80 protein-coding genes (1 of these 80 cut by a window edge) are annotated in these 53,023 nt (G+C 41.4%); 66 read left to right on the forward strand and 14 right to left on the reverse strand.

All coding sequences use genetic code 11. The features are described from left to right. The 15 genes from ACTQV4_RS07405 to ACTQV4_RS07475 all read left to right on the forward strand — a co-directional run. Window positions 1–477, forward strand: a 477-nt coding sequence (locus tag ACTQV4_RS07405) for a hypothetical protein (protein ID WP_441569573.1), incomplete at its 5' end; no start/stop codon positions are given. 82 nt (window positions 478–559) lie between these two features. After that, the gene (locus tag ACTQV4_RS07410; protein WP_441563687.1) at window positions 560–1,000 is read left to right on the forward strand and encodes an Ig-like domain-containing protein; all 441 of its coding nucleotides are present in this window, start codon (window positions 560–562) and stop codon (window positions 998–1,000) included. Window positions 1,001–1,055: 55 nt separating this feature from the next. Beyond that, window positions 1,056–1,463 (forward strand): phage head-tail connector protein, encoded by a 408-nt coding sequence (locus tag ACTQV4_RS07415; RefSeq protein WP_441541057.1) that lies wholly within the window; start codon window positions 1,056–1,058, stop codon window positions 1,461–1,463. Between the two features lies 1 nt (window position 1,464). Continuing rightward, complete coding sequence (locus ACTQV4_RS07420; protein WP_441541059.1) at window positions 1,465–1,839, forward strand: hypothetical protein; 375 nt, start codon at window positions 1,465–1,467, stop codon at window positions 1,837–1,839. 44 nt (window positions 1,840–1,883) lie between these two features. Next, on the forward strand, window positions 1,884–2,186 hold the full coding sequence (locus ACTQV4_RS07425) for a hypothetical protein (RefSeq protein ID WP_441569574.1): 303 nt from the start codon (window positions 1,884–1,886) through the stop codon (window positions 2,184–2,186). 10 nt (window positions 2,187–2,196) lie between these two features. Beyond that, window positions 2,197–2,628 carry a tail completion protein gp17 gene (gene gp17 / locus ACTQV4_RS07430; protein ID WP_441541063.1) on the forward strand — a complete coding sequence of 144 codons (432 nt, stop codon included), beginning with the start codon at window positions 2,197–2,199 and terminating at the stop codon, window positions 2,626–2,628. A gap of 16 nt (window positions 2,629–2,644) precedes the next feature. Next, a complete protein-coding gene (locus ACTQV4_RS07435; protein ID WP_441563688.1) occupies window positions 2,645–3,337 on the forward strand; it encodes a phage major tail protein, TP901-1 family in 693 nt (230 codons plus the stop codon). Window positions 3,338–3,785: 448 nt separating this feature from the next. Continuing rightward, entirely contained in the window at window positions 3,786–4,169 is a 384-nt protein-coding gene (locus ACTQV4_RS07440; RefSeq protein WP_441541065.1) for a hypothetical protein, read from the forward strand. Window positions 4,170–4,180: 11 nt separating this feature from the next. Further along, the gene (locus ACTQV4_RS07445; RefSeq protein WP_441085747.1) at window positions 4,181–7,081 is read left to right on the forward strand and encodes a phage tail tape measure protein; all 2,901 of its coding nucleotides are present in this window, start codon (window positions 4,181–4,183) and stop codon (window positions 7,079–7,081) included. A 110-nt stretch (window positions 7,082–7,191) separates the two neighbouring features. Then, a complete protein-coding gene (locus ACTQV4_RS07450; protein ID WP_441569575.1) occupies window positions 7,192–9,189 on the forward strand; it encodes a distal tail protein Dit in 1,998 nt (665 codons plus the stop codon). Window positions 9,190–9,207: 18 nt separating this feature from the next. Continuing rightward, window positions 9,208–12,933 (forward strand): phage tail spike protein, encoded by a 3,726-nt coding sequence (locus tag ACTQV4_RS07455; protein ID WP_441563691.1) that lies wholly within the window; start codon window positions 9,208–9,210, stop codon window positions 12,931–12,933. Between the two features lie 11 nt (window positions 12,934–12,944). After that, on the forward strand, window positions 12,945–13,184 hold the full coding sequence (locus tag ACTQV4_RS07460; protein ID WP_441541071.1) for a hypothetical protein: 240 nt from the start codon (window positions 12,945–12,947) through the stop codon (window positions 13,182–13,184). A gap of 1 nt (window position 13,185) precedes the next feature. Continuing rightward, window positions 13,186–13,338 (forward strand): CD1375 family protein, encoded by a 153-nt coding sequence (locus ACTQV4_RS07465; protein WP_441541073.1) that lies wholly within the window; start codon window positions 13,186–13,188, stop codon window positions 13,336–13,338. 11 nt (window positions 13,339–13,349) lie between these two features. After that, window positions 13,350–14,444, forward strand: coding sequence for a BppU family phage baseplate upper protein (locus ACTQV4_RS07470; protein WP_441541075.1), 1,095 nt, complete (start codon window positions 13,350–13,352; stop codon window positions 14,442–14,444). 40 nt (window positions 14,445–14,484) lie between these two features. Continuing rightward, window positions 14,485–15,513, forward strand: a complete 1,029-nt coding sequence (locus ACTQV4_RS07475; RefSeq protein WP_441541077.1) for an N-acetylmuramoyl-L-alanine amidase — start codon at window positions 14,485–14,487, stop codon at window positions 15,511–15,513. Between the two features lie 42 nt (window positions 15,514–15,555). Here the strand turns inward: ACTQV4_RS07475 and ACTQV4_RS07480 are convergent, their stop codons facing one another. Further along, window positions 15,556–16,056: a hypothetical protein gene (locus tag ACTQV4_RS07480; protein WP_441541079.1), complete on the reverse strand. Its 501-nt coding sequence runs from the start codon at window positions 16,054–16,056 to the stop codon at window positions 15,556–15,558. Window positions 16,057–16,110: 54 nt separating this feature from the next. Then, the gene (locus tag ACTQV4_RS07485; RefSeq protein WP_441541081.1) at window positions 16,111–16,533 is read right to left on the reverse strand and encodes a hypothetical protein; all 423 of its coding nucleotides are present in this window, start codon (window positions 16,531–16,533) and stop codon (window positions 16,111–16,113) included. Window positions 16,534–16,923: 390 nt separating this feature from the next. Here ACTQV4_RS07485 and ACTQV4_RS07490 point away from each other — a divergent pair, with 390 nt between their 5' ends. The 46 genes from ACTQV4_RS07490 to ACTQV4_RS07715 all read left to right on the forward strand — a co-directional run bounded on the left by ACTQV4_RS07490 (window position 16,924) and on the right by ACTQV4_RS07715 (window position 42,701). Next, window positions 16,924–17,715, forward strand: coding sequence for a hypothetical protein (locus tag ACTQV4_RS07490; RefSeq protein WP_441541083.1), 792 nt, complete (start codon window positions 16,924–16,926; stop codon window positions 17,713–17,715). 39 nt (window positions 17,716–17,754) lie between these two features. Then, the gene (locus tag ACTQV4_RS07495) at window positions 17,755–18,153 is read left to right on the forward strand and encodes a hypothetical protein (protein WP_441541085.1); all 399 of its coding nucleotides are present in this window, start codon (window positions 17,755–17,757) and stop codon (window positions 18,151–18,153) included. Beyond that, complete coding sequence (locus ACTQV4_RS07500) at window positions 18,154–18,426, forward strand: hypothetical protein (RefSeq protein WP_441541087.1); 273 nt, start codon at window positions 18,154–18,156, stop codon at window positions 18,424–18,426. Continuing rightward, window positions 18,413–18,814: a hypothetical protein gene (locus ACTQV4_RS07505; RefSeq protein WP_441541089.1), complete on the forward strand. Its 402-nt coding sequence runs from the start codon at window positions 18,413–18,415 to the stop codon at window positions 18,812–18,814. Before ACTQV4_RS07500 ends, ACTQV4_RS07505 begins: the two co-directional genes overlap by 14 nt. Window positions 18,815–19,000: 186 nt before the next feature. Further along, the gene (locus ACTQV4_RS07510; RefSeq protein ID WP_441541091.1) at window positions 19,001–19,240 is read left to right on the forward strand and encodes a hypothetical protein; all 240 of its coding nucleotides are present in this window, start codon (window positions 19,001–19,003) and stop codon (window positions 19,238–19,240) included. A gap of 206 nt (window positions 19,241–19,446) precedes the next feature. Then, entirely contained in the window at window positions 19,447–19,719 is a 273-nt protein-coding gene (locus ACTQV4_RS07515; RefSeq protein ID WP_432490388.1) for a hypothetical protein, read from the forward strand. A gap of 608 nt (window positions 19,720–20,327) precedes the next feature. Further along, window positions 20,328–20,471, forward strand: a complete 144-nt coding sequence (locus ACTQV4_RS07520) for a hypothetical protein (protein ID WP_441541093.1) — start codon at window positions 20,328–20,330, stop codon at window positions 20,469–20,471. A gap of 1 nt (window position 20,472) precedes the next feature. Next, window positions 20,473–20,739, forward strand: a complete 267-nt coding sequence (locus ACTQV4_RS07525) for a hypothetical protein (RefSeq protein ID WP_441541095.1) — start codon at window positions 20,473–20,475, stop codon at window positions 20,737–20,739. After that, the gene (locus ACTQV4_RS07530; RefSeq protein ID WP_441541097.1) at window positions 20,739–20,945 is read left to right on the forward strand and encodes a hypothetical protein; all 207 of its coding nucleotides are present in this window, start codon (window positions 20,739–20,741) and stop codon (window positions 20,943–20,945) included. The genes ACTQV4_RS07525 and ACTQV4_RS07530 overlap by 1 nt, the downstream gene beginning before the upstream one ends. A gap of 3 nt (window positions 20,946–20,948) precedes the next feature. Continuing rightward, a complete protein-coding gene (locus tag ACTQV4_RS07535; RefSeq protein ID WP_431455408.1) occupies window positions 20,949–21,119 on the forward strand; it encodes a hypothetical protein in 171 nt (56 codons plus the stop codon). After that, window positions 21,120–21,428 (forward strand): hypothetical protein, encoded by a 309-nt coding sequence (locus tag ACTQV4_RS07540; protein ID WP_432490341.1) that lies wholly within the window; start codon window positions 21,120–21,122, stop codon window positions 21,426–21,428. Further along, complete coding sequence (locus tag ACTQV4_RS07545; RefSeq protein ID WP_441541099.1) at window positions 21,428–21,733, forward strand: hypothetical protein; 306 nt, start codon at window positions 21,428–21,430, stop codon at window positions 21,731–21,733. Before ACTQV4_RS07540 ends, ACTQV4_RS07545 begins: the two co-directional genes overlap by 1 nt. Next, a complete protein-coding gene (locus tag ACTQV4_RS07550) occupies window positions 21,730–21,984 on the forward strand; it encodes a hypothetical protein (RefSeq protein WP_417936847.1) in 255 nt (84 codons plus the stop codon). The genes ACTQV4_RS07545 and ACTQV4_RS07550 overlap by 4 nt, the downstream gene beginning before the upstream one ends. After that, window positions 21,985–22,323, forward strand: a complete 339-nt coding sequence (locus ACTQV4_RS07555) for a hypothetical protein (RefSeq protein WP_441541101.1) — start codon at window positions 21,985–21,987, stop codon at window positions 22,321–22,323. It abuts the gene before it with no gap. Window positions 22,324–22,538: 215 nt separating this feature from the next. Continuing rightward, window positions 22,539–23,486, forward strand: coding sequence for a toprim domain-containing protein (locus ACTQV4_RS07560; protein ID WP_441541103.1), 948 nt, complete (start codon window positions 22,539–22,541; stop codon window positions 23,484–23,486). A 2-nt stretch (window positions 23,487–23,488) separates the two neighbouring features. Next, on the forward strand, window positions 23,489–23,680 hold the full coding sequence (locus tag ACTQV4_RS07565; RefSeq protein ID WP_441541105.1) for a hypothetical protein: 192 nt from the start codon (window positions 23,489–23,491) through the stop codon (window positions 23,678–23,680). Next, window positions 23,680–23,916 carry a hypothetical protein gene (locus tag ACTQV4_RS07570; protein WP_441563693.1) on the forward strand — a complete coding sequence of 79 codons (237 nt, stop codon included), beginning with the start codon at window positions 23,680–23,682 and terminating at the stop codon, window positions 23,914–23,916. The genes ACTQV4_RS07565 and ACTQV4_RS07570 overlap by 1 nt, the downstream gene beginning before the upstream one ends. Next, window positions 23,907–24,119 carry a hypothetical protein gene (locus tag ACTQV4_RS07575; protein ID WP_441541107.1) on the forward strand — a complete coding sequence of 71 codons (213 nt, stop codon included), beginning with the start codon at window positions 23,907–23,909 and terminating at the stop codon, window positions 24,117–24,119. Before ACTQV4_RS07570 ends, ACTQV4_RS07575 begins: the two co-directional genes overlap by 10 nt. Window positions 24,120–24,198: 79 nt before the next feature. Further along, entirely contained in the window at window positions 24,199–24,987 is a 789-nt protein-coding gene (locus ACTQV4_RS07580; RefSeq protein WP_441563694.1) for a hypothetical protein, read from the forward strand. Continuing rightward, window positions 24,987–25,532, forward strand: a complete 546-nt coding sequence (locus ACTQV4_RS07585; RefSeq protein ID WP_441541111.1) for an NUMOD4 domain-containing protein — start codon at window positions 24,987–24,989, stop codon at window positions 25,530–25,532. The genes ACTQV4_RS07580 and ACTQV4_RS07585 overlap by 1 nt, the downstream gene beginning before the upstream one ends. Before the next feature lie 2 nt (window positions 25,533–25,534). After that, on the forward strand, window positions 25,535–26,902 hold the full coding sequence (locus ACTQV4_RS07590) for an AAA family ATPase (protein WP_441541113.1): 1,368 nt from the start codon (window positions 25,535–25,537) through the stop codon (window positions 26,900–26,902). 54 nt (window positions 26,903–26,956) lie between these two features. After that, window positions 26,957–27,160 carry a hypothetical protein gene (locus tag ACTQV4_RS07595; RefSeq protein ID WP_441541115.1) on the forward strand — a complete coding sequence of 68 codons (204 nt, stop codon included), beginning with the start codon at window positions 26,957–26,959 and terminating at the stop codon, window positions 27,158–27,160. Between the two features lie 225 nt (window positions 27,161–27,385). Continuing rightward, on the forward strand, window positions 27,386–27,928 hold the full coding sequence (locus ACTQV4_RS07600; RefSeq protein WP_441569576.1) for a hypothetical protein: 543 nt from the start codon (window positions 27,386–27,388) through the stop codon (window positions 27,926–27,928). Between the two features lie 179 nt (window positions 27,929–28,107). Next, window positions 28,108–28,623, forward strand: a complete 516-nt coding sequence (locus tag ACTQV4_RS07605) for a hypothetical protein (protein ID WP_441541121.1) — start codon at window positions 28,108–28,110, stop codon at window positions 28,621–28,623. After that, window positions 28,616–28,945: a hypothetical protein gene (locus ACTQV4_RS07610; RefSeq protein WP_441563676.1), complete on the forward strand. Its 330-nt coding sequence runs from the start codon at window positions 28,616–28,618 to the stop codon at window positions 28,943–28,945. The genes ACTQV4_RS07605 and ACTQV4_RS07610 overlap by 8 nt, the downstream gene beginning before the upstream one ends. Window positions 28,946–28,949: 4 nt before the next feature. Continuing rightward, window positions 28,950–29,366 (forward strand): hypothetical protein, encoded by a 417-nt coding sequence (locus ACTQV4_RS07615; RefSeq protein WP_441563677.1) that lies wholly within the window; start codon window positions 28,950–28,952, stop codon window positions 29,364–29,366. Window positions 29,367–29,439: 73 nt separating this feature from the next. After that, entirely contained in the window at window positions 29,440–31,830 is a 2,391-nt protein-coding gene (locus tag ACTQV4_RS07620; protein ID WP_441541127.1) for a DNA polymerase, read from the forward strand. Further along, window positions 31,820–32,356 (forward strand): NUMOD4 domain-containing protein, encoded by a 537-nt coding sequence (locus tag ACTQV4_RS07625; protein WP_441541129.1) that lies wholly within the window; start codon window positions 31,820–31,822, stop codon window positions 32,354–32,356. Before ACTQV4_RS07620 ends, ACTQV4_RS07625 begins: the two co-directional genes overlap by 11 nt. A gap of 12 nt (window positions 32,357–32,368) precedes the next feature. Then, window positions 32,369–32,809: a hypothetical protein gene (locus ACTQV4_RS07630; protein WP_441541131.1), complete on the forward strand. Its 441-nt coding sequence runs from the start codon at window positions 32,369–32,371 to the stop codon at window positions 32,807–32,809. Continuing rightward, on the forward strand, window positions 32,799–33,044 hold the full coding sequence (locus ACTQV4_RS07635) for a hypothetical protein (RefSeq protein WP_441541133.1): 246 nt from the start codon (window positions 32,799–32,801) through the stop codon (window positions 33,042–33,044). Before ACTQV4_RS07630 ends, ACTQV4_RS07635 begins: the two co-directional genes overlap by 11 nt. Window positions 33,045–33,048: 4 nt before the next feature. Then, window positions 33,049–33,597 (forward strand): HNH endonuclease signature motif containing protein, encoded by a 549-nt coding sequence (locus tag ACTQV4_RS07640; protein WP_441541135.1) that lies wholly within the window; start codon window positions 33,049–33,051, stop codon window positions 33,595–33,597. 19 nt (window positions 33,598–33,616) lie between these two features. Beyond that, a complete protein-coding gene (locus tag ACTQV4_RS07645; RefSeq protein ID WP_441541137.1) occupies window positions 33,617–34,645 on the forward strand; it encodes a hypothetical protein in 1,029 nt (342 codons plus the stop codon). Continuing rightward, window positions 34,645–35,121 carry an NUMOD4 domain-containing protein gene (locus ACTQV4_RS07650; protein WP_441541139.1) on the forward strand — a complete coding sequence of 159 codons (477 nt, stop codon included), beginning with the start codon at window positions 34,645–34,647 and terminating at the stop codon, window positions 35,119–35,121. Before ACTQV4_RS07645 ends, ACTQV4_RS07650 begins: the two co-directional genes overlap by 1 nt. Window positions 35,122–35,131: 10 nt before the next feature. Continuing rightward, window positions 35,132–35,380: a hypothetical protein gene (locus ACTQV4_RS07655; RefSeq protein ID WP_441541141.1), complete on the forward strand. Its 249-nt coding sequence runs from the start codon at window positions 35,132–35,134 to the stop codon at window positions 35,378–35,380. Further along, complete coding sequence (locus ACTQV4_RS07660; protein WP_441085776.1) at window positions 35,380–35,937, forward strand: crossover junction endodeoxyribonuclease RuvC; 558 nt, start codon at window positions 35,380–35,382, stop codon at window positions 35,935–35,937. Before ACTQV4_RS07655 ends, ACTQV4_RS07660 begins: the two co-directional genes overlap by 1 nt. A 213-nt stretch (window positions 35,938–36,150) precedes the next feature. Continuing rightward, window positions 36,151–36,726, forward strand: a complete 576-nt coding sequence (locus ACTQV4_RS07665; protein WP_441541143.1) for a hypothetical protein — start codon at window positions 36,151–36,153, stop codon at window positions 36,724–36,726. Then, window positions 36,727–37,350 carry a hypothetical protein gene (locus ACTQV4_RS07670; RefSeq protein ID WP_441541145.1) on the forward strand — a complete coding sequence of 208 codons (624 nt, stop codon included), beginning with the start codon at window positions 36,727–36,729 and terminating at the stop codon, window positions 37,348–37,350. A gap of 257 nt (window positions 37,351–37,607) precedes the next feature. Then, window positions 37,608–37,862 carry a hypothetical protein gene (locus ACTQV4_RS07675; RefSeq protein WP_441541147.1) on the forward strand — a complete coding sequence of 85 codons (255 nt, stop codon included), beginning with the start codon at window positions 37,608–37,610 and terminating at the stop codon, window positions 37,860–37,862. Window positions 37,863–37,866: 4 nt separating this feature from the next. Further along, a complete protein-coding gene (locus tag ACTQV4_RS07680) occupies window positions 37,867–38,271 on the forward strand; it encodes a hypothetical protein (protein ID WP_441541149.1) in 405 nt (134 codons plus the stop codon). A 205-nt stretch (window positions 38,272–38,476) separates the two neighbouring features. Next, on the forward strand, window positions 38,477–39,160 hold the full coding sequence (locus tag ACTQV4_RS07685; protein ID WP_441541151.1) for a hypothetical protein: 684 nt from the start codon (window positions 38,477–38,479) through the stop codon (window positions 39,158–39,160). A gap of 1,124 nt (window positions 39,161–40,284) precedes the next feature. Further along, complete coding sequence (locus ACTQV4_RS07690) at window positions 40,285–40,518, forward strand: hypothetical protein (protein WP_441563683.1); 234 nt, start codon at window positions 40,285–40,287, stop codon at window positions 40,516–40,518. Window positions 40,519–40,551: 33 nt separating this feature from the next. Then, window positions 40,552–41,274 carry a hypothetical protein gene (locus tag ACTQV4_RS07695; protein WP_441541155.1) on the forward strand — a complete coding sequence of 241 codons (723 nt, stop codon included), beginning with the start codon at window positions 40,552–40,554 and terminating at the stop codon, window positions 41,272–41,274. Further along, complete coding sequence (locus ACTQV4_RS07700; RefSeq protein WP_441541157.1) at window positions 41,274–41,567, forward strand: hypothetical protein; 294 nt, start codon at window positions 41,274–41,276, stop codon at window positions 41,565–41,567. The genes ACTQV4_RS07695 and ACTQV4_RS07700 overlap by 1 nt, the downstream gene beginning before the upstream one ends. Beyond that, window positions 41,560–41,970, forward strand: coding sequence for a hypothetical protein (locus tag ACTQV4_RS07705; RefSeq protein ID WP_441541159.1), 411 nt, complete (start codon window positions 41,560–41,562; stop codon window positions 41,968–41,970). The genes ACTQV4_RS07700 and ACTQV4_RS07705 overlap by 8 nt, the downstream gene beginning before the upstream one ends. Before the next feature lie 15 nt (window positions 41,971–41,985). Continuing rightward, window positions 41,986–42,153, forward strand: coding sequence for a hypothetical protein (locus tag ACTQV4_RS07710; RefSeq protein WP_441541161.1), 168 nt, complete (start codon window positions 41,986–41,988; stop codon window positions 42,151–42,153). Between the two features lie 200 nt (window positions 42,154–42,353). Continuing rightward, window positions 42,354–42,701 (forward strand): hypothetical protein, encoded by a 348-nt coding sequence (locus tag ACTQV4_RS07715; protein ID WP_441541163.1) that lies wholly within the window; start codon window positions 42,354–42,356, stop codon window positions 42,699–42,701. 1,359 nt (window positions 42,702–44,060) lie between these two features. Here the strand turns inward: ACTQV4_RS07715 and ACTQV4_RS07720 are convergent. From ACTQV4_RS07720 to ACTQV4_RS07775, 12 genes are all read right to left on the reverse strand, one after another. Continuing rightward, entirely contained in the window at window positions 44,061–44,915 is an 855-nt protein-coding gene (locus tag ACTQV4_RS07720) for an HNH endonuclease (protein WP_441085670.1), read from the reverse strand. Between the two features lie 64 nt (window positions 44,916–44,979). Then, window positions 44,980–45,798 (reverse strand): hypothetical protein, encoded by an 819-nt coding sequence (locus ACTQV4_RS07725; RefSeq protein ID WP_441085671.1) that lies wholly within the window; start codon window positions 45,796–45,798, stop codon window positions 44,980–44,982. After that, window positions 45,792–46,130 carry a hypothetical protein gene (locus ACTQV4_RS07730; protein ID WP_432490328.1) on the reverse strand — a complete coding sequence of 113 codons (339 nt, stop codon included), beginning with the start codon at window positions 46,128–46,130 and terminating at the stop codon, window positions 45,792–45,794. The genes ACTQV4_RS07725 and ACTQV4_RS07730 overlap by 7 nt, the downstream gene beginning before the upstream one ends. Next, window positions 46,124–46,459 carry a hypothetical protein gene (locus tag ACTQV4_RS07735; protein WP_441085672.1) on the reverse strand — a complete coding sequence of 112 codons (336 nt, stop codon included), beginning with the start codon at window positions 46,457–46,459 and terminating at the stop codon, window positions 46,124–46,126. Before ACTQV4_RS07735 ends, ACTQV4_RS07730 begins: the two co-directional genes overlap by 7 nt. After that, window positions 46,456–46,581, reverse strand: a complete 126-nt coding sequence (locus ACTQV4_RS07740) for a hypothetical protein (RefSeq protein WP_441085673.1) — start codon at window positions 46,579–46,581, stop codon at window positions 46,456–46,458. The genes ACTQV4_RS07735 and ACTQV4_RS07740 overlap by 4 nt, the downstream gene beginning before the upstream one ends. A 267-nt stretch (window positions 46,582–46,848) precedes the next feature. Then, window positions 46,849–47,397, reverse strand: a complete 549-nt coding sequence (locus ACTQV4_RS07745; RefSeq protein WP_441085674.1) for a hypothetical protein — start codon at window positions 47,395–47,397, stop codon at window positions 46,849–46,851. 12 nt (window positions 47,398–47,409) lie between these two features. After that, complete coding sequence (locus ACTQV4_RS07750; protein WP_441569577.1) at window positions 47,410–47,607, reverse strand: hypothetical protein; 198 nt, start codon at window positions 47,605–47,607, stop codon at window positions 47,410–47,412. Between the two features lie 101 nt (window positions 47,608–47,708). Continuing rightward, window positions 47,709–47,933: a glutaredoxin domain-containing protein gene (locus tag ACTQV4_RS07755; protein WP_441085676.1), complete on the reverse strand. Its 225-nt coding sequence runs from the start codon at window positions 47,931–47,933 to the stop codon at window positions 47,709–47,711. 291 nt (window positions 47,934–48,224) lie between these two features. Further along, window positions 48,225–48,914, reverse strand: a complete 690-nt coding sequence (locus ACTQV4_RS07760) for a DNA-methyltransferase (protein WP_441085677.1) — start codon at window positions 48,912–48,914, stop codon at window positions 48,225–48,227. 181 nt (window positions 48,915–49,095) lie between these two features. After that, window positions 49,096–49,305: a hypothetical protein gene (locus ACTQV4_RS07765; RefSeq protein WP_441085678.1), complete on the reverse strand. Its 210-nt coding sequence runs from the start codon at window positions 49,303–49,305 to the stop codon at window positions 49,096–49,098. Continuing rightward, window positions 49,306–49,782 (reverse strand): hypothetical protein, encoded by a 477-nt coding sequence (locus ACTQV4_RS07770; protein ID WP_441541168.1) that lies wholly within the window; start codon window positions 49,780–49,782, stop codon window positions 49,306–49,308. Next, the gene (locus ACTQV4_RS07775; protein ID WP_441085680.1) at window positions 49,779–50,363 is read right to left on the reverse strand and encodes a hypothetical protein; all 585 of its coding nucleotides are present in this window, start codon (window positions 50,361–50,363) and stop codon (window positions 49,779–49,781) included. Before ACTQV4_RS07775 ends, ACTQV4_RS07770 begins: the two co-directional genes overlap by 4 nt. A 456-nt stretch (window positions 50,364–50,819) precedes the next feature. On the opposite strand from ACTQV4_RS07775, the gene ACTQV4_RS07780 reads away from it, so the two are divergent. The 5 genes in view from ACTQV4_RS07780 to ACTQV4_RS07800 are tightly spaced (at most 56 nt apart) and all read left to right on the forward strand, a layout consistent with a single transcriptional unit that may run on beyond the window. Further along, window positions 50,820–51,422 (forward strand): terminase small subunit, encoded by a 603-nt coding sequence (locus ACTQV4_RS07780; protein WP_441541170.1) that lies wholly within the window; start codon window positions 50,820–50,822, stop codon window positions 51,420–51,422. A gap of 18 nt (window positions 51,423–51,440) precedes the next feature. After that, entirely contained in the window at window positions 51,441–51,830 is a 390-nt protein-coding gene (locus ACTQV4_RS07785; RefSeq protein ID WP_441569578.1) for a hypothetical protein, read from the forward strand. Continuing rightward, window positions 51,827–52,237: a hypothetical protein gene (locus ACTQV4_RS07790; RefSeq protein WP_441085682.1), complete on the forward strand. Its 411-nt coding sequence runs from the start codon at window positions 51,827–51,829 to the stop codon at window positions 52,235–52,237. Before ACTQV4_RS07785 ends, ACTQV4_RS07790 begins: the two co-directional genes overlap by 4 nt. Beyond that, window positions 52,224–52,496 (forward strand): hypothetical protein, encoded by a 273-nt coding sequence (locus ACTQV4_RS07795; RefSeq protein ID WP_432490425.1) that lies wholly within the window; start codon window positions 52,224–52,226, stop codon window positions 52,494–52,496. Before ACTQV4_RS07790 ends, ACTQV4_RS07795 begins: the two co-directional genes overlap by 14 nt. Window positions 52,497–52,552: 56 nt before the next feature. Next, a protein-coding gene (locus ACTQV4_RS07800) for a PBSX family phage terminase large subunit (RefSeq protein WP_441085683.1) crosses the window boundary here: on the forward strand, window positions 52,553–53,023 show its beginning. Its footprint extends 816 nt past the window's final position; the window shows 471 of its 1,287 coding nt (coding positions 1–471); its start codon is at window positions 52,553–52,555; the stop codon falls past the right edge of the window.

A 53,023-nucleotide genomic window follows, 5' to 3' on the forward strand; every position in this document is an offset into this window, starting at 1 on the left:
TTAGCTTTAGCAATCGCAAGCAAAATCGACAACGACTTTGTGGATAAGATTAAAGCTTTGACTCCATCGACTGATGTTAAGATTGACCCAGCTGGTTACGGATGGGTATTGAATGCTCAAGTAGCTTTTGGAGAAGAGTTCGACGATGAAACATTCTTGTTCATCTCTCCTAAGAGTCGTGCTAACATCTTGAAATCTGGAGACTTCGTTCACATTGACCAAGGACGTAAGATCATCACAGGAGAATTGGGAGAGTTGTTCGGTATGCGTATCGTAATCTCTAACAAACTTGCTAACGACGAAGCATTCGTTATCAAACGTGGTGCATTGAAACTTATTATGAAACGTGGCTACAACGTAGAAACAATCCGTGAAGGTTTCAAACGTCAAACGACTATCTCCGCTGACCAACACTACGTAACATACGTTCAAGATACTACGAAAGTAGTTTACATCAAAGGAACTGTTACACCCTAATGCTCCCCAAAATCTTAGCTCAAGCGACGTCACTGCCACTAGTGTGACGTTGTCTTGGGAATAGGGAAGGGGGAAACTAATCGTGGCAATTACTTACAACATTTACAAAGGTTCAGAGAAGATTGCTTCTGACGTTGCGGAAAAGACTTATACAGTAGACGGCTTAGACCCAGCTACCGAATATACTTTTGGAGTATCTAGAGTAGAGAACGGTACAGAGTCTGATAAGGCTACTTTTAAAGTCACTACAGCAGCTCAGAAAGTAACTGGTATCACACCTTCTCAGCAAACTATGTCAATTAAAGTAGGAGATGCTGACCGAGCAGTGTCATTCGCTGTTGCACCAGCTAATGCTACGAATAAAGAGTTGACTATTGAATCAACTAACCCAGCAGCTGCAACATATGTTGGGGGAAAAGTTCATCCAGTAGCTGAGGGTACAACTGACATTACCGCAACTGCTAAAGACGGTTCTGGAGTAACTGCTAAAATTGCTGTAACAGTATCTCCAGCAGCGGAGTAAGACTAACAAGGGGTTAGGGAAAGAATCCCTAGCCTCTTTTTTATAGGAGGTCATTATGGAAGAGCAAAAAGCTTTATTAGATGCTTTCAACGCCTATCAACAAGCCGACCTTCCTCCAGATGTAGAAGCTATTGATATATCCGAAATCAAGCTTATGCTAGGCTACTTCAACTCGTCTATTCGAGACAACTTGCTGAAAGTCCTTAAGAAACGTGCCAGACAGCATATCTGCCAAGTTATCAACGTCGAGGTAACCAAATTCCCAATGGAGCTTGATTACATAGCCGATGAACTAACTGCCGCAAGGTTGTCCAGTCTGAACTCGGAAGGACTTAAAACAGAGTCTACTGACATCACTCGTTACGACTACAAAGACGACATCTATTTAAACTGGATGTCAACTCTCCACGCATGGGCTGATAACAACGGCACATACAAGGGTAGAAAGTTTAGGATGATGTGATATGAAGATTAATGAAATCATTGACCTCATCCAGTACAATGACTTTACTGATACTGACGACGACTTCGGAACGCTTATCCCAACGCCTACCATAGTTGCTAGAGGGATTCCTGCCGCTGTCGGAAGCATGGCCACAGACCAGAAGCTACTTATGAACCAAGATGTCCAATGGCTTCCAAGGTATCGGGTACAGCATAAGATATACGAGTTGAAAGACTTAGTAATTGATGCGGTAAGATTCCACTCCACTGGCAAGGTGTATAACATCTATGAGAATAATACCACTGGAGTTAACCAAACAGTCTCTTACCTAGTTGAGTACCGAGACTATAGACGTACTAAGGAGGATGGTACTATATGGGAAGGGTACGAATAGACATCATAAAGAAGATTAACTTCGACAAACTTATCGACGACTGGTTGGATGAGACTGAGAGAGCTATGGACACAAATACCCACCAGATGAGACAAGCTGTTAAGTATAACATCCACGCTCATGACAACATTGATACGTCTACTTTGATTAGCAATTTAGAGGCTGAGACAAAAGTCTCTAGAGGAGGGCGTATCTCATATGGAATAGTTAAATCAAACGTCTCTGGAAACCCTAAAGGACACAGAGGCTATGCTCCAATCGTTGAACGTAACTACCCAAACTTTATACCGGCTTTGGAAGAGTATACGGACAGGATGTTGGATAAGCTTATGAAAATTAACATCTAGGAGGATTCTTATGAGTAGACCATTATTCCGTGCAAGAAGTTCCTCCGTAAGTCTTCAACGAGCTATCGTAAAAGCTCTCAGAGCAGAAGGTATAAACGTCTGGGATGGAACTAAAACAATGCCCGAACTACCCTTTGTAAAGATTGGCGAAGAGTTGACATCTGGTAAAGTCACCTCAAAAGATACTTACGGAAAGATGCACAACTTAACGCTTCACTTATGGAGTGACTACTCAAGCTCTATAGAGACTAAAGCTCTGGGAGACTTTTTGGTAGATAGGCTTGTTAACTCTCCATTAGAACTGGAAGATGGCTTTTGCGTAGTCAATGCAAATCTTGACCACGTGCGTTATACCGAAGCTTCTAATGGAACATTTAAAAACAATCGAGGATACTTGTTCTTAGACTTTGAAGTCGCAGACTCTTTAGTAAATCCACGATAAGAAAAGGAGAATACACATGGCAGAAGTATGTAAATCACGCTTCGTACGAGGCACAGCCGTTCTGATTGAAGTTCAAGATGAAGCTGGCGAATGGACTAAAGTAGCAGCCCAACGAGGCGGAACATTAAACCGCTCCGCAGATACTTTGGACACCACTAACAAAGAAGGTTTCGGATGGGCTGACAACGAGCAAGGTCAGAAGTCTTGGTCAATCGATTGTGACGGATTGTTCGTAGAGGACAATGCAGGTTTCCAAGCGTTGAATGCAGCTTGGGTAAATGGAGACTGTGTTCGTGTACGAGTTCATTTCCCATCGGGCTTGACATATGTTGGACAAGCTATTCTGACAGACTTCCCGATCGACTTACCATATGACGATGCTGTAACTTACAGCTTGACATTCAATGGTAAAGGTGCTTTGGAAGAGCAGCAAGTAGCTCCAACAGTCTTGCCAACAGGCTTGACAGTAAATGGGGTACCACCCGAAGGTATTACAGTTGGAGGAACAGCTACACTGACTCCGGTATTCACTCCGGAAAATACTTCCGATAAGTCTGTTACGTACACTTCATTAGTACCATCTATCGCAACTGTAGATCAGAGTGGTAAAGTAACTGGTGTAAAAGCTGGTACAGCATCTATCAACGTTCGTTCGACAGTCAACACAGCAATCTCTACAACAGTAGATGTTGTGGTAAAGGAAGCATAGCAGTAACGCCACCAAGCAACCTAATGTCAAGCGACGTTACTGCGACATCTGTTAAATTAGCTTGGCAATAACAATCAAGGGGTTGGGGAATTAATCCCTAGCCCCTTTTATCATGGAGGACTAGACATGCTAATAAAATTTCAAGGCAAGAATATAGACTTGCGAATGACTTATAAATCAATCCACTTTCTTGAGTTAGCCTTCGGGAAAGCTTACATAGACTTCGTAGCAGAGCAAACGCCCTTTAACCAGTCTCTCTACTTATTCTGGGCGATGCTACAAAACATTCCCGAATATGAGGGTAAAGATGTACTGGAAGTATCTGATCTTCTACAGAAGTCTCTGGATGAGTATGAATTTACTTTAACAGAATACTTCGAAAAAGTCAATCAGAGTTATCAATCTAGTATTATAATTAAACAACTCTTTGAGAAAGAGCCTAACCCAGATGAAGAAAAGTCTCCCAGAAACATCGGAGGACGTCGATTCTCCGCTTTTAGACGTAAGATACTTCATGATATTATGTTCAGACTTAGAAATTTCAGTCAACGATTTCTGGACAAGCACTCCTAATGAGTTTAATGGATTGATGAGAGGAGCTTACCAACGTCATGCAAGAGAGGCTGGACTGTTCTTTACCTTGTTCAAACAGCCTGCTAAAGGTAAGCCAATAAGCTACGACGAATATGTTGGTTTTAAACTTTACAGAGACCTAGACTATATTCCAGAATCCGAGATAACTACGGAAGACTTACTGAGAGATATGGACGAGGAAGACCGTAGAGCTTTTGCCAAACAAGAATTAGACAATGTATTTAATATGTTTGATTAGGAGGAACTATAATGGCAGATAAGGAAATGCGAATAAAGGTTTCCGTAGATAATAACCAATACGTCAAAGCCATGCAGTCTATGGGAAAGGTTCAAGATGGAGTTACTAGCAAGCTTTCTCAGTCTGCTAAAGTCTTATCTGGAACTACTGGTACTGTTGAGAAGTCTCAGAAAGGTATTCTAGGGATGGGTAAAGCTTGGGTATCGGCTAACACAGGCTTAGGTACCTTTACTGCTGGACTAACTCCAATGACTGCTGCTATCTCGCTTGGGTCACAGGCTGTTAAGATAGCTGGTAAGTATGCTATTGATGCAGTTAAAAGCTATGCTACCTTTGAAGGAACTCTGAAACAGGTTCAGATAGTTGCTGGAGGTACTCAAGCAGATATGGACATGCTTGGGGACAAGGCTATCGAAATTGGAGGTAAGACTTCCAAAGGTGCTCAAGAAGTTGTAGAGGCCATGGTAGACTTTGCCAAGTTAGGTTTTACAGCTACTGAGACAGCCGATGCGATGGAGGGTATCGTATACGCAGCCGAAGCTTCTGGGTCAGCTGTTGATACAACTGCTCAAATCGTTGCCGCAGCTTTGAATACATGGAACCTAGCAGCTGGCGACTCGGAACACATTGCCGATGTTTTGGCAGAGACTGCTAACAAGACCGCAGCTGATATGACAGACTTAGGATATACCTTCCAATATGCTGGAGCTTCTGCTCAGCTAGGTGGAGCTTCTATGGAGCAGTTAGCAGCGTATACCGGTATCATGGCTGACCAAGGCATCCGAGGTTCAAAAGCTGGTACAGCTCTCCGGACAGCCTTCACTAACTTAACTTCCCCAACTGATAAGGCAGCGGCTGCTTTAGATGAATTAGGAATCAAGTTAGAAGATGCCGAAGGTAAGGCACGGCCGATCCCAGACGTTATCGCAGATTTACAGAACGCAGCTCAGAACATGTCCAAAGCTGAAATCCTAGATCTATCAACAATCTTATTTGGTAAGACTGGTGCAGCTGGTATGTCAATGGTCTTGCAAAAGACTAATCAAGAGACAGACGACCTAGTTCAATCACTGGTTAACTCCACAGGTACAGCAGCTAAACAAGCTGGGGAGATGCGTAAGACTATGGAAGGACAGCTCGATCAGTTAGGAGATAGCTGGGATGCCCTTAAGCTAAAGATTGGTAAAGGCATTACTGGTACTATTGGGCTTAAAGGTGTAGAACTTGCTAACAAGGGTTTGGACTTAGTTAATGATGCCATTGATGGAGTTACTAAACAATTTGACAGAATCAAAGACTATGAGAAATGGTTTGGAACAGTTAAAATGCCGTGGGATGAGTGGGCAGAAGCTTTGCGCCCAACTTCGACAGAGGCTAGTAGATTTACAGAAGCTTTGGTAAATATGAAAGACAACCTCATGGAAGTCCAAACTCAAGACCCTATTTCAGCCATGTTTGGAAGCAAGGCGCAGGAGCAGATTGAATTAGTTAACCAAGTGTTTAAAGACCTAGACGCTCAAGCAGCTTCTTTCAGCTTTATCTCCGCAGATAAGTTAGATGAGCTTACGGTAGCTACTGGTACAGTTGTATCAACCCTACAATCTACTAGTGCACAGGTTGCTGTAGAGACTGCTAAATGGCAGGCTGACCCTAACTACAATCCATCGAAGGCTATAGCAGCAGCCGTTCAAACTGGATTACCTGACTTACAGACAGCTCTCGGAACACAGTTGGCTACCATTCAAGAAAGCAATACGAACAAGTTAAATGCCTTGACAACGTTCATCAACAACAGTGATACGATTGATAATGAGCATAAAGCAGCTGCTCTAGCAGCTCAAGCTACCCACAATGCCAACCAAGAGCAATCTATCTCTGACAACAATGCTAAGATTCTGGAGCTGTATTCTAACCTTGGAAGCATGTCTGTCTCAGAACGTGAATCAGCCTTGGCACAGATTGACAGCTTGACCCGCCAAAATGCTCAACAAGTAGTTGATACTACAACGGCTCAAAAAGCTGCAGTTATCCTAGCTCTCAAAGCCCAAGCATACTCATCAGGAAGAATCACACAAGAACAGAAGGATAAGGCTATTAAAGATGCCGATGCTCAGAGAGACTCTACTGTACAAGCAGCTCAGCAACAGTATGTCCAATCTGTTGCTGCCATCAAAAGCATGTCGAGTGAAGCTATTAGAGCTACAGGGAAGACTAAAGTGAAACTTATCCAAGATGCACGTAACCAGATGACAGAGACAGTCACGAATGCTCAAACGATGAGGGACGACACGGTTGAGGCTATCGAAGGTATCGAGACTAAAGCTAACTCGGTAGATGGTAAAGAGATTACTGTAAAGGCTAAAAAGTCTGGGTTCGACACTGTTATGACAGCTATCCAAAATCTAATTAGTATAATTCCTGCTGGAGGAGTTATCAACCTAGCTGTAAACGCCACTAGGACTATTGTTGAAAAGGTTTCTAAGTGGGGTAAAGCACGTGGAGGTCTAGTCTCTGGAGCAGGCACTCGCAAAGCTTCCGGTGGACTTGTCAGTGGAGCTGGAGGATATGGAATAGGTTCTGGTTCAGCTACCTATAACCCTAACATGACAGCCTTTGGAACAGGCAACCAATTGGGACAAAGAGGCATTTCACAGGGGGTTACACACAATGAAAGAGGTCGAGAAGCCATCATCCCAATCCAGAATGGGACTTACATGAGACCATTCGCAAGAGCTATTGCAGACGAGCTGAAAGCTTCTGGAGCAGCAGGTGGGGGAGATATTCCAGAGATCATCGTACCTGTTTACCTAGACACTACGGAAATCGTCCGAGCAACCTCTAAAAAGATGACTGAGCAACAGCAGTTCGATGCCAAGCTTACGAATCGACCGAAAGGAAAGATGAATCGATGAACTCAACATACGTTCCTGTATATACTCCTCATACGACTTATCCCTTAGCCCCTTCGTTGAGCTGGGGGGGCGGCGATGCTCTAGGATGGATTCCCTATAACGTAGACTCCATGACAGAGATTACCCCAGCTTCTGGAACAACTTATGTACAGTCTCAGCAGATTCCTGAGAATGGTATTCAGATCACTCTTGGATTCGACGTGATGGGAGCTATTGCAAGAGAGTTTCCGGAGTTCTTCCAAGACTGTTACATCGAGGCAGACAAGATTGCCAAAGTCCGTGAAAGGACTCGTGAGTATCTCTTCTCAGTAACTGCCAATCATAATGTGGAAGTATACTTAGAAAGTGAAGATACACAGCTTGCTAGAAAGTCTACTGGAAGCCAAGGAACTTTCACTTGGACAATATCTTCTGAGAAACCTTTGGACGACTATACGTTTGACAATGGATGGGTTTATCTGTCAGTGGTCGTGCCAGCAGCTACTTCACTAGCTGACCTAAACCTGTCGGCAACAGTCACACCTAAGTTTCTCTTTGACCCAGTCTATGACACGAAGCCTCGAACATTCCGTTATAATGGATTGAAACAACCTTACTACCTATTTGTAAGAGACATCAACCGCTCTGTGCTACCAGCTGTTAACAACCTTCTGACAGCCTATGACAGAGGCAAACGTAACTTCAACTATGGTAAAACTTATGGAGACCGTGTTATCTCTATGAACTGCTTTATCAAAGCTAACCAAGAAGATGATATTCCATATCTAATCGAAGACTTGGCAAACTTCTTGGACATTGGAGAAACAACTATCCGATTTGCTGACTCGAAAGACCGTTCTTGGAAAGTCGTATTTGAAGGAGCTTCTGAGATAAACCAAAGCCTTAATGTTGGAGACTTCACATTGAACTTCCGGTGTATCGAAGTAACTTCTTATGGCGAGGAAGTAACTGGTAAAGTAACTATGGACACCGACGAAGGAACCTTCTTTCAAATCTTCAATGAGGGGACAGCAGAGACTCATCCAGTTATGAAAATAACCTTTGAAGAAGATTCTCCAATGGTTAACATTGTAGGTATGGGAGAGTCAGAGAACGTAACTCTTGGTTATGACTCGTCGGAAGGAACTGGAACTGGTACAAATTTCGACCCAATGCCTTGGCAATTCTCAGAGTTCTATGATAACATGAACTCCTTGAAACAGATGGATAATAATACGACTCCTAGTTTCTTATTATATCAAGACTTTATCAGAAACACAACCCTTGAAACTACGGTTGGTACATTGAAACTCAAGAATAATAAGTTCCCTAAAGTAGATCGAAAAACTGTCGGGTACAAATGGTATGGTGGAGGCATTACAAGAGTTAACCCGAAAGCTTTGAATGACTTCGCCTTGGAGATAGCTTTTTCAACTCAAGGAAATCCTCAATACTGGACTGACCATCATATGTATATAATCCTGTACGACGACCAGATGATACCTTTTGCCAACGTAGCTTTCGGCTATGTAGCTAAGCAGAAGAAGATTCGATTCCACATTGCAACTATGGGCTCATCTACTCAAGATGAAGTCCGTATCAGCCCTGGATGGGGAGGTAAAGAGTGGTACAACTTTACTGGTAAGATTACTATCGAACGTAAGGATAACCGTTGGAGACTTCAAGCAGGCCAGTTCAAGTCTAAGAAACGTTCTCCAATGATTGGCTCTGACTTACAGTATGGCACTTCGATGCTGAGGAACGTCCGCTCGACAGGCTTCCGTTCACTTCCTCAAGAGACTTGGAATAGGAAGTTTGCAGCTTATGGAGTCTTGTATGCAAACATTGACAACAGACCTCAGATTAACCGATGGGCAGTCCATCACACTAAGTGCTGGGAAATCTTGCAAAAGCCTGCCAACAGCCCTCAGATAACTCGCTCATTCAAGAAGGACGATGAGCTTATCGTAGACTTTACCAAAGGCCAAGTATGGCTTAATGGAACAATCGCCCCATCTTATGTACAGCCTTCCACAGACTGGTTCTCGTTGAAGCCTGGCAAGAATACTTTGGGAATATCTGGAGTAAAGGGTAAGGTGGAGTATGAGTACACCAATCGCTACAAATAAACTTTAGGAGGAAACTCAATGATTACAGTCTTAAGTCCACAGGGAGTATATCGTGGAAACTACGTAAATAATATTCCAAATGCTACTCCTTATTTTGATGACAAATTTACCGACAACTTAGAAACAATGCAGACTACTCTTGAGTTTGCAGTACCCCTCCAAAGCGAAGATAGTGAATGGTTGGAAGGATTCGGAACAGTCTTGTACCCAGATAAAGATAACGTTCTTAGAGAGCTTACTATCATCAACGTATGGGAGGACTGGTCACAAGAGCAGCCTCTCAAACGAGTGGTGTGTGAAGACTCCTCTGTGGATGCTTTGTTAAAGTCTCACGTGGTACCTTTCACAGCAGGTAACTTACGAGATGCTATTGCAGGAGCTTTACGAACAACTCCTTGGGAGTATATTATCGGGTCTGATACAATCAACATCGGCTACGAGTTAGTTGACGTAAAAGAGTACACAGATGTCCGAAGCACTCTGGAAAAAATCCGAGAGCTGTACGACATCGAGTATCGCTTTAGTGTTAAGTTTGATGGACAACGTATCACAAGAGTGCTCCATGTCTATAAACGCTTTGGAAGTAACACTGGTAAATACTTTGTATATGACCGTGATCTAATCAACATTGAGCGTACAGTAGACTTCGACAATATCCATACAGCCATCCTTCCTTACTGGATGGAACAAGACGTTGTTAGAACGCTTGCAGGATACTCTCCTATTAACAAAATTAATGGATTCCGGAAAGACAATCCAATGGATATTATCATTCATGAAGCAGCTCACAACGACTATGACCAAGGAGACTATGCAAAAGTCCTTATCATGAAGTCGTCTTCAACAGACCCCGAACTAACTTATCTTGAAGCTTGTAATAAGCTGTTGGACTACATTGCTCCCACGTATACGTACACAGTTAACGTACTACTCCTTGAGAATGCTTTGGGCTTTGAAGGGACTGAACAAATCCATCTAGGAGACACTGTATGGCTTAAGGAAAAAGTTGGGGATATGGAGTTAGGTTTGGAAGCTCGGGTAGTCGAGTTGGTAACTTCTCACAACAATCCAGAAGACGACCAAGTAACCTTTACTAACTTCAAAGAGATTTCCACGGCTGACTCGGAAGATGTCTTAGCTCTTCGGGATATGATTAATCAGATTCAAAATCAGCAAGACCAAATCAATCAAGTAGTTGTCCAAGTAACTGAGGACATCACAGTATTGCAACAAGGCCAAGAAGGAATCATTGAACAGCTTGGAGACGTGCCTTCTGTAAGCGTTGGGGATACGCCTAACCCAAATCCTAAAGAAGGAGATATCTGGTTCCTTGATGCAGTTGACCCAGAGACTGGTAAGACGTATTCAACAATTAGAATATGGAATGAAACTACAGGAGAATGGCAAGACCGCTACTCTGCAAAGGATGCCGAAGAAGCGCAAGCTGCTGCTAACGAAGCTGCTCAAGCAGGTAAAGATGCTCAAGCTGCTGCCGATGATGCTAAAGAAGCTGCCCAAGATGCCGCAGCAGCTGGTCAAGCAGCGCTGGACAAAGCTAATCAAGCAGTTACTGATGCAGCCAATGCAAAAGCTCAAGCAGATGCTATTCAAGTAGATGTTGAAGGACTCCAGACAGACGTTACAAATGCACAGGCTGATGCTACCAAAGCTCTGACAGACTCTGCTACAGCGATCTCTAAAGTTGGTCAAGTTGATAGCAAAGTAACGACTGTCACGAATGATGTTAACGGTATGAAAACTACCATCTCAGACATTGAGACAGTTCAAGGAGAGACTACTCAGAAGCTTACAGAAGTTGAAACGAATGTTAATGGACTTACCGTAACCGTAGGACAGGTTAAAACAACTGCCGACTCAGCTCTTTCAAAAGCTACTACTGTTGAAACGACTGTGGATGGTTTGAAAGCAACTGTTGGAGAAGTCAAGAAAACCGCTGACGGAGCTATGTCCAAAGCTACTCAAGTAGAAGCTACAGCAGATGGTTTGAAAGTAACTGTTGGAGAAGTCAAGACAACTGCTGATGGAGCGATGCAAAAAGCTACTCAAGTAGAAGCTACTGTGGATGGACTTAAGACAACTGTATCGGAAGTTAAAACTACTGCCAATAATGCTTTTACTAAAGCTACACAAGTTGAACAGACTGCTAATGGATTGACTAGTACGGTTAGTCAAGTGGAGTCAGATTTAAATGGGTTAGAGATTGGCGGACGGAATTATTACAGACAAGACAATTCTGTTACAGTAACAGATCCGGACGTTAAATTTGAAAGAACAGCAGCAGCGCCTAACGGTTTTAAATTAACAGGAGCACAAGACAGAAACGGTACTGTTAGAATTAATAACGTGATTACGTCAAACGGATACTGGACAGTTTCTTTTGATTTAAGAGGGTCACAAAGCGTAACATCGTATTTCATTCTTGATATTTGTGATTTGAATCCTACTATGTTTGCAGTTACTGCTGATAATAATTGGCGAAGAGTATCCCTGACTGTCAACGTTACTAATTACACTGCGGAAGTTTATAACTTTGTGGAGTTTCAAAATATTGCTTGGGCATATTTCTTCATCAAAGATTTTAAAGTGGAAAAAGGAAATAAAGCAACTGACTGGACACTAGCACCAGAGGACATGGCCACCGCTTCCCAGATTACCCAATTAGCTGACCAAATCAATTTAAAAGTTAATAAGAATGGAGTCATTGCACAGATCAATGTTTCTTCGGAAGGAGTTCTGATAGACGGTAAATACGTCCACATTACTGGTACAACGACCATCGACAACGCTGTTATCAAGACTGCCAACATAGCTGACCTAGCTGTGTCAAACGCTAAGATAGCCAACCTAGCAGTCAACGGTGCCAAGATTGCTGATGCATCTATTACAACAGCTAAGATAGGAGACCTCCAAGTATCCACTGCCAAGATTGCTAACCTAGCTGTCACAGATGCTAAGATAGGCTCTCTGTCAGCCAGCAAGATTACAACTGGTACATTGGATGCTGGAAAGATTAGTGTAATCAACTTGAGTGCCTCTAGCATAACTTCTGGAACACTCTCTGGATTGACAATTCAATCTCCGTATGATCGACCTATAACAGATGGTTCCACAACTTGGCAACGAGGAACTCTTACTCTAAGTAACGGTTTATATACCAATGAGTGGGAAACCTATGTTAAGTCTACAGGAGTCAAAAACATTTCAGGTAAGCTAATTATTGACCACCAAGCCCTTTCCTCTTATCAATTGGATAGTTCTGGACAATTAGAATACAACATGCAGTTGTCTCCTTACGCACTAACACTTCAAACCAAAGATGGCAAAGGCGGTTCGTTTTCTTACAACGACTTATATAGTATGCCTCGAGCAGGAATACCAGCAGCAGCTGGATTTGAGCCTTATAGCAGCGACCCTAGTTCGGGTAACTACCCTTCTGCAACTAGGAAGGGCCGGTTAGTTCAGTTAGCCGGTTCATTTAGAAATACAGTAGTTATCCCAGCAAGCGGAGATATAAGGAAAATGGGTACAGCACCAATATGGGCAAGGCCTATTCAGGATGTCAATACAATTGTTCAGGGTTCTCAAATGAATAGATACTTATTATCTGTCCTAACAGATGGAACCATCGGAGTAGCTAGATATGGTACAAGTTCAAACTATGAACAAATAAATACAGGTCATTGGTTAAATATTGCAACAGTATATGCAGGACGAGATGTATAGGAGGAATATGAATGACTGATAAACAGAAACGCTTTGCCAATCTTTTCAAGGAATCTGGACATGAATTAACTCCAGAACTTAGCAAGCTTTTTGACGAGATTCTAATGGAAGAATTTAATGATAACCCTGAGCTTATGACAGCTTTTATGGACAACCTCCAAGGCATTCCTGAGTCTCCACTAGATCAGCAAGTTGTTATGCTTCAAGAAACTGTTCTACAACTTTCAGAACTACTTATGGGAGGAATGTAAAATGGATAAATACTCTCCACTAGCACGTCTCTACGCCCTAGCTATTGTAAAAGGCTTGGGCGGACGGACTATCAACAGTGTTCCATCTAGCTTACGTGAAGACGTTCAAGCAATCTTGGACAATCATATGGACGAACTAAAAGCGATGTTATAGGAGGAAGCCTTATGCAAAGAATAAATTTAGATACTTCTCGAAAGGCTACCAACCAAGACGTAAAGGTTTATATACGAACTGGGGAAAAGGAGTTTACAACTATCGGAGTCAGTCTTACAACGTATGGTATCCCGAACGACTTGACTGGCTTCACGGTAAACTTTGAAGGAGCCAATGCTGAGGGAAGATTTAGTGGTGGAGGTGCAAAGATTGTCAACGCCGCTAACGGACAGATTGAATACACCTTCACGCCTACCGATGCAGCTGTTGAAGGCTGGTTCGAAACAGCTTACTTCGTCATTAAGAAGGGCGATGAAATCGAGGGCACCACAGAGGCTTTCAGAGTCCATGTAAGCCGTCGGGTAGACATTGACGATACACAGGCAGCAGCTGGGGTAAATACTCTACAAGAGACTATTAATGCCTTGGAAGCTACTTTCAATGAGTGGAAAGCTTCTCGGGAAGCTGATTATGCAGGGCTACAGACACAGGCTGATGCACTAGCCACTCAAATAACTTCTGCAAAGGCTGACTTGGATGCTAAGGTAGCAGCAGCTCAAACAGCCGTCGGAACAGCTAAGGCAGATGCTCTGGCAGCAGTTGACGATGCTGTTGCAAAACTGAATACAGCCATTGAAGATTTTAATGCAGCTGACTTCTATACTAAGGCAGAAGCCGATGCACTGCTGTTGCAAAAGGTTGATCGATCGTCTTACGATGGACTGTACACAACGTCTAAAGCAGCTATCACTCCAATGAGTGGATTTGTGGAATATAATACCAATAGCGCTTCGGCAAACTTCCCACAGGCTATCAGAAGATTTGGGGTGGTAACTACTAAAGGAGCTTTCAAAAACAATTCAGAGGTAGTATTGTCGGGTAATGATGCCATATTTACCATGGGTCAACTCCCAGTAGGGTATCGCCCGGCAGAGGATTTGAACTTTATCGCCCAAGGTTCATGGATGAACAAGTATCTTGTTACTGTTACTAAAGGTGGTCTGATAACTGGTGCAAGGTATGGTACTAACTCTACAGTAAACATTCCAGCAGGCTCTTGGCTAAATATTGGAATGACCTTCGTAGCATTAGAACAGGACACCTAAGTCATTTTGTGGGTATATCCCACAGAGGAGGAATTAACATATGAAATACATTAATAAGAGCGTTTGTCGAGGCGTAGCAGGACGACGTGCCAGAGGATGGAAGCCTTTGGGTATCGTTATCCACAATGATGGTGGCTCAATGACTCCGGAAGCTTATGTAGAATGGCTTGCCAATAAGTCTACTACACAGCTTCAAGCAGGCTTTGCTCACTACTATGGTAACCGTAACACAATGGCTCGTGTAGAAGATACTTACAATGGAGCTTGGCACGTAGCTAACTACAACGGTAACATGGACTATGTCGGATACGAAGTTTGTGAGTCTCTGAAAGTTTCTGACAAAGACTTCATCGCAAACGAAGAAGCAGTATTCCAACAAGCTGCTAAAGACATGAAAGACTGGGGATTAACTCCATCTCGAACAACTGTTAAGCTTCACAGAGCCTTTGTACCGACTGATTGCCCACACCGTTCATGGGCGTTGCATGTAGGTAGAGGAGCAGCTGATACAACAGCTAACCGCAACAAGTTGGTAGACTACTTCGTAGCTCGTATCAAACACTACATGGGCGGAGGAAACAACAACAGCAACTCCGGAAGCAAGCCAAATACTGGTGGAAACAGTGGAGGTAACAAGATTACAAATACTACTAAGTTTAATAATGGAGACAAAGTAAAAGTCTTGGCAAAGGCTACTAAATATCAGACTGGTCAGTCTATCCCAAGCTTTGTCAAAGGTCAGACTTACACCGTTAAAGACTCTAAAGTAGTTAACCAATCAGTCTCCAAATACGCCTTCCTATTGGATGGAGTTAACAGCTGGTTCTTGGCACAAGACTTGCAGAAAGTCTCTGGGGGATCCACTGGATATGCTGCTAAGAAAGTCGGGGACACAGTTACTGTCCAAAGCTTTGCCTCTCGCTATCAAACAGGAGAACCTATTGCCAGCTTTGTAAAGGGTAAGAAGTATAAGATCAAGCAGGTTAAATCCGTCAAACAGTCTAAGTCAAAACGTGCTTACCTGTTAGATGGAATCCAGTCATGGGTTCTTGAACAAGACGTTAAATAGCATAGTAAAAGACCTCTCACAAAACTGTGGGAGGCCTTTTTGTTACTCTTCGGAAGCAGCGGTATTCATCTTTTCAAAAGCTTCGTCAAAGCTATCAAACAGCTCGTCGAAGTTTTCAAGGAACGTGTCAAAGACTTCTGCCTCAGCTCCGGAAAGAGGTTCTTGATAGTTATAGGAGATGTTTGCAATGGCGTTTACCAAGTCTTGGGTAGATAGCTCTCCGAAGGTTATCTCTTCTTTCTGGAGCTCTTTCAAGGCTTCGGTATACTCGTCTTGCACAGCTTTTGGAATGTTCCAAGAAGTTCCACCAGACTCGTTGACATTCTTAATTAGATTGCCCTCATCATCTCGTTCTCCAAACTCTTCGATAAGCTCCATCTGCTCTTCTGCATAAGCTTCCTGCTGCTTGTTAAGCCATTTTATAAAGCGTGTACGCTTACGGCTCTCTTGACGAGTTAGGTTAGGCATGTTGTAAAAGATTCGTGCCAAGATTGTAATATGAGCGTTTGGAATCTTAGCTGTTAAAAGTTCTGGTAAAGTCATTTAATCATCCTCCATAAAGTTATATCAATAGTATATCATACAATCACTAAAATGTCAAGCGAATAGATCTTCCAACTCTTCGGCAGAGAGCTCATTAGGGTCATGGAAGTCTTTTCGACCAACCTCTGAAACAGCCTTCTCAATAAACCTATTCCACTTGAATTGCCGAAGCTGCATATAAGAAGCTGTCGGAAACCTTGCAGAGCCTCCCCAATCTTTAATAGCTAACTCCATCCACTTCTTAAGAACCTCGTTTCCGTAAGCCTCCATATCAGACTTTATGCGAATTCTAGTGAGTTTCACATTAAGAGTTGATGGATTCTGCTTGAAATGAATCATATTAAGGTATTCGAGATAAGTCATGAAAGTAGTTGTATTCCACAGCTCTATTGGAAGAGACTCATAGTCGTCTGTCCTAACTTTGTTACCTTCTGAATCCTTATATAACTTGTCGTCTAATGTTCTTGCCCAAGCCATTTAATATACCTCCATTCATCTAATGGAATAATCTTATCATACATAATGGAGTCTGTCAATAGGTTAGGCGAAGCCTAGCTGAGGGTTTCCCGAAGCTGATGTTTTAGCTTTAAAGAGCTTTGAACAGACTCGTCCTTAAATCCAAGGACTTCTGTCGAAGCCCTGTTCACTTCGTTCACTAACTTCTTAACGTTCCGTTTCACTTCACTAAGGTCAAACCCCTTAAAACCATTATACAAATTTACAATAAATCTGTCAAGCTATAAATGGAGTAAATCTATTAATCTTAAACAATTCTTAATAAACTAACAAAAATAACTCCAATCGCTTGACTTACTTCATATATTATGGTATACTTATAAATGTAATAAAGATTAGGAGGAATAAATTATGTCAAAAGGATTAGATGCTATTCAGCGAGTTGTTGAACAGGAAACAAAAGTAGATCGTGAACCAAGTCGATTGACTTATTTGAAAAAAGGACAGAGCATCCGTGTGCGTATTCCAGAGGACATTGTAGACAACCTGCACGTCTATAAAGTTGTTAGTGTGTTCCAAAAAATCTTACCAACGCTTTCTTACGCAGCAGAGGGACGTTCAGAACGTGACCTTTACAATGAAGCGTTCGAGATCATGCGAGAAGACTTTGCAGCAGCTAAAGCTAACGGAACTGTAGCGGCTGACGACAAAGAAGCTTATCGAAACTCCATGATTCTACAACCTAAACCAACTATCCTATTTGGAGTAATTCCATTAGCGGACTTTGTACAAGGCAAGAAAGAGAACCTTTACGAAGCCGGACAACCGTTGTTGTTGGAGACTAACTTAGGTAAGAATAATGCTAACATTGATGCCTTAACAGCAGCTTTGACAAAGCCTACGAACGCTAAGAAATTTGGTAGTCGTGCTTTTGAAATTACTTGCATCGCTTCTAACCAATACTCTTTTGCAGCTTTGGATGAGGATGAGTTAGAGCCTAACGAGAAGAAAGTATTCGAAGAAACTGCTGGAGTATCTATTCCAGATGAAGTATTCGACGGCTCTCTATTCGAAAGCAATACTGAAAAACAATTGAACGACTTACGTTTAATCGGCTTTGACACTACTCGTTTGAAAGGCTTCGAAAACGGTCAGCAAGAAACTGGCACAATCGACATTTCTGACGAGGATATTCCATTCTAAGAGGGGCGCAAGCCTCTCCTAGTCTTATTAGGAGGAACTATGGATACTATTAAAATGACTACAGAAGAGCAACTAGCATTAGTTGATTTCATGGCTATCTACAATCTACTAGGGCAACTAGCACAGGGAGACTTCGTTAACTATGACGACACTGCGACGGCTATCCGAATCCACGACAACATGCGTGTGATTGAGTCTGTATTGGAACATGCCGAAGACTCGGTAGAGTTCAAAGACGTTCGCAAGCATTTGCTAAACCTTTCAGATGTCTTGGTAACACGCTGGAAACACTTCTTACCAGAAGCTGACCTAGCAGCTATCGAAGAGTCTACCGATAAGTTCCGTGAAAAAGCTATTGAACGTCTTGTAGAGAATGGACTTTCAGAAGAAGAAGCTCAAGTAGCTGTAGGTAAAATTGGTCTGAACGGAGGAAACTAGATGGCAGTTGTTGGAGTGATCTTACTAATCATCTTAGTAGCCTTTCTGGCAGCTTTGGCAGGGGCTCTGTGGGTGCTATGGACAATCGTCCATTTGGCTTCCGTTACTATTGACGAAGCTGACGATGAGCCTTTCCAAAAGGTGCTAGATTTATTTGAGGATGCTATTGAAAAATATTATCGAGCAAAATTTGGCAATGACCTTGACTCAGTAGAGTTAGTCATGGACGTAACCTACAATCATGGAGAGGATGAAGACTATGAGCAAGTTTAGTTATATAGCCGGCTACCTCCATGGAAATAATGTTTACCAGACGTTGTCCGAGTTCTACTTAGATGACGTGCACATAGAATCGACAAAGTATATTGGAGGCCTCCCTACAAAAGAGTTGTTTACCGCAGCTCTTACGGAGGCTGCCAGAGAAGCTGCTTACGATGTTGTGGCAGAGGCTGCTGACAACTTCCACAAAGACATTGTAGTGTATGCACACATAGTATATCAAGGGCTCTGCGTAGAGTTCCATAAAGAGTATAACTTACACGACTTCATTGACTTCGAAGACATGAGCGAAACAGTTGAGAACGACCTTGCTAACTGGGCTGTGATGAAGTTTGGAACAGTTATTGCACAGCTTCCGGAGATGATTATCAATGGATTATAGCAGACTGTACGTGGGCGACAAAGTTTTGTACCAAGGAACTACCTGTGCTAACACAGTGACTAAGGGAAAGACTTACGAAGTAGTCCGCTTGACAACTAAGCCAAAGCATGGTATCATTATAGATGATTCAGGAAACGATAAGCTCATTCAGATGGGCTATCTGTTTGCAAAGATTGGAGGAAGCTAATGAAGTACGATACTAACAAAGAGATCAATGAAACAGCCGATGCTGCTAAACCTATTCTAGAAGAGCTAGAAATTGATCTTAAAGAGGACGAGTACGTTATCGTACAGCCTTATGGAGATGGCAATGCTATTATCATTCGAGTTGTTGAGGAAGAGGATGGTAGAACTATTAAAGTAGAAGTATCTGACTCAGTTGTTGTACTACCTGCTAAAGATGGTGTACTGGATGTATTCGCCTAAGATTGGAGGAATCTGAATGAAGCGATCATTAATCATTTGGGTAGATGACGTTGGCACATTAAAGTTTGAGAATGTCAGAGACTTTTCCGACGACAAAGAAGTAATCAATTTCACTTATGATGGAGTATCTACTAATGAGACTCGGGCAGCAACCTTCCACAAGTCTAAATTAGTTGGATACGCCTTTACAAAGGAGGGAAATAAACATGTTAGAAACTGTTGAAAAACGTATCGCTGAGCTTCTTGCGGATACTGGCAAAGAGGTTACAGACTTGCAAGTAACTGTTGAACATGGAGTTGAGAAGCCTGACTTCAAAGGCGACATGTACGTAGCCCAAGCAAAGCTTGATGGAGAAGCTACTCCATTAGCTAAGTGGACAGTTGGCGACAACTTCAAAGACGACCCCGATATGGTAGAGCCTTTGGCAAGAAACCTAGTTGACCGTATGTTGGAAGACTATGGGGTGGAAGAAGAGTAACTAGCAATTAGCCCACTGGAAGCTCCTGACGAGGTTCTTCAAAAAGAGCAAGCCCAACAGCTCACAGAGGTTGAACGGCTGCTCCAGTCATCTTTTTGGGCTTTGGGATGGACGAGTCTACGAGATGGATCAAGTGCACGAACCATACAGTAGCATGTAAGTAGAAGCTGTTGGTAGGGCGGCTTGCCTCAGTTATTTTGGAAGGCTGAGGAACAAGCTTCTGCAAGGGTTTATGGGAGATACGCTTCGGAGAAATCTTCCAGAATATTGGCTTAGACTTAGAGAGTAGCTTTCCGAAGAGTGAATGAGTCGAAAAAGAACGGACTAGGAAACCCTGCCGAAGTCCTTCGAAACCTGTCACTAGCCGTGAATAGTTTGTTGACTGTCTTGTCACAGTCCGTGTTTCTAGAGGCTGAGGATACTCCCCTATCCAAGGCCTTTGGACTCACAGAAATACCTTTCCCATTTAATTTAACCAACTCCTTACGAAAACAAATCCAAGAAGAGAAGGACAGTCTTGCCAGAGGCTGTCTTTTTGTTTATATAAAAGCTTGACAAGAGGCTGACTACGTGGTATGATAGGTTTATCAAAGTTATGGAGGTTAGCTATGTATAAAGTATACTATATCACTTGGAAAGGCGCCCATGACGTTTTCTGGCTCTGTGCAAACAGCCAAGAAGAAGCTGCTTGGATAGCCTCCACTATACAAGGTGTCGAAGAGATTGTTGAAATTATTAAGGAGGAGAATTAATATGAAACTTTTGGAAAACTTGAAACATGAATGTGTAGAGGCTCAGGCAGTGCTTCCTAATTACTACGAATACGAGCCAATGCTTACTTGGGAATCCGTTGAAGAAGCTAACCGAAAGATTGACTTCACGTTAGGAGAAGCTGTTAGAAACTGGGCTAACACGTTTGCTGACCAATTCCCAGAGCAGTGGGCAGAGCATGATGAATATGCTTATCGCATGCTTTTTGGAGAGTCTTTAATGGCTTTACCAGATGAGGAGGAAGAGTGATGAAAGTCAAAGAGCTTGCAGAAGTTATCTACCCAAATACTTCACTGTACATTGACGGTGTTTCTAATGTAGCTGGGTCTACCTTTATGAAGCTGTACTCCATCGAGTATCTTGTGGAGTATTATGGGGAACGGCTCGTTGAAGAGATTGAAACAGAACACGACTACGATGCCAGCTTCTTATATATTACATTGAAGGAGGAATAATAGATGTTAGAAAATGTTGAAAAAGAGTATGGCGTTTATGTTATTGGAGGAGACCCTCTGGATATCTTAGACCACGTTTTCCCAAGCTATGAAGAAGCTTTAGAGCATGCTAAGACGTTCCATGAATGTGATACTGTAATAGTTGGAGTAGTTCGTGAACAGGAGGAAGAATAGATGTTAGATATGCGTGTAGAAGATTATCGAATTAGCTCAGATGGCAACCAAGTAATCGTGGAAAAGGCTCGTCGAACAGACTCTGGAGAGATTTCCGTGCTAACTGATAAGAAGACTGGCGAAAAATTTGAGTCACGGTCTCTTGTGGGCTATTACCAAAACTTGTCGAAGGCTCTGGTAGGTATCCAAAGAGACTGGGTACTATCTAATAACGGACATTCCATCAAAACTATCCAAGACTATAAGAAGGCTATCGACGACATTACAAAAGCTTTCGAAGAGTCAATCGGCTTAGGGGAGGAATTTTAATGGATGCCAAGTTAAGAGAGTTCCATGCAGCCTATTGTGCAGCTTACGATAAGCTTTCCACAGCTGATGAAAAGCTTTCAGATGCTAGAAGGTACTCAGAGCTTTATGTAAGTAGTGTAGGTAACTTTCCAGAAGCTTCACTAACCCTGTCAGGAGATTACTCTGATGATAGAGTATTAAAAATACCTCGCAACTTACTCTCAGAAACTGTTGCAGAGTATATCTCACTTTTATCAGATGAAGTGAACGAAGCCGAAGGAGAGTTACAGGACTTAATTAATAGTATGAAGGAGGATGATCGATGAGCTATAAAGTAGAAGCTTGGGTATGCTTTAATGGAGGCGCTGATGTAGAGATGAAGGTAACTGTTCCAGAAGATGCTACAGAAGAGCAGATTGACGAAGCTGTCAAACAGGCTGCTATGGCACATCTCGACTGGGGTTGGGAAGACCCTTATGAAGAGCCTTATGAGGACACCTATCCATGTGGCTGTTGCATGTGCTGTGGATGCGACTGTGATTGGGACTATGATGAAGAAGATTGGGAGGACGAGTAAATGCTATTTAAAGCTAAACCAAAAGCTTCTGCACTGGAATCGACAGCCTATTCCTACCATTATGGAGAGTGGAATTTCCCTATAGATGCTGACGGATATATTCATGGATGGTATGTTGATGGGTATATTTTAGGAGCTATCGAAGAGTCTACCGAAGAGTATATTGCGCCAGAATTCTGGTGCCCTATTGAGAAAGACACTTTGGAAATTGATTTAGAGGCTATCTCAAAAATTGCTAGAGGAGAGGTTGAAGGGACTGAGCACATAGACAAGCTGTTAGCCCTTGAGGAACTTATTCCACGTGTGCTTTATTCAGATAGTTATAAGGAGGACAAGTAAATGTGGACATGGTTTTGGAAGAACTCTAATACAGAGACTTACAGTAAATACGGACTCCATGGTTCATTCATTGGAGACCCTCCTCGAGTAGCTGTGGGAGATGTTTATACAAGAGTTGATGGATACGCTCCATTAAATTATATTGTCACAGCTATTGACAAAGAGCGACAATTAGTTAAAATGGAATTAAACGCAAGATAATGGAGGGCTTCTGAATGGCTTTGGACAAGATTCATTTAACTAAAGACATCCTTGTGATGATTGATATACCAGAGTACCTAAGCCGTTATGATGTTTGGGAAAATGCTAAGTGGACTGACGAGCGACTAGTCTGCTCCAGTCCTTTTCGACCGGACTATTCGCCAAGCTTCTTTGTAAACTTTAACAATGAGTTTGCAGGGACTTGGGGAGACTCTGGTAGTGGAGATTCCGGAAACTTTATAAAGCTTGTATCACTACTCGACGAAACAGGCTACGAAGAAGCTTTGGACAAGCTTCGGGACGAGTTTATGTTAGGGGCTTATGACACTCCACAGATAAGCGTTGGGGTAACTGCTACCCAGAGTCGTGATAGCTTCCGGAAAGTCCCTTGGAATAAGTCTTTGTATCTACTTTCCAGAGGTATTTCAGAAGCTACTCAAGAAGCCTATGAGACATCTGAGGGAGACGACTTTATAAGACTTCCATATGTTGATGGAGTAGGAGAGTGGAGAGCTATTAAGTATCGTAAAACATTCTCTAAAGACTTCTTCTATGAAGCTGGTAACAATCATATCAAAGACTTGGTATTCGGCCATCGAGTTATTTACAAAGAGAATCCAACAACTCTTGCAATTTGCGAAGCTGAGATCGATGCTATGACAGCTTATGAAATGGGATATGTCGGAATCAGTCTTGGTTCAGCTAACTTGAGCGACTCTCAGATAAAGCTTATTCATAAGTTCGGAGTAGATAATATTCTGATAGCTACGGACAATGACTCCAAAGGTAACATGGCTGCTGAGGATATTCGCAAGGCCTTTGCAAAGACTCACAACGTTTATCGGGCAAATCTTCCGAATGGAGAAGACTTGAACGGATACTGGCAGAAGAACCACTCCAAAGTAAAATGGATAAAGCTGTCAGAAAGCAACTTACTAAACTTTCGAAAGGTGTGGTTTTAGTTATGGTAAAATATTTTTACTTAGAATGTGTAGACATTCCAGAGGATGCTTTGATTGCATGGCGGCATGAAGATGAAGTATTAATAAGCGTTCGGGAGGCTGACGAGGAAAACATTTCAGTGTTAAATTTAGAAGGAGTGAAGCAGCTGTTAAAGTTCCTTACAGAGCAAGCTTCTATATTGGAGGACGAATAATGTTAAAACGAATATATAGTAGGCTTGACCCAGATGAGTTTATAGAATTAGAAACCATATTAGGAACCTACCTTACTGTTGAATCAATGTATCATCCAAACCACGACTACTCTGGAAGGACAGGAGAGGCACATACTTTGAACAACTTTGTATCACTAGACAAGCATGAGGTCAGAACACTCATTGGAAGTCTGCAAGAAATGCTTAAAGAGATGGAGGAATCAGAATGGATGTAAAAGTAACTGTCTATTTAAAATCTGGTGGAGATACTAGCATGATAATTTATGATACTACATTAGAAGAGCAGGATAAGCAATATTCAAAATTCTTTGAGAAAGGTATTGAAAATAATATTATATGCCACCAAACCAATTCTGAGGTTATGTTCATTCCAGTTTCTAATATTGCAGGTCTAAGCTTAAAAGAGCTGCCTAAATAAACTTTCTGAGAGGCCTTGACAAGGCTTCTTTTTTATGCTATTCTTAATGAGTAGAAAAGCCACTAAAGGAGTTGCTAAATTGAAGAAATCAACCTTACTTAAAAAACTGATATTAGAGACTGGCAAAACTGAGGAACAAGTTAAGCAAACGCTATCTCACATCCATCTCCAGTTATTCGGGCTGTCTGGAGAGAGTGGCAAGTTTGGCTCTGCTAAGATACCTCTGGAATATAATGACTTATTCTTATTCAATAGCCCTGCCAAGGATGCTCAGCCAGCTACTTACGAGCTTTTGGAAAGCTATGTCAAGAGTTTCCGGAGATACTTTTCCAATCCAGAAGAGGAATCTATCAAGAATCTTTACTTGTGGAGTCCAGAGAAAGGTAACGGAAAGACTTCCACAGCTGCGGCACTGCTTAACGAATATATGTTCACAGCATGGAAAGCTTCGGTAAAGCTTAAGGCAACTATTCCACAGCCTCCTGCATACTTCCTAGATGTTAACAGCCTACAGACTTTGTATAACCGTTTCACTAGACAAGGAGTTTCCTATGACGTTACAGAAGAAGCCTCCAGAAAATACTATGCTGAGATGGATGTTGCAAAGGCTGCTCCAATGCTTGTAGCAGACGACATAGGAGTTCGATCAGCTACAGAGGCGTTTCGGGCAGACTTGCATGAAATTATCAATTACAGAATGGTTAAAGGACTTCCGACAATCTACACAAGCAACCTCCCACTAGTTGATATGGAGCAAGTCTTTGATGAACGTCTGTATGATAGGATGCGTGATAAGACTGTTATGATTAGGTTTGAGGGAGACTCTAAACGTGGGGTCAAGAATAAGTCCATTAAGGAGGCTAAATAATGGAAGAATCATGGAAGCCTATCACTAATTTTGAAGGTAAGTATGAAGTAAGTAATTTAGGTAATGTAAGAAGTTTAAAATACAGAAACAGCTCAGCAATTAAACTACTAGTTCTGACTACTAATGCTGATGGAAGAAAATATGTAGACTTGTATCAGAATGGAAACCGAACGAGAAAGCAAGTACACACATTGGTTGCTATTGAATTTGTTCCTAACCCAGACAGCTTAAAGGAGATTAATCATATAGACGAAAATCCCCTTAATAATCGAGCAGATAATCTCGAGTGGTGTACCAGAAAATATAATGTAAACTACGGCTCACGGAATATTAGACATTCAAAAGCAATGAAAAACGGTAAGTTATCAAAAGCAGTTGAAGCTTATTCTTGTGAAGGTAACTTAGTATACACATTCCCAAGTGCCTCTGAGGCAGGTAGAAATGGCTTCCATGCAAGTCATGTCTCTGCTTGTTGTAGAGGGGAATTGAAATCACACAAAGGCTTAGTATGGAAGTATATTAATAAGTCTAAGGGAGGCATTTAACTATGCGGAATGTTATTGGGGAGTTGCTACTTTCAAAGGTTATTAACGAGAATGATGTTGCAGCACTCAACCGCCATGGAATATCCAGAGAGATGTTTCCGGTAGCTTCCGAAAGGGATGCTTACGATTTTATTATACACTATTCAAGAACTAACGAAGGTAACGCCCCTAGCTTTGCCACAGTTATTGACAACGTTCCGGAATTCGACTACATTCCAAATACGGAAGACTCTTTTACTTATCTGTCGAAAGAGCTTAAGAAGAAGAAGTTCCAAGTAGAGCAAGCTAACTTCATTAATAATAAGCTATCAGACTTGTGGAATGAAGCTGATAAAGCTAACGATCCCGAAGGCTTTGCCAACGACATTATTAAAGCTTTCGAGGAGATGAAACACTCCAACAGAATATCTGGAAAAGCTGGCCATCTTTTAGAACACGCTGGGGACTGGTACTTGGAAGAGTTCTACAAGCGTAAGGAAGGCAAGTCTATCCGCTTTTGGAAGAGTCATTTTGAAGGACTTAATGACATCATCGGAGGAGGTTACCAAGAGTCTAATATGATTACTTGGTATGGCCGTTCTGGTAGAGGTAAGTCCACTATCACACTTATGGAAGGCCTTGAGGCAGCTTATCAAGGAGCTAATGTATTATTCTGGGTACTGGAGATGCCTAAATATGAGTTTGCCAGTCGTGCCCTAAGCTTTATCTCAGCTAAGGAAAAGCTTAAGAATTCAGTTATTGACGGAGTTGACTACTTAGCAGGGTTTAGCGTATACGACTTGACAAAAGCTTCTTTCAAAACTGTTGACGAGGAACAGTCGTTCGTAGACTTTGTAATGAAGTTGAACACAGTCTTAGAAGGCTCAATTACAATTCGTGCCATTGATGATGAAGACTTTATAGATCGATCAGTAAGAGCATTGGAAAGAGACATTGTAGAGAGTGAAGCAGATGTTGTAATCGTTGACCCAGCTTACTACATGGACTACGAGAAGAATACCTCAAAAACTAACGGAGGAGATGCCGCAGCTACTTCCAAAGCTCTTCGAAAGCTTGCCGGACGTACAAAAGTTGTTATGCACGTTATTACACAGGCTGAGGAAGACGACTCCGAGAAGCGTGGCGATGAGCGTGAGCTAAACATTCCAAAGCGTAGCCAAGTTAAGAAGACGAAAGCCTTGCTGGAGGATGCAGCTATTGTGTTAGCTTTCGACAGCTGTGATGGAATCTTTGGGCTAGAAGTTTCCAAAGGCCGTTCCGGAGGCGAGGGAGAAGGCATAGAAGGAATATTCTTACCTTCCATTGGGTATATTGAGGAGAACAGTCAGCAAGTCGTAGAAGAGTTGTTTGCAGACGATATTGAATTTTAAAGGAGAATGTTAAATGAAGTATAGAGTAGACTTTTTCAAAGAAGGGGTACAAATATGAAAGCAGTTAAGAATCCACTTTTTGTAACAACCTTTTCCAACAACTGGTCAGTAAGCGTGGCAAGAGTTGATGATGGAGAATATCGCTGGAGCGTATGCTATACAAATCCAGAAGGCTACTCTGTTTATAGTATGTATGAAACAGCTTCGGAAGTCTTTTCAGAGCTGGCTAAAGTACAGAAATATGAGGAGGACGAATAATGGTAGAATTTATGTTAAAGCTCTGGGCTTGGAGCAAGTTTTTTGAATGGGCTTTTGGAGCAGTCGTGGTAGTAGTTTTCGTAGTAGCTTTGTTAGTATACTGGGCAATCCCTTCGTACAAGCTTCGAAAAATAAATAAGAAATAGTATTGACAATTCCTCTAATTGATGTTATGATTAATTCATAAGTTGATTGGAGGAATTTTAAATGACATATGCACAACGTATGAAAACATTCTACAAGGCTCATGAAAACGACTTGGCCTTGATTGGTAATAAAATTGAATCACATAACTTCCAAGTAGTCTATGACAAAGACTCCGGAGAGTTTCTGAAAGTCCCTACGAAAGTCTCTTTCGCAGCTTGCAAAAATAAGGCATGCAAACTGTGTAAGGAGATTACTGAGCTAGGTAAGATAGCTGATGAAGTAGCTCATGCCAGAATCATTAGCAGAGGCTGGGAGAAGGCTTCTTTATACTACATTGCACGACTGGCAGATACTGGGATGAATTTAGAGGACATTGCAGAGGCTTTGGAAACGACTCCAGAAGTTATCCGAGGGCTGATTAAGGACGATATCGAATCTGAGGGATGGTCGATGGAGGATGTTGTACGGCTATTCAGAACGACTTTCCAAGTCTCTACAACAGTTATGTATGAGCTAATTCCATATACTGCGGAAGACGTTCGGAAAGCTATTTTAATAAACGGTAAAAAGCTTACTACACTGACTGGTAAGCCACTACATTTAGAGGAGGAAGAAAGATGAATAAATACCATATATACTACCGTTTAATTGGGTCACAATTCACTGATTACTGTGTAGTAGTAACTAATTCTATACAGTCTGCAATTGACAATGCACTAGAAGATATAGAAATTAATGAGCACGTTTTTTTTATCAGAGATTGATATTTGTCACGTTGAGAAAGTGGAGGAGGAAGAGTAATGAGAGAATATAGTTCAAGAAGATTATGGAGCACTGTAGGAGGAAAGGTAGTTATCCCAGAAGCTATTGCAGACTATTTGGAGAGCTTCCAAAGGGGAGGCATCTGGACTATGAATGATAAAGAGGATGCTGCACGACGTATTTGTAATGTTGGTTGGGGGCATTGGGTAGAAGGATCTACTGGAGAAAAATATGACTTCGGGGAAGATCCTAAGAAGTATCATAATATGTTTGGAGGAGAGACTCGTTTTCATATCCTTCGAGCACTTATGGACGGCTACGTAGTACATGCTCCAAAGGTTGCTGTAAGGTTTGGCACGAAGTTTGCAAAATCATTCGAAGTAGATTCAGAACGTACTTCAATGACTTATCGGTGGATGCCTGATCGGGAAGATGAGTACGGCTATATGAGAAGCTATGTACTAACACTTTCAGACTACCTTGAGCCATGGAATTACAGAGATGCTTTAATGCTACAAGAAGATTTTGGAGGGGAGATTGTTAAGTATGGTTAAGAAACTGTTTGAAGTATATGTGACGTATGGTAAGGGCGATGGTGAAGAGCTTCGGGAGAGCTGGGTAGCAGAAGATACTCCAGAGAACCGAGCAGCGTATTTGGACGACCTTTGTTACAGTGATGAGTTTGCTGACTCTGAGAGTAACTTCATAGACGGAAAAAGCAATATCATGAACTACTACTGTTATGGTGGCGATTGGGATGATCCTACTGGGGGATGGTTGCAGGTAAGTAGTTATGAGGAAAAGCGAGAAGACCTTGCCAACGAGTATGACAAGGAAGTTAAACGACTCAAAAAACAATTCGGACGTGGAGAGTGATTATATGAATAAAGCATTATCTTTAGTAGACATTATTGAACAGCTGCCTGACACGCCTGTGGGAACACGCTTCGAAACAGACTATGGAAGCGAGCTTTATGTAAGTACTCAAACAGAGCCTCAAGCAGACAGTCAAAAGGTTCTTAAATGGAAGTCCAATGACAGGTTAGTAGGTATTACCGAAGTAACTGTTGGAACTACCTACTACCTGATTCCAGACTACATTGAGATTAGCTGGCAGGAAGCTTTTGAAATGATTAAGGAAGCTGTTGAATCATTCCACCATCGAACAACAGGAGTTTTCATTGAAGGTGACGGTGGATTCCAAGCGATCACTACTATAGATGACTTTGAGGAAGACCTTGACATCGGAGACTTCATCGACCTATTCCGTATGACATTTTATAAATCTAATAAATAATCTTTGGAAGAGCTCTTGACAGGGCTCTTTTTATGCGCTATTATAAGAAGGTAAACGAAAGGGGACAAACTGTATGAAGATCTCAGTGAATGTGACATCAGTTACCGAAGATAATAAAGCTAAGGAAAAGATTAAGAAAGCCTCTAAGGCAAAGGAAATACCAACTATGGAAGAGTCGTGGGAGCTTATCTACAGCCGTAAGAACTCTCCTACAGACTTGGCAAGACTCCAAAAGGTGGAGGAATGGTTTAAGGAAGGAAAGATTGGCCGAGAAGCTGGCAAAGAGTCCAAAGCCTTTACCAAAGCTGAGGCACTACGCCTTTACAAAGCTATCCAAGAGGCTGAACGTAAGGAAAAGATTGAGGAAATGGCTACTAAAGAGTGGGAAAAGTATCCACTGATCTCTCAAGAAGATGCCGAACAGTGGGTTGATAACTGTCTGAATGCTGACGACGACTACTTTGCAATGGACTTTGAAACAGTCGGAGATAACGGTGGTAAATACAAGTATCGAGAGCAGATAGCAGGCTTCTCACTAACCTACCGATTCAATGGAAAGCTTGTCAATGGATACTTACCAATCCTCCATTACAAGGAGACGGCTACTGGAGAGTTTGTCGAAGATCCTCGGAACGTCAGCAAAGGGCTGTCCTACCATCTCATCGAAAAGCTGTTCCACAGCCCTAAGAACTCCATCTGGCATAACGCCACTTTTGACTTAGGCTTGGTAAAGGCTGCCTTAGACATCGAAGCAACTCATATGCCACACGATACAATGGTTATTATGAAGCTATTGAATGAGAACTTAAGCGACGTTCGGACACCTGCATTTCCAAGCGGAGTCGGATATCAGTTGAAGAACCTTGCAGAATACTTCTTGAAGATTCCGTCTGATACCTTCGGGGAGCTGTTCGGAAAAGATGCAAAGTTTGGCTACGTTCCATTGGATGCCGCTAGATGGTATGGTGCAAAGGATACTTACGTAGGCTTCTTGCTCTTTGAATGGCAGATGAACATTCTTAATAAGTCTAGCTTTGCAAAAATTAAGAAGTATTATGAGCGTATTGAACATCCATGTATCAAAGCTACTTTCATCATGGAGTCAGAAGGCTTTGTAATTGATGAGAGAGAAGTAGCCAAACAGCGTGAGGAAGGCTACAAGCACTTGGACGAACTCCAAGAGGCTATTCAGGAGACTTTCGGGGACGTTAACATTGGCTCTCCACAGCAGTTGTCTAAGATGTTGTACTTTGACAATGATTGGAGCAAGTATGTGACACGTGATAAGAAGTCTATCCTCAGTGGTCATGTAGGCTTTGACGACCATTACATTAGCAACAACCGTAAGTTTGCTTTAGTTGAAGGCAAGAAGCTTTTAATCAATCCTCGGGTAGTTAATGGAGAAACTGTCGGAGACTCTCTGCCAGCCGACTCAGATGCTCTGAAAGCCATTGCCAAGCATCACGAAGAAGTCCAGTTGATTCTTGATTGGAAGGATGAGAGCAAGCATTTATCAGCCTTTGTAGATAAGATTAAAGACTTCATAGAGCCCGACGGAAAGCTGCACGGAGACTTCAAACAGGTTGGTACAGTAACTCTACGCTATGCCGCAGCTAACCCAAACCTCCAACAGCAACCTTACAAGGCTCGTAACATGTTCGGTATTGGAGAAGATTCGTTAATCATGTCGGCAGACTTCTCACAGCAGGAGCCAAGGCTCATGACTCATATGTCTAAGTGTAAGGCTCTTATTGAAGTCTATCAACAGGCTCGTGATCTATACTCTGAAATGGCTTCGGCAATCTTTAATAAACCTATCGAAGAGTGTGGAGATGGCTCCATCTGGCGTAAACGTACCAAAGTCGTTGTATTAGCTATCATGTATGGAATGTCGGCATGGTCTTTGGCAGAGTCTTTGGGAGTATCCAAGGATGAAGGACAGAAGATGATTGACGACTTCTTCAAAGCCTATCCGGAGGTTGATCGATGGATAAAAGATAACCAAGAAGAGGTTAAGAAGAACCGCTATGTAGAAACTCTTTGGGGGACTCGCAGACGGTTTGTGCAAGAGGATTTCAGCGTCCTTAAGAAGGCTTGGAATGACTTAACTCCAGAAGATAAGAAGACTCGTTCAATGGTTAACAGAGCACTCCGCCAGACAACTAATTTCAAAGTCCAAGGAGGAGCTGCTTGCCAAACTAAGCAAGTAATCGTTGCAATGGTTCCGAAGTTGCAGGAGCTGTCCGAAAGACGTGGCAAGAAGCGTTGCTTTAATCTGCTTGCCCAAATCCACGATGAGGTCTTATTCAAAGTTCCAAAAGACGTTACTCCCGAGGAAGTAGCAGCCATTGAGGATGTCATGATTAACACTGTTAAATTAATTGTTCCGAGCAAGACTGACATTGCTATCGGAAAAGTCTGGGGCAAGTTGGTAGACAGAGAGGAGTTTTTTAATGGTCGTTAAATGGAGGCCAATTAAAGGATTTGAAGGTATGTATGAGGTAAGTAATACAGGGATTGTTAGGAGTTTGAATCGTAAAGTATTTAATGGAAAAGTTTGGTATCTTAAAAAGGGTAATATAATTAAGTCGTCGTTAAATCATCCTAAAGGATATCTAAAAGTAGGTTTATGGAAAGATGGTAAGCAATATATTCACTATATCCACCATCTTGTATATGAGGCGTTCCTTGGAGAAAGAGATTTAACTAAGGAGCTCAACCATATTGACGAGGATTCACAGAATAATTGTTTAGAGAATCTCGAAGAGGTAACTCCATTAGCTAATAAACATCATGGAACACGCATTGAGAGGTGTGCTAAGGGGCATCTAAAACCTATTGAAGTTACCTTCGAAGATGGTTCAACTATGAATTTCAGTGGCCAGAGACCTTTCATGCAGGAGCACCCTCAATATAAACAGTCGGGGATTTCTAAGGCGCTAAAATATGGCATCAAATATAAAGGTACATCCTTTAGATATATTAAATAGGAGGAAGATTAAATGAACGAAGAGATTAAGCAAGAGATCGCCAAGAACTTTACGAAGGTTAACGACTACATCATGGAAGCAACTAAGCGAGAGCTATCTAAGACGTGTAAAGACGGTCGTTTCTTAGACCACTCCCTTTATGCTCTAGTAGCTAAACACGATGTCGAGCAGGAATTCGAAAAGCTTATCAAAACTTTCGAACTTATCGACGAGGAGCGCAAGCTAATGGGTAAGCACGACTCGATGATGAGGGACTTTCGAGATGCTGGTAAGCCTTCTGGATATGCTTTGAAAGACTTCAAGAAGCTATCGAAAGACCAGTTGGCAAGGGTAGCCAAACTCCAATCCAGTATGATTTATGTAATGGCTGATTGGGGATACTACAACGACGGTAAGGAAGAGAGACTTAACGAGATTCGCAAAGAGTTGGAGGACATCTACAATGAAGCCTAATTTGAAAGACTATCTGATAGCTACTGGACAGTTTTTAGGGGCACTAACCATAGCAATTTGCATCATTTTGCTACTATTACTAACCATCTTCGTTCTAGCAAATTACCAAGTAGTGGCAATAGGTCTTGGCTTTGTTATAGGAATAGCTGCATTAATCTGGTTTTTTGGAGGATGTATTCATACCCTAGCGATCTCCCATGCAAGAGACAGACTTGACAAAGACGATGAAATGTGATATAATGGGACAGGTAGAGGAGGTCGCTTTATTGACTAATGTAGAAACGATTCATGAGGCTCCATTAATATACAATGGAATCCAGTCAGACAAGTATTTCATAAGCACCCGAGGAGTCATTCGAAATATTAAAACGAATAAGTGTTTGACTCCTCAAGATACTGGCTACTTACATGTACGAATCCCTCACGGAGATCAGACGATTAATGTTAGGATTCACAGAGCTGTGGCAGAGACTTTCTTACCCCGACCGGAAGGCTGTGATGTAGTCAATCACAAAGATGGCAACAAGCAGAATAACGACGTTTCCAACTTAGAGTGGGTAAGTCAATCAGAAAACGTTTTGCACAGCCTTGAACAGCGTTCGGGAGAGATTATTCTAGACGACTTCATTGTAACAGTCCCTGTAAGTGGATTCCGAACATATCATATTAAAGCTGTGTCCAAAGAGGCTGCTAAGGAAGTTATCAAAAGCGGTGGCACAACCCCACGCTCACAGCATTTTGAAGAGCTGATTGGGAAAGCAACTATCATAGAATTTGGACAATTTTAATCATGGAGGTTTACATTTAATGGCAAAAGGTTTAGCAGCAGTTAACAAGGCTTCCGGACAGACTTTGGCACAGAAGATGGCAATAGACTTTGCACAGGAGCTTGATCGCTTTTGTGCCACCGGATTTAACACAGACTTACAAATAACTAAGCAACTCTATTCTCAGTATATCAACGTTCTTGACAACAACCCCTTTGAAGACTTTCCGAAAGGCGTTCCATTCTTCCGTTCAAGTGGCACTGGAAAATGTCTTCGTGAGCAGACTCTCCGAGCGATTGATGCCTTAGAGTTTACCAATAATGCAGACAAGCGTTTGGTAAGCCCTTGGCAGAATCGTTGGCAAAACATCGGTACAGCTATCGGAGACATGGTGCAGTTGTATGTCTTAATGATGGAGAAGCATTATGAACGACTTGTTGGAGAGCCTTGCCACTTCCGATTTGAAAGGACTCCAGAAGGTTACCCGATGTTTGAAGAGTTTTCCACGACGTTCCAAGAGTTCAAGAGTGGTAAGATAAACTTCATTACCGGAGGCTCTTTGGACGGCATTATGATTTACACTGACCCAGAGACTGGAAAAGAGTATCGGGTAGGACTTGAGGTTAAGTCTAAGCAAACAACTTATGCAGCGACTGGTCATTGGTCTATGAAGGAAGCTAACTCCAAACACGTATGGCAGGTTACTAACTATGCTATGCTAAAAGACCTTGACCAGTATCTCATCGTCTATGTAAACGCCTCTCACAAAGGCTGGAACATGACTGAGGAAGACTATGCCAAGTACCCAGATTTCCGAGTATTTGGGGTGGAGACTCCAGAAGAGAAGAAGAAAGAGGTTCGGAATCGTTTCTTCACAGCTGTTGAAATGGCTCACGAAGGAGTATTTCCAAAGCTTTCATTGGCTGATTTCCAATTCAACGACTACAAGACAGCTTGCGCTTTAAGCCTTACCTATAGGGAATTAGAGGAACTTAAGTTAGAAGCTTCCACTAAGTTTGAAAAAGAGGCTATCAAAGAGATTGAACGGATTCGAAAGGATATTGTGTAATGGAACAATGGAAAGAGATTCAAGGATTCCCAGACTACTCCATAAGCGATCATGGAAATGTATATAGTAAACTTTCTAAGAAGTTGCTAAAGCCTAATAAATTAGCTAGGGGATATTATCAGGTATGTATTTCGGGCAAGAGAAAGCTGGTTCATCGATTAGTGGCAGAAGCTTTTATTCCTAACCCCGAAAATAATCCCCAAGTAAATCACATTGACGAGGATAAATTTAATAATCATGTCAGTAACCTTGAATGGGTAACCGCCAAGCAGAACTCTAATTATGGGACTCGGGAGCTTAGAAGAATAGCTTCCGTTTCCAAAAAGGTTATCGCTACACCTATTAAAGAAGGAACTCCAATCTTATTTAACAGTATAATTGATGCAAAAGATTGGGGATTTAACCCAAGTCATATAACCTCTTGTGCTAAAGGTAAGCGAAAAAGCCATGGAGGGTACACTTGGGAGTATTTCTAGGAGGAAGATTATGAAGATCACATATTACACAACTTTCACAATTACCTATCTAACCCCTATCTCCAATGAGTCTGGGGACGACATTTTCTATGAAACATATAGCTTCGAAGCCTCAGAAGGTTTTCCGGAGACGAAGGTTGAGGAGATGTTAACTGACCTTCATACAAATGGAGCAGTAATCATTGGAACAACCGAGGGGCTACTGTATTTAAACAACCACAACATCGCTTCTATCATGGTTCATAAGGAGGAAGATTGATGCGTTTCATGGCTTTTGACATCTCATCTGTTTCAACAGGTGTAGCAGTATTAGACCAAGAGGCTAACGGTAACCTTACGTTAGTCTTTACCACAAACATTATTACAAACTCCAAGGATAAGACTGGCAAACGCCTCCGAATATTTGCCGAAGAGATGACAGGACTTCTCAATGAGTTTAAGCCAGACTTTGTAATTAAGGAGACGACAATCTGTCGGATGGCTACTCAATTTATTAATATGAAGTTCTTCGCAGCCTTCGAGCTAGTCTTGGAATTAGAAGGGTACCCACGCTACTATGAGTATGGCCCGACGACTGTTAAGAAGGTTGTCGCAGGCTCTGGGAAGTCCTCTAAAGCAGACGTAGCAGAGGCTATCCAAATCTACACAGACGTTGATGTATCAGATATGACCACAGATGAAACCGATGCTATTGGAATTGCTCTTACTCATATTGGAAAGACTTCTATGCTCATTCCAAAAGCTGAGATCAATGCTGCTAAAGAGTTTGATGAGAAGCAGCAGGAAGCTATGGAGGCTGTCGGAGATGATGTTTAGAGTCCAAGTAACAATAGCTTTTATCTTTAAAGTTGTTATGGAGCTTGTGCAGTATCTATTCTATATCCTAGTAGCACCTGTTGCAACATTCGTGCAGGAGCTGATTGATAGCCTACTAGCATTTCCTTTTAGAGCTATCCGATTTGCTTGGAAAACCTATTGCACAGCTATGAAGACAGGAGAATTTCCATCACAAGCAAGGAGGAAGATTAATTGATTAAAATAGCATTAGCAGGAACTGCCCGGGCTGGCAAAGACACTTTTGCAAACGTCTTGGAGCAAGAATTATCCAAACAGGGTTATGAAGTTATTCGAGTAGCGTTTGCAGACTACTTAAAAGAAATCTATCAGCAATTCTTCGGTCATTTAGTCAACAACGAGAGGCCTCGGGATGCTTACGTAACCCTTGGAAATGCTTTTCGTGAGATTGATATAAACTTTTGGATTCGTCCAGTAGAGGCCATTAGAGATTATTTTGAAAATACAGAAGGCTTCGGAAAGCCAGTAGCAATGATTATCACTGACACACGTTACTTTAACGAAGCTCTCTGGGCTAGTCAAGAAGGCTTCTTAGTAGTCAAGGTAGATGCTGACCCACTGATCCGCCAAGCTCGTGCAGAAGCTTTGGGAGAGACTTTGAAATTAGATAATGAAGGGGATTCTGAGGTTGATCTCATTCAGCCGGACGTGACTATTCTAAATAATGGAGAAGCTGATTTCCAAGCTATGCCAGCAGTTGCCAGAGCAGCTATTGAAGAGTATAAAGCGAGGTTTGGGAAGGTTGATTAGATGCCATTGTATAATGAGATAGGTTTTTACAGAGCTATTACAGAAGCTGAGACAGCAGGGCAGTGTGCCTTGCATCTCAAACGCTTTGTGACAGTTGTCCTAAGACGTAGTAAACTTCCAGCAGAAGTCAGAGGGCTGTTTGTAGAAGAGGCCTACGAGCTGTTTCATAAGCTTTGGGGGGAAGATGTTCCAGATACCTTAGCTCACGCCTTAAGCACCTTCTACATGCAGGACGACACCACTGGGGGTCTTTCTGGAGACAATAAGTATGCTAAGTGTAGCAGCTTTGAGTATAGTTTCTACTCTTATCGAAAAGAGAAGCGGATAGCCACCGAAGACTATTTCCTAGAATCGGAATTTAGTCCTATGATAGAGAACTCCAAAGTCTATGGAGACTACATGGTTGACCAAGACTACTGGATTTGGCTTGAAGAAGTTATTGACAGAAGCAACCTTCGATCTGATGAAGAATACGTCTTCCGGAAGAATGTTTTGGAAGGCATATCCCTCAGAAAGTTGGAAGGATATAACGGACTTTCTAAAAGCACTCTAGGCAGACGACTGAAAGATGCACGTAAGAAGTTTACCAAAGCAGTTAAAAAGTATGGCAAAGAGGCAGGGTAACTCCTGTCTTTTTATTTTGCAAAAACTGTTGACAGATTCCAAAAGTCATGATATGATTAATTCATAAGTTAGTAGAGAGGATGTTGAATATGATGAAGCGGTATGAAGTAATCTATTACCTAGACTTTGAAAGCACTCCACGAAGTTATGTAGTGATAGCCCACAGCCCTGAGGAAGCTGTTGGAAAGACTTGTTGGAGAGAACGTGGGAAAGCTGTCCGAGTAGATATTGTTAATGAGGTTTAAGGAGGAATTGGAATGAATCCAGAAACATACGCAATGGTTAAATTAGCTCCAAAAAGAGTTAAGCCACTTATCACTTCTTTGTACATGGCTAACGCATCTTTGAATGAACGGATTGAGCAGCTTAATGACCGAATTGAATTTGAAGAAAATCGTACTCAGAGAGAAAGTTATAGGGTACGTGTGGCACGATACAATGACCAGATTCAAATTAATTACAATGTCATTGACCAACTGAACAGCTATTTAGAAACTATGGGGATGGAGTGAAGACATGACTAAAGACACCTATGTAGAAAACATTACAAGAACCTTTTGGAAGAACGTGGATGCTCTTCGACAGCTCCATCAGATGTCTTGGGTAGAAGTCTGTGGAGACGGAACCTCTTCAACAGGCTTTCGGAATAATACTCCACCAACCCTTGCAAAGATGGCTAGGATCGCTGAACGGCTCCATACAACTGTTCCAGAGCTTTTAGATGACAGTAGGTTGCCAGAGCCTACCGAAGAACTCTTCATTGTAACCCTCGGGGGATGGACTCTTACGAAGCTAAATAACAATCAGGCAGCCTTTACAAAGAACTGGGCTAACGAATCTTTAATGTTTTTCCGAGACATTCATGTAGCCTGTGATGCTGCTAAAGAATTTCCAGATGCTATAGTAGAGCTATGGAGCTAAGAATTTTTGAAACAGACGAGCTACAGCTTCTCGGAGAGCTTGTGGACTCGCATATTGAAATAGCTCATTCAGCACGTATTCCTTTGGAAGGATCGGCGCTGTCACAGGAGCTGGTCGGAGAGCTTTTAGAAAATAATTCACGAAAGCTGTTGACATTGTACAAGATACGTGGTAAGATTGGTTTATTGAAAGAGGAGGAGATATTATGCAAAGATATGTACGTTTGTTGAATAATGGAGGGTACCCAGATATTGACCAGTATGTCGGAAAAGTTTTCCCAGTTCCTTGGGATAGTTACAACCTAGTTGAGGTAAAACTTCCGGATGAGGTGTCACGATTTTTTAGCATATCTGATGGAGAGGCCGAGTACGTAGAACATCCAGAAGCTTCCCTAGATGTTGCTTTGAGTAATTTTATGAAGCAGTCGGATGAAATGATTAAAGCCCTAGAAGAGACTCAAGCAGCGTTAAAGGCCGCTCAGCAGGGGACAAAGGAGCCTAAAGTAGGAGATTTTGTAAAGATTAAGTCCAAGGATAATTTGGAGGTATCTACCAAGCTATATACAAGTCGTTGTGGTTACGTTGGAAAGATTGTAAAGGTAAGTAACAGACTAGCAGAAAGTCGTAAAGTATTTACTGTAAAATTTCCACAAGCTTCTTTCTCTTTTCTGGAGTTCGACCTCGATCACTATGAGGCAAAATTTTACGAAAGTGAGTTTACAGTTGTGCCAGAAGGTACGGAAGGCTTACAAGGAGTCCAGCCATCTATTGGAGTATTTGGGATAAAGTCGGATCTAAAAACTCTAACAAATATTCCCGAAGAATGTATTAGTATGACAGGAGAATTTTACACAGAATTTTTGGATGGAAATGTAACAATTACAGAATAATTTTTTGACAGTTGCCGAAGGGTAGCTGTCTTTTATTTTTGCCAAGAAATTTGGAGGCAGATTTTTCAAAATATTTTTCTAAGTTAAGGGATATTTTTAAAATTATTTTTCTAGGAATGGAGTAAATTTTTAAAAATTTTTCCTTTAATTTTTCAAATTATTTCAACAAACTATTAAAATAGCACTATAACAGCTTTTTAACGTCGTCAGAGGAGCATTCTAAGCACGTTTCAGATCAAAGATTGGACAATCATCCGTTAAAAATCATCTGACAGCCTTTCAATCAGCCTCCATAATAAAAACTTACCACGTCTTGGCCAAGCTTTTGCCACAGCTGCCAATAAGACTACATCAAGTAGCACAAAACTATTCAAATAACTCATATCCATCCTAAAATAACATTTAACTAATGGATTTCCCCAGAATTTTATAACAGTCCCCCGGGATTTTTAAGAAAAATCACTTAAAACATCATGACAGGCGTACGAGGTTTCCAGCAGCTGTCCACAGGATGCACCCCGGGATTTTTTAACAGTTTTCACTTAAAACGTCATAGCCTATACACAACATTATCAAGGCTTTTCCACAGCTTTTAAGCTTCTTTTAGACGACTTTTGAACAAGATCAGGAAGAAGTCTCGCTGAAAGTTTTCTACTATATAAGGCGACTTTTTGGACAGCTTTCGAAAAATAAAATAAAAAACTTTTAGCAAAGCTATTGCAATTTAAAAAACGTCATGGTATATTGGTATCAAGTTAAGAGAAAGGAAGTTGAAAAACATGACTTATAACATTTATACAAACGACAATTTTTACGCCACTTGTGGAAGCCTAACTGCTGTTTATAGTCTTGTAGCTAGTCTTGAAAAGTATATTTCAAAAGATAAGATAAAAGTGTTGACAGTCGCTTGATATTTTGATAAGCTTATGACGAGATCAGGAAAGGAGGTTTTATAATGGTTGTTTCATGGCTGATTTTAGCGCCTGTATGTGTCGTGGCAAGCGCCCTTGCTTTTGTTGCTTGGTTAGATGATTAAAATAAAATTGTTGACAGCTGTTTAAAGAGCTGTTACACTGTACCTACAAAATAAAAAATTGAAAGAGGTTATAAAAATGAATAAAAATATGATTAAAGAATTTTTGAGCGAGTATGAAGAAAATGGCACACTGTTAAATATAGAAATTAATATCGGCAATAATGATATTACTATTGTGGCAGATAATGAAATGAATGATATGGAAGACGGTTTTCTAACTGTTTTTATAGATACAAACTCAATAGAACTAACAAATGAATTATATGAATATTTGAAAGGTATTAAAAAGGAAAATACAAAATTGCAAATTACTACAAACTAGATAAAAAATAAAAAATTGAAAGAGGTTATAAAAATGAACGAACAAAAACATTATATCACAGTCGGAGAAATTCTTGAAACTATAGAAGAAAGCTTTGGGCTGAGCGATTGGGAAACTGTTAAAAAGGAACTTGAAGCAATGCAAAGCCCAATCAACTTTACAGGAAAAACAGCACCAACTTTAAGCAAAGATCACTTTGGGCGAATCTCTTTACTAAGCTTTTTTGAAGAGATGGAATATGCAGGCGAATGGTTAACCGTTGACGAATTTAAAGACTATTTCAACGAATTAGACAACGATTGGGGAGGCGTTTCATGGTATGAATATGGTGCCGACAATACTTACAATTATTGTGGCTACCTTGAAAGAGATTTAAACTTTATTATCTATGAGAATGATTGCACAGAAGAAACTCTGGTTTTCTTTGCTGTCCATATTGGCATAGACGTGCGAGCAGGTTATACAAAATACTTTTCGATGAAATTCGACAACCTTTACAAATTTCAAGAAAAACTGTCTGAACGCTTCGAGCTTGCTTTCCTAGAATATAAGGACAGTGACGGAGATATTCAAGGAATATCTTTATATGGTTCAGCAACAAGCGAATATATCGAAGGCTATTTCAGATTTGACGATAGAGACTTCGAAGAATGTATTGACGTATACGACAAAGAAACGGCTATCGAAAGCCTAACCGAGTTTATGAAAGATAATGAAATTGACTTTGTCGAAGGCTCTTTGGAGGTTGTCGACTAATGGTTAAAAACGAATATAAAAGCATGTATGAAGCAGAAAAAGAGAAGAAAGAAAATAGCCTCGTAAATAAGTCTTTCAAACGAGGCTTCACAACTATCAACAGCTTAAAACGTTCCCTAGTCCTAGCAAAGACTTCTCAAGAGGCATTACAAGGCTTGCCAAACGATTCAAAAAGCTATCATGAAACTATGCAAATGCTAGAGGATAATCTTTTGAAAGCTTCTGCTCTTATGTTAAGTGTAGAACTAGATTTTAGAAACATACACCACAGTTTTAAGAAAGGAAGTGAGTGACTTGCTACCTATCTTATGGGCAGTTTTTGGTATAGCTGTCTGGACTACTCTTAAAAAAGCTTGCCAAAAACTTTCCGACTACTTAGAAAGACGAAAGGACAAACAATTTCAAAAAAGACTTGAAAAACAGTTTGAGAAAGCTTATAATAAAGTCACAGGCAAAGGCTTGCTGAAAACGTATCGAAGAGGAAAGCTATCCATAAATAACCTAGCGTTACTTTTGGAGGCTGTCAAAGAAGTTGACCCGCTTCTCTATGAAGACGTGGTAAGAAAGCTTTCTGATATGATTAGAAAAGAAGAAATAAGGAAAGGACTGGCAAAGCCTAGTGAGCTGATAGAAACACCGAGCTTTTTTGGAGATGATTCAGATGATGACTTGATAACACTTGATAAAGATTTATAGAAAGGGCTAGTGACTATGAAAAATAAACAAAAAATAATTGCCATCATTAACGATCTGAAAGCTGATAACTTTTTTAACATCGACGATGAAAGTAGAAAAAATATTCAAGTAAGCATTGAACTATTGCAGTCAGAATTAGGTATCACTGAAATCGAGTTGCAAAAAGACTTAGAAAGTAGATAAGAGAGGAGGTCATGAAATGTTAGAATCGTTTATTTTCATAGCTGTTGCATTAATTGGTGGAAGCTTTTGCACAAGTCGATCAATGAAACAATTAGACGAAATTATAAAAGAAGCAGAAATTTTTAAATAAACTATTGAAATTGTAAAAAAGCTATGCTACACTTTTTCACACCTATAGATAAACATGGGAGGCATACAAAATGAAACTAAAAAACTTTACAATTACAATGCTAACAATTATTACAGTTTTGAATATAACTTTTCTCATAGGTACAAAAGCTTATGAGAAAGGCTATCAAGAAGCTTCGGAAGCTAACAAAGTCAACAATGAGCTTCTCGCAGAAGCAGAAGATACTATCGAAAGCAACCGTAACATGATTGCAGACCTTAATAAAAAGCTAGACTCGTACGCAACTATCAAGGCAGACTTTGTTATAGTTGAAAGTGACACGAAAAAGCTATACGTCTACCCTATCGACAACGATAAGAAAACTATTCAGACATTCAAAGTTGACGAGGGAATCGGTTTGGAGGCTGTCAACAAATAATCAAATAGGCTTAGAAAGGCTACTCCGATTGTGGAGTGGCTTTTTTAATTATTAAGAAAAGATTAAGAAGTGATCTGTTATTGTTTGTTAAATTAAATGCTTTCAAAGCCGGCAGATAGGCTTTTATTCCACTTGTTTATACGTGTTGGATGTTATTCTTAAGAGGGCGTGGGACTTAACTTTTTTAAAAGGGTATCTGTTATGAGAGTAACAGATTATAATAAGCTATTATAAAAGCTATTCCATTATCTATTACCAAGCATGCTTTCAACAGCCTTTGCAAAAGCTTCCCAAGGCTTCCCAAAGCTTAGGTAAGTAACTGTCAACAGCTTATCCAGAAGCTATTAGAAAGCCTGTCAACAGCTTATCCTAACGTATAACTAAATAGTCAGAAGAGAAGTTGCACCATTGATTGGAGTAGCTTCTTTTTATATCCTCTTAAATAGCTCACGAGAAGCCCTCTCAGACGTTTAACTATAGCAAGGTAAGCTACTATTATCCTATCATTTGGAGGGCGTATATGAGAATATACAAGGCATATATTCAAAGGCTATTATAACAACTATTATAGGCGTTACTCAAACGGTTATTCTGGAACGTGGTGCACAACTATCCGAGTAGCTGTTCCGGTAACTGTTCGAGAGTCTTTCTGATCGTCTGATAATAGCTTATAATGGAGTATGTTGCATGGTGTTCGATAGGCTGCCAGGCACCTTGCCGCAGCTGTCAGAGTACAGTCAATAAGTCAAACATAAACGTAAAACCTATATAGAGCCGACAACCAACTGCCGACCAGCTGTTACTGTCCTTATGGAGTGGCTTCTGTAGGCTATCGAACAGCTGTTCGCGTATCTATTGACCTAGTTTACATAATGTGTATTATACAAAGTTGACATGACACATTGACTCAACTGTTCGACAGTCTCGACACACGTTGACCGACGACCGACCGACGAGACACACGACAGACTCACGAACAGCTGACACGATAAGCTATCTGACAGGCTTCCCAAGGCGTACCATACACCGTTGACCCCACCAAGGGAGGGGGTCTTGCCACAGCTGACCGAAGGCGCGCGCACTATCAGCCTCTTAGAAATTCTGCAAGTTTCCGTGTGAGGCTGTCCGATTTATTTTTTCTGGATCTTCTATATAGGGCTGTCCGATAGCTTTCCGACAGACTCCGAAAACGGCTGGCCAATTTTATTTTTGCAGTTTTCCTAATAAGACTTCCGACAACTGTTACGATCACACGCACGATAAGCTGTTTGGTTAGTTTATTTATAACTCCATACATAACAAAATAAGCCGCCCTTCGACAAGCTGTCAAAAGGTGGCTCAATCAATTATTATGGAGGCTTAGGCAAAGCTCCAGTAGAGACCTTTGTGAGTCTTTTGGCGGCCGTTACAGCAGCTACTGATATGCCCCGGATGGAACCCCATACGAATAGCCTCTGCGGCACTTTTGAAGGTGTACACTATGTTTCCTTCTGAGTCCTTTGCAACAACTGGCTTGGAAAGTTTTTCTGTAGCTAGTTGTCTAGCCGTTCCATGGAGGACATTATGCTGATAGGTACACCATTCGAGGTTGCTGGCACAGTTGTTAAGTTTATTCTCGTCTATGTGATTTACTATTGGAAAGTTGTTGGGGTTTGGACAAAAAGTCTCTGCAATAAGCCTATGCGTGTAATACGACTTACCATTTACCCTCACTCGACGGTACCCAGTGGCTTGCACATAGCCCAAACGTTCCCTTAACTTGCCCTGCGCATCTAAAGAAGCAACTCTTCCAGATGGATGTGCCATAGCTGTAGGGATGCTGGGGATAGGCTTCCATTCTGACAGGTATTCAATAGCTTTACCAAGGTTCTTCCGAGGCTTTCGGGAGGCTAATGAGTGACGTGCATTATGGCTTGCTGTGCAGATTTCTAAATTCATTACATTGGCGTTTGTTTTAACTTCGTCAATATGATTAACAACCCAGACTTCTGGAATATCTCCAATAAAAGCTTTGGCTACAGCCCTGTGAATACGCAGAGAGCTTTTTCCTCTACCCACAGAAACTGAGGGATAACTTCCTGCAAGAAAACCTTTCAAGACTCTCCCACGTCTCCCCTTAATCTTTCCCTCCATATTGACAAAATATCCCTCAGCCCCTTCAACAGGCTTCCAAATAGTTGGGTCATAAACTCCTTCAAATCTAATCGGCTTCAAATAACTTTCCTCCTATACTTATCAAAGCCGCCTTCCCACAGCTTTGGAAAGCGACTCTATTAGCTTATTTATATTTAGTGTCCAGCAGGTTTATGATAGCTCTTACTAAACTCTTCCGCTGCTTTTTAGCTGGGCTCTCCTGCATCAATGCCCCTACTCTCCATGTTGGAGTGCCATGTTCTTCACGAGCTTCTTCAAAGCGTTTAGCAGTTGATTCCAAATCCTTTCCAGCAAACCTCTTCATAAGCTCAGCTTCCTGCTGATGTAACTCCTTCCAGTAGCTATCGTCAACGACTTCCGACTGAGGCTTTCCCAGAGTCTCATTGCTGAACAGCTCAGTGGAGTCTTTGGCAGACTTCTTGGCAGCTTCGGAAACCTTTTGAATTCCTTCCAATAGCTCCGGAATCTCCTCACGAGACTTCTCAAGTAGTAGACTGTCTAAAGCATCCTTAGCCAATATGTCCGCAGCCTTTTGGACAGCTTCCAGAGCAGATGCCTGCCACTGCTCCTCCATCCGCTCTCTGGTAGCCTCTAGGCAGTCTTCAAAGGTTACCTTCTTAGTAAGTAAATAACGGCTATCACGAGCCTCAGATAAATCGAACTCCACTTCCTCAGCCTCTTGTAAAGTCTCCAAGCGGTCGGCCAATTCATTTAGGGTGGAAGCATGCTTCGTAAAACTTTGAGTAAAGTATGCCTCAACGTCTCCTTTCATGACTAGTATGGAGTCATCTTTAACATACTCAGCCACAGCCCTCAGAAGCCTTGGCAACAGCTTCTCTGAAATCACTAGGCGACTATTGCAGTGGTCTACCCGAAGGTCTGGCTGATATTCTGTTGGAGTGCTTGGGTTATACTTTTTGATGTCAATGGAATAGTCTAGCATAAGATAATTCCTCCAGTATCTTCATAGTCTATCTCAATGTCGTTGATGGAGTCTAGGTAAAGGTCTGCTGAGCCAGATGCCCGATAGATGCTGATAGGAGTGTCCATAGGATAATCCAGTAGCTTGTGGACAAGCTCTCCAATAGTTCCGGCAGGAAGCTTTGTGAATGACTGTTCCAAGACGTCTGCATCTAATCTATCACTCCATGGGTCGAGTAAACCTCCAATGTCGTAGCAATTAGTTTCCGAATCTACTGATAGGACTTTGTAAAGGTCTCCTTCATAATCTAACAGTAAGTCTCCTTTGGAGTATTTCATTGGTCTATTTACCATAGAGTCACTTCCCCTTCCTCAAATTTACTAATTATTTCTACATCTTTTACGTCAACTTTCCATCCATTAGTGTTCCATTGGCAAATACTAACACTGTCAGTAGGATCATGCTTGGACAGCTCATGGATAAGCCATGCCACAGTTCCTATAGGAGCTTTTCGCCATATCCACTCAGCACTTGCGCTAGGGTAATTGAATACTTTACCATTAGCTACTCTAATAGTATATTGCTTAAATTCCTCTGAGGCTTTAATTACCTCGGCGCTCATCCGTGGTTCTTCTGGATCTCTCCCAGCATCTACTAAAACATCTCCTACTTCAAACTTCATTTAATCTCCTCCAATAGTTTTTTACGAGCTTTCCAATGCTTTTCCCCAGCCCTCATGTCTCTTGTCACATAGTAGTGGAACTTTTTCATAAGCTGGTGGTACAGTATTTTAAGCTTTTTCATAAAAATCCCCTCCAATCACATTAAACAAAGTACAATAAAAGCTACGAAAGAAGCTCCTATCAATAGCAGCATTCCAAAGACTAAGCCAAGGAATTGCCAGAATTCTTTAAACTTGCCAAGATAGCATAAAACTGCTATGAATGGAGCCAGAAAGATGATCCAACAGATAAGTAGTAGTAGTAAATTCATCATACAGCCTCCTAAAAACTTTTATAGAGTTATCATAACACAAAAAAAGAGCCCTGTCAAGAGCTCTTCGCAAGTTTGTTAGTTGATTTTAAAGGCATTTTCAAATTCTGCGTCTGCCATCCACTCGCAGCATTTAGATTTTTCCCAGAATACATTAACAGGAAGTGTGTCATTCGGGCTATCTTCTACTTCAAAGATAATTGCCACATCCCCTCTATCAGGGAATACCATAGCATCTCGAACGGCATAGGTACGGCCTGATTCGCAGGTCAATGACTTAGCTGGGTAAGCAACACTTCCAGTCTCTTTCAGTGGTTCTGGATGCTCCAGCGCCTCGATTCTAGCAGCTAATTCAGTCGTACTATTAAGTGCTCGGTCAGCGGTGTACTGAGCGTATAAAGCGTGGGATTTAGCAGCATCTGCCTCCTCTTGTAAATTAGCCTGTACCAAAGCCTCCCCAAGGCGTTCTCCATCAAGGCTGATTGGAATAGTCACATCGACTTCTTCATTAAGATATTTGACATCTGAGGCAGCTTCATCGAAGCGCCCTTGTAAATAAGCATCCAAATCTAAGCCTTCTCGTAATACTCGTTCATAGTCTTCGTGAGATAAAATAATTTTAGTCATTTAATAGTCTCCTTAATTGAATGGAATGTGGCGTTCACGGAAAAATTCTGCCATGTCTCGTCCAGTAGTTGTTGTAATGTGAGGTAAGTCGGTTACAATTTGCTGTCCAAAGTTATCGTAAGTTTGATCGTCTTCAAATTCGAGACTTAAATCTTCGACAGGCTCCACGACATCTGTGATAATGTCTTCCAAAGCTTCCTGAACAGCCATGATTTTACCTAATTCAACTTCGTCAGCATATAAAGCATCTATCCCAAGCCGCTCAATACGTCATTCAATTAGGTATTTAATAAGTTCTCCTACATTAAACATTATACAACCTCCTTCAATAAGTCAGGTCGAAAGCCTGTCCAAGTTACTTTTCCATTAATCACTACAGGAAATTGACTAAAACCACTGTCACGAAGGTGTTGCAACAACTCTTCGTCAGTTTCGTCAACAACAATCTCCTCAAACTTCGTTCCTTGCTTGTTCAAAAACAGTTTCGTCTGGCGGCAAGCGGCGCAGAAAGTACGCTTAGTATAGATTTTTAACAAGTTACCAGTCCTCCATATTGTAAAAATAGTTTCTTAATAGCTTTTCGGAATTCTTTCATTTTGGCACCTCCCTATCTAACAACACATTTCTAGAATAGCCCACAAGATCATCCATAGAATTAGGAATGTCCACAAACCTAGAAATAAAGCCGTTGCTGAAACGCCTACCACGAATAGTAGGAATAACCCTATTAGGAATAGTAGAAAAGCTACTAAGAGGCTTATCCAACAATTAAATTTGTCACTCAAAACTCATCCCACCCTTCCACGTAGGCGTATTCCTCTTCTGATTCAGGCTCCTTCTGATAGTAGTCTCCCTTTGCTAATTTCAAAGTACTCCGGATCTAGTTCAGATCCTATGAATCCTCTCCCTAAATTAGCACAGGCTACTCCTGTAGAGCCGCTCCCCATAAAAGGATCTAGTACAACGTCTCCCTCATTAGTTAAATGTTCCACTATCCACTGCATTACAGCTACTGGCTTCTGTGTAGGGTGACCCTTGCCTACCTTTTCGCTACTTGGAGTTAAGCCTGATTTAATCAGAGGTCGATCATAGGTATCACTGATCCGGTTGAATGTCCACTTTGCCCCCTTCTTAACTGCCCATACGGCTACCTCATAATCTACAATAAACCTCCGATCTCTATTACGAGGCATCGGGTTAGATTTTTCCCAGCGAATCATATCTTTAACCTCAAACCCTAGTGACTCCAAAGTAGCAGCGATCTCTCCTAGGTTTTTCCAAGCATTAAATATTAGGATATTTCCTCCCTTTTTAAGTTTTGGAGTAGCCAGTTCGATCCATGAGCTTAAGTCAAACTCCTTGTCCCACTCGCCAAAGTCAATCCCTCCTCTGCCCATGGACTGGAAGTTGTTATCTCTACTGATGTTGTATGGGGGATCTGTAATAATTGCGTCAATGCTGTTATCCTCCAGTGTATTAATGAACTCCAAGCTGTCTCCAAAGTTTAATGTAATCATTATAAATCACTCCTCATAATATTCATAATAAATCCAGTAGTTGTGCCAAACATTTGTGATCGCCAGTGGAACTCCCTCGTATGAGTACTACGAAGCATGGCAATGCTTAAGTCGATGAGATTCTCCTATAATGCCACTTCGAAGTCCTTTGGTCGCCGTTGAACATCGTGCGCAAAGATTGTCATTTGGAATCCTCCCTCAGCTCTACCAGAGCCGTTGTATCGCCGCCACTCATAACATTCCAATCAGATGAACTAAACGCTCCATAGAACACTCTTAGAATTTCATAGGATTTAGCAAGCTCTGTAAGTTGTTCGTCGATACCTGTATACTTGAGATGACCGTCTTCATCATACTTAGTGAACCCTTTCAGCTCTCTCCACTCAGTCATCTACTCCACCTCCAGTATCTTGGACATCCGTTTGATAGCTTCCTCAGCCTGTTTGCCAGACTCTTGAATCTTATTATCCAATCGTTCCTCCAAAGCATCTCGCACAGCTTCCGGAAGGTATCTGTCCAATGACAAATCCGCCATCTGCTTACGAGCTGTGGTCATGTTTGATAAAGCAGCTAGGTACACATCCAAGTTAATGTCTAGTGAAGTATCTAGGACAGTTTTGTGAGTAAATTGTGGAACGAATGGTAGATCAGTCTCTTCGTCAACTAATTGCAGTTCGTCTGCATAAAACCAGATAACTTCTCCCTGCTCCAATCCAACCATGACATTGGGGTCTTCTACCCTTCTGTTTGGATTCACTGTTCTAACCTCGCCGATAGTTCCTATAGGAACTGTTGGAGATGAAATTACATACCTTCCCGATAAGTCCTGGAAATACCTTACTTTGTCGCCTACTTTAAATTCTGTCATAAATACCCTCCTAATGTTTTACTAAGTTGTTTGTCTAGCCTAGAAATCTTTCTAGCTACTGTTGATTTAGGTACTCCTAAAGACTTCTCAATTTCTCTAACACTAGACTCTCGAATGTACCTTTCAACGAATAGTGACAATCTTTCTTTATCATACCATGGAAGTATCTCAGTTGTCAAGTAAATGGCATCAATCCATCCATCTTCTAAGGAAACTTCCACAGCTAGATGGTCAAGAAGCCCCATCGGAAACTCATGGGCATACTTCTCAGAGGGTGTCTTCATTCTACGGTGCTTACGAAAGCTATAAAAGCTATACTCAAAACTACTGCACTTAGCGTATTTGTTATCTCCTCCAATAGAGCCTACCGTATCGTTTGCCAAAGCTAATAGAGATACCCACTCGGAGAGGGATTCTGGAGGCTCCCCAAATCGCAGTTTATAGGATGATATAATTTGCTCAGCCCATAAAAAGTTTTCTTTATCAGTTCCTTTATTTCTCAATAGGTACTTTATGAGCCGAATACCCTCTTGGACGGCTTTACCTTTATTTGCAGCTCTCTGAAAATTCTCATACAGCATAATAAGCCTCCTAAAATAGTCTGAGAGCTGTTCTACGTCACTTACGCCTAATCATCCCAGAAGATAATAAAAGTCTCCTCAGACGGTTGTCAACGACTCATAGGCGTATTGTAGCTTCCTTAGCTCTATGAATCTATCTTACCACGTCTTTAGAGACTTGTCAATAGCTTTTTGTAATTAATTTAAACTCCATTGCAAAGCCTTCCTTTCCTTTTCCAAGTTTCGGATAAGCTTTCTAAAGGCTTTTGCAAGGCAGCTTCTTGGAGTACCGTCGGTATCAGCGACCGACAGCGCTAAAACCTTTTCTCTAAAAGCATTATACCATTATTTAAAAAGCTTGTCAAGTGATTGACTCCATTATATTAAAATATTCTAATAATTCTTACATGGGACGTCCCAAGCTTCTAAAGGGGCTATCGAATGAGGACTTATTAATCTGTTGGAAGGAGGAGACAGATGGCTCTTAAAATTCAAGGAAAAGAAGTCGGAGAGCGACAGCAGCAGTACATGACTTCCTCACAGACTCCAGACTACTATGATGGAGTAGATTTAACAACCCTTAAGCCAAAGATGAAACGCTTTGCGCAGCATTATGTATCTACGGTAAACATTGCTGAAAGCTGTAGATCAGTTGGTTACAATGAATCTTCTGGACACCGCTTATTAAAACGAGACGATGTAAAAGCCTACATTCAATGGCTTATTACAGAGCAGTCCAACGCTGACATCATGACTGCTACAGAAGTCTTGGAGCATCTTACAAAGATTGCTAAGCGAGATGGCTATGATGAAATCGTAACAGCTAAAGGGGATAAGATTCAAGCAAGGATTTCTACAAAAGACCAGCTGACCGCCTTACAACAACTAGCTAAATTCCATGACTTGCTAACTCCAGACGTACAAGTCAATAATGAATTAAACATCATAGTTGATATATCTGAGCCGGAAGACGACGAAGAAGAAATTAAGCAGGCCGAAGCAGTTGAGGACGATGCTTTGGAAGCAGACTTCGAAGAAACCGACGAAGAACTAGACTATGGTTTTCTGGAAAACTACTAAAGGAAGGGAGAAATCCTTATGGAAAAGCTTCCGACTCCCCTTCGGAAAGTCATTTCAATACTCTATTTGAAATGGCACGGCATAGGACTATCTGTAGTCAGCATTCTGTATGGCGTAAGGCTATACTTAAATATAGACACACTTAATCACGAGGCTTTATACGACCACATCTCCAGTCTTTTTGATCTACGACTTATATCAGCTTTCTTTGTAACAGCTGGATTTATCAAACTTCTTGGTATCATCCTTAACAGAAACAGACTTCGTATAGCAGGAGTAACCTCTTTAGCAGTTCTTTGGTCTGTTATGGGAGTAACCTATCTGTCTACCCCTAATACGATTGCTATTCTGGCTATTGGATGTGCTTGGACAGCCTATGGAGTTCTCATTCGGGAGGACTTTAAATGAACTTCCAGCACTGGGATGTACTAATCACTGGTGTATTAGCCTTTGTAACTGCTTGGGTAGGCAAAAACTTAGACTTCAAAGGGCTAGTCAGAAAGACTGAGATAGAGAATCGTGACGAGATTTACACTAGCTGGAAAGAGATGTACGAGACTAAGGCAGCTGACCACAACGAGCTTAAAGCTGAGTACAACTCTGTTCGACAAACTGTTTTCGACTTAGAGGAAAAGTTTAGCCAGTTAAAATTTGAGATGGCTGACTTGAAGCGATCCATGCAAGAGAAGGAAGACGGCTATTTGCTACAGATTTCTCAGCTAGAGGAACGTGTCGACGAACTTGAGGAAGAAAACGCCTCTCTGAAAGAAGAGTTAGAAACCTTTAAAGGAGGTGGTAAATTTGAACAACACTGAAATCATCATGACCGTTGCAGTCGGCATCGGGGCAATCATGACAGGCTTAATGAATATGATTAAATCTCAAGAGTATATTCCAGCTCGGTACATTCCTTTGGCAGCTATCGTCTTAGGCGTTATCGTTGGAGTAGCCGGAGGTATGGTTGTATTTGATGTCGAACCAGTTATCGGAGCAGTTGCAGGACTTATTGCAGGGCTTTCGTCTGTAGGCTTCTACGAGACTGGCAAGTCTGTTAACAATGCTATCAACAAATAATCAAGAAGCCCTACGGAAAACCTCTGTGGGGCTTTTATCTACTTTAGGAGGACACTATGGCAAACGATAATAAAACAATTCCATTAAAACTTACAGTCCCTCCGAGAATCTTTAACGAGGCTTACCTTCCATACTTATACAATAAGCCTAATGGTAAGTATCGTACAATGGTTTTCTACGGAGGAGCAGGTTCTGGTAAGTCTAAGTTTGTGGTTCAGAATACGATTCTAAAAGGCTTAGCAAGTAAGCGTAAGTTTCTAGTAACACGTAAAGTTGATAATACGATTCGGGACTCCATCTTCCAAGAATACAAGACATGTCTACAGGAGTTTGGCATCTACGACCTATGTGATGTAAAGGCTTCGTACATGACTATTAAACTACCTAATGGAACAGAGTACATATTTAAAGGGATGGAAGACCCAGAGCGTATCAAATCTATTTCCGGTATCTCTGACATAGTTATGGAGGAAGCTACTGAGTTCACTTTGGACGACTACTCACAGCTTCAACTACGGCTGCGTAAC

It is taken from the genome of Collinsella sp. LCP19S3_B11 (assembly GCF_052121915.1).
Classification (GTDB): domain Bacteria; phylum Actinomycetota; class Coriobacteriia; order Coriobacteriales; family Coriobacteriaceae; genus Collinsella.

Bases quoted from the DNA above. Each gene is read 5' to 3' on its own strand.
- ACTQV4_RS07420 (WP_441541059.1), top strand. From the start codon at position 1,465: ATGAAGATTAATGAAATCATTGACCTCATCCAGTACAATGACTTTACT.
- ACTQV4_RS07460 (WP_441541071.1), top strand. From the start codon at position 12,945: ATGACTGATAAACAGAAACGCTTTGCCAATCTTTTCAAGGAATCTGGA.
- ACTQV4_RS07715 (WP_441541163.1), top strand. From the start codon at position 42,354: ATGAAACTAAAAAACTTTACAATTACAATGCTAACAATTATTACAGTT.
- ACTQV4_RS07745 (WP_441085674.1), bottom strand. From the start codon at position 47,397: ATGACTAAAATTATTTTATCTCACGAAGACTATGAACGAGTATTACGA.
- ACTQV4_RS07505 (WP_441541089.1), top strand. From the start codon at position 18,413: ATGAGCAAGTTTAGTTATATAGCCGGCTACCTCCATGGAAATAATGTT.
- ACTQV4_RS07785 (WP_441569578.1), top strand. From the start codon at position 51,441: ATGGAAAAGCTTCCGACTCCCCTTCGGAAAGTCATTTCAATACTCTAT.
- ACTQV4_RS07690 (WP_441563683.1), top strand. From the start codon at position 40,285: ATGATTAAAGAATTTTTGAGCGAGTATGAAGAAAATGGCACACTGTTA.
- ACTQV4_RS07550 (WP_417936847.1), top strand. From the start codon at position 21,730: ATGAGCTATAAAGTAGAAGCTTGGGTATGCTTTAATGGAGGCGCTGAT.
- gp17 (WP_441541063.1), top strand. From the start codon at position 2,197: ATGAGTAGACCATTATTCCGTGCAAGAAGTTCCTCCGTAAGTCTTCAA.
- ACTQV4_RS07625 (WP_441541129.1), top strand. From the start codon at position 31,820: ATGGTCGTTAAATGGAGGCCAATTAAAGGATTTGAAGGTATGTATGAG.
- ACTQV4_RS07475 (WP_441541077.1), top strand. From the start codon at position 14,485: ATGAAATACATTAATAAGAGCGTTTGTCGAGGCGTAGCAGGACGACGT.
- ACTQV4_RS07490 (WP_441541083.1), top strand. From the start codon at position 16,924: ATGTCAAAAGGATTAGATGCTATTCAGCGAGTTGTTGAACAGGAAACA.
- ACTQV4_RS07735 (WP_441085672.1), bottom strand. From the start codon at position 46,459: ATGAAGTTTGAAGTAGGAGATGTTTTAGTAGATGCTGGGAGAGATCCA.
- ACTQV4_RS07775 (WP_441085680.1), bottom strand. From the start codon at position 50,363: ATGCTGTATGAGAATTTTCAGAGAGCTGCAAATAAAGGTAAAGCCGTC.
- ACTQV4_RS07740 (WP_441085673.1), bottom strand. From the start codon at position 46,581: ATGAAAAAGCTTAAAATACTGTACCACCAGCTTATGAAAAAGTTCCAC.
- ACTQV4_RS07765 (WP_441085678.1), bottom strand. From the start codon at position 49,305: ATGACTGAGTGGAGAGAGCTGAAAGGGTTCACTAAGTATGATGAAGAC.
- ACTQV4_RS07555 (WP_441541101.1), top strand. From the start codon at position 21,985: ATGCTATTTAAAGCTAAACCAAAAGCTTCTGCACTGGAATCGACAGCC.
- ACTQV4_RS07525 (WP_441541095.1), top strand. From the start codon at position 20,473: ATGAAACTTTTGGAAAACTTGAAACATGAATGTGTAGAGGCTCAGGCA.
- ACTQV4_RS07575 (WP_441541107.1), top strand. From the start codon at position 23,907: ATGGATGTAAAAGTAACTGTCTATTTAAAATCTGGTGGAGATACTAGC.
- ACTQV4_RS07655 (WP_441541141.1), top strand. From the start codon at position 35,132: ATGAAGATCACATATTACACAACTTTCACAATTACCTATCTAACCCCT.
- ACTQV4_RS07620 (WP_441541127.1), top strand. From the start codon at position 29,440: ATGAAGATCTCAGTGAATGTGACATCAGTTACCGAAGATAATAAAGCT.
- ACTQV4_RS07730 (WP_432490328.1), bottom strand. From the start codon at position 46,130: ATGGTAAATAGACCAATGAAATACTCCAAAGGAGACTTACTGTTAGAT.
- ACTQV4_RS07750 (WP_441569577.1), bottom strand. From the start codon at position 47,607: ATGGCTGTTCAGGAAGCTTTGGAAGACATTATCACAGATGTCGTGGAG.
- ACTQV4_RS07700 (WP_441541157.1), top strand. From the start codon at position 41,274: ATGGTTAAAAACGAATATAAAAGCATGTATGAAGCAGAAAAAGAGAAG.
- ACTQV4_RS07445 (WP_441085747.1), top strand. From the start codon at position 4,181: ATGGCAGATAAGGAAATGCGAATAAAGGTTTCCGTAGATAATAACCAA.
- ACTQV4_RS07455 (WP_441563691.1), top strand. From the start codon at position 9,208: ATGATTACAGTCTTAAGTCCACAGGGAGTATATCGTGGAAACTACGTA.
- ACTQV4_RS07760 (WP_441085677.1), bottom strand. From the start codon at position 48,914: ATGATTACATTAAACTTTGGAGACAGCTTGGAGTTCATTAATACACTG.
- ACTQV4_RS07435 (WP_441563688.1), top strand. From the start codon at position 2,645: ATGGCAGAAGTATGTAAATCACGCTTCGTACGAGGCACAGCCGTTCTG.
- ACTQV4_RS07480 (WP_441541079.1), bottom strand. From the start codon at position 16,056: ATGACTTTACCAGAACTTTTAACAGCTAAGATTCCAAACGCTCATATT.
- ACTQV4_RS07710 (WP_441541161.1), top strand. From the start codon at position 41,986: ATGAAAAATAAACAAAAAATAATTGCCATCATTAACGATCTGAAAGCT.
- ACTQV4_RS07660 (WP_441085776.1), top strand. From the start codon at position 35,380: ATGCGTTTCATGGCTTTTGACATCTCATCTGTTTCAACAGGTGTAGCA.
- ACTQV4_RS07515 (WP_432490388.1), top strand. From the start codon at position 19,447: ATGTTAGAAACTGTTGAAAAACGTATCGCTGAGCTTCTTGCGGATACT.
- ACTQV4_RS07500 (WP_441541087.1), top strand. From the start codon at position 18,154: ATGGCAGTTGTTGGAGTGATCTTACTAATCATCTTAGTAGCCTTTCTG.
- ACTQV4_RS07535 (WP_431455408.1), top strand. From the start codon at position 20,949: ATGTTAGAAAATGTTGAAAAAGAGTATGGCGTTTATGTTATTGGAGGA.
- ACTQV4_RS07570 (WP_441563693.1), top strand. From the start codon at position 23,680: ATGTTAAAACGAATATATAGTAGGCTTGACCCAGATGAGTTTATAGAA.
- ACTQV4_RS07615 (WP_441563677.1), top strand. From the start codon at position 28,950: ATGAATAAAGCATTATCTTTAGTAGACATTATTGAACAGCTGCCTGAC.
- ACTQV4_RS07485 (WP_441541081.1), bottom strand. From the start codon at position 16,533: ATGGCTTGGGCAAGAACATTAGACGACAAGTTATATAAGGATTCAGAA.
- ACTQV4_RS07640 (WP_441541135.1), top strand. From the start codon at position 33,049: ATGGGACAGGTAGAGGAGGTCGCTTTATTGACTAATGTAGAAACGATT.
- ACTQV4_RS07440 (WP_441541065.1), top strand. From the start codon at position 3,786: ATGAAGAAAAGTCTCCCAGAAACATCGGAGGACGTCGATTCTCCGCTT.
- ACTQV4_RS07790 (WP_441085682.1), top strand. From the start codon at position 51,827: ATGAACTTCCAGCACTGGGATGTACTAATCACTGGTGTATTAGCCTTT.
- ACTQV4_RS07530 (WP_441541097.1), top strand. From the start codon at position 20,739: ATGAAAGTCAAAGAGCTTGCAGAAGTTATCTACCCAAATACTTCACTG.
- ACTQV4_RS07650 (WP_441541139.1), top strand. From the start codon at position 34,645: ATGGAACAATGGAAAGAGATTCAAGGATTCCCAGACTACTCCATAAGC.
- ACTQV4_RS07565 (WP_441541105.1), top strand. From the start codon at position 23,489: ATGGTAAAATATTTTTACTTAGAATGTGTAGACATTCCAGAGGATGCT.
- ACTQV4_RS07585 (WP_441541111.1), top strand. From the start codon at position 24,987: ATGGAAGAATCATGGAAGCCTATCACTAATTTTGAAGGTAAGTATGAA.
- ACTQV4_RS07510 (WP_441541091.1), top strand. From the start codon at position 19,001: ATGAAGTACGATACTAACAAAGAGATCAATGAAACAGCCGATGCTGCT.
- ACTQV4_RS07450 (WP_441569575.1), top strand. From the start codon at position 7,192: ATGACAGAGATTACCCCAGCTTCTGGAACAACTTATGTACAGTCTCAG.
- ACTQV4_RS07415 (WP_441541057.1), top strand. From the start codon at position 1,056: ATGGAAGAGCAAAAAGCTTTATTAGATGCTTTCAACGCCTATCAACAA.
- ACTQV4_RS07590 (WP_441541113.1), top strand. From the start codon at position 25,535: ATGCGGAATGTTATTGGGGAGTTGCTACTTTCAAAGGTTATTAACGAG.
- ACTQV4_RS07645 (WP_441541137.1), top strand. From the start codon at position 33,617: ATGGCAAAAGGTTTAGCAGCAGTTAACAAGGCTTCCGGACAGACTTTG.
- ACTQV4_RS07675 (WP_441541147.1), top strand. From the start codon at position 37,608: ATGAATCCAGAAACATACGCAATGGTTAAATTAGCTCCAAAAAGAGTT.
- ACTQV4_RS07670 (WP_441541145.1), top strand. From the start codon at position 36,727: ATGCCATTGTATAATGAGATAGGTTTTTACAGAGCTATTACAGAAGCT.
- ACTQV4_RS07470 (WP_441541075.1), top strand. From the start codon at position 13,350: ATGCAAAGAATAAATTTAGATACTTCTCGAAAGGCTACCAACCAAGAC.
- ACTQV4_RS07630 (WP_441541131.1), top strand. From the start codon at position 32,369: ATGAACGAAGAGATTAAGCAAGAGATCGCCAAGAACTTTACGAAGGTT.
- ACTQV4_RS07605 (WP_441541121.1), top strand. From the start codon at position 28,108: ATGAGAGAATATAGTTCAAGAAGATTATGGAGCACTGTAGGAGGAAAG.
- ACTQV4_RS07680 (WP_441541149.1), top strand. From the start codon at position 37,867: ATGACTAAAGACACCTATGTAGAAAACATTACAAGAACCTTTTGGAAG.
- ACTQV4_RS07595 (WP_441541115.1), top strand. From the start codon at position 26,957: ATGAAAGCAGTTAAGAATCCACTTTTTGTAACAACCTTTTCCAACAAC.
- ACTQV4_RS07780 (WP_441541170.1), top strand. From the start codon at position 50,820: ATGGCTCTTAAAATTCAAGGAAAAGAAGTCGGAGAGCGACAGCAGCAG.
- ACTQV4_RS07725 (WP_441085671.1), bottom strand. From the start codon at position 45,798: ATGCTAGACTATTCCATTGACATCAAAAAGTATAACCCAAGCACTCCA.
- ACTQV4_RS07635 (WP_441541133.1), top strand. From the start codon at position 32,799: ATGAAGCCTAATTTGAAAGACTATCTGATAGCTACTGGACAGTTTTTA.
- ACTQV4_RS07540 (WP_432490341.1), top strand. From the start codon at position 21,120: ATGTTAGATATGCGTGTAGAAGATTATCGAATTAGCTCAGATGGCAAC.
- ACTQV4_RS07600 (WP_441569576.1), top strand. From the start codon at position 27,386: ATGAAAACATTCTACAAGGCTCATGAAAACGACTTGGCCTTGATTGGT.
- ACTQV4_RS07685 (WP_441541151.1), top strand. From the start codon at position 38,477: ATGCAAAGATATGTACGTTTGTTGAATAATGGAGGGTACCCAGATATT.
- ACTQV4_RS07610 (WP_441563676.1), top strand. From the start codon at position 28,616: ATGGTTAAGAAACTGTTTGAAGTATATGTGACGTATGGTAAGGGCGAT.
- ACTQV4_RS07495 (WP_441541085.1), top strand. From the start codon at position 17,755: ATGGATACTATTAAAATGACTACAGAAGAGCAACTAGCATTAGTTGAT.
- ACTQV4_RS07465 (WP_441541073.1), top strand. From the start codon at position 13,186: ATGGATAAATACTCTCCACTAGCACGTCTCTACGCCCTAGCTATTGTA.
- ACTQV4_RS07770 (WP_441541168.1), bottom strand. From the start codon at position 49,782: ATGACAGAATTTAAAGTAGGCGACAAAGTAAGGTATTTCCAGGACTTA.
- ACTQV4_RS07560 (WP_441541103.1), top strand. From the start codon at position 22,539: ATGGCTTTGGACAAGATTCATTTAACTAAAGACATCCTTGTGATGATT.
- ACTQV4_RS07520 (WP_441541093.1), top strand. From the start codon at position 20,328: ATGTATAAAGTATACTATATCACTTGGAAAGGCGCCCATGACGTTTTC.
- ACTQV4_RS07695 (WP_441541155.1), top strand. From the start codon at position 40,552: ATGAACGAACAAAAACATTATATCACAGTCGGAGAAATTCTTGAAACT.
- ACTQV4_RS07545 (WP_441541099.1), top strand. From the start codon at position 21,428: ATGGATGCCAAGTTAAGAGAGTTCCATGCAGCCTATTGTGCAGCTTAC.